The organism is Rothia sp. 27098_8_29 (assembly GCF_041432785.1).
In the GTDB taxonomy this organism is placed as follows: Bacteria; Actinomycetota; Actinomycetes; order Actinomycetales; family Micrococcaceae; genus Rothia; species Rothia mucilaginosa.
The window spans coordinates 1,095,758-1,153,428 of record NZ_JAPWAI010000001.1; the positions used below are offsets into that span (position 1 = coordinate 1,095,758).

Annotated in this window: 44 protein-coding genes and 1 pseudogene (1 of these 45 cut by a window edge); 16 read left to right on the forward strand and 29 right to left on the reverse strand. The window is 59.6% G+C overall.

Annotated features, from left to right (window positions below; genetic code table 11):
- The 6 genes from cas1e to casA form a co-directional block, all read right to left on the reverse strand.
- Positions 1-721, reverse strand: partial view of a type I-E CRISPR-associated endonuclease Cas1e gene (gene cas1e, locus O3649_RS04215; RefSeq protein WP_070629566.1) — the 5' portion only. The gene continues 224 nt to the left of window position 1, outside the view; 721 of the gene's 945 nt are visible here — the first part of the coding sequence; its start codon is at positions 719-721; its stop codon lies beyond the left edge, outside the window.
- 112 nt (positions 722-833) lie between these two features.
- Positions 834-1,514 carry a type I-E CRISPR-associated protein Cas6/Cse3/CasE gene (gene cas6e, locus O3649_RS04220; RefSeq protein WP_371572914.1) on the reverse strand — a complete coding sequence of 227 codons (681 nt, stop codon included), beginning with the start codon at positions 1,512-1,514 and terminating at the stop codon, positions 834-836.
- Complete coding sequence (cas5e, locus tag O3649_RS04225; protein ID WP_070629565.1) at positions 1,511-2,263, reverse strand: type I-E CRISPR-associated protein Cas5/CasD; 753 nt, start codon at positions 2,261-2,263, stop codon at positions 1,511-1,513. Before cas5e ends, cas6e begins: the two co-directional genes overlap by 4 nt.
- Positions 2,263-3,399, reverse strand: coding sequence for a type I-E CRISPR-associated protein Cas7/Cse4/CasC (gene cas7e / locus O3649_RS04230; RefSeq protein ID WP_070629564.1), 1,137 nt, complete (start codon positions 3,397-3,399; stop codon positions 2,263-2,265). Before cas7e ends, cas5e begins: the two co-directional genes overlap by 1 nt.
- Before the next feature lie 33 nt (positions 3,400-3,432).
- Positions 3,433-4,041 carry a type I-E CRISPR-associated protein Cse2/CasB gene (casB, locus tag O3649_RS04235; protein ID WP_070629563.1) on the reverse strand — a complete coding sequence of 203 codons (609 nt, stop codon included), beginning with the start codon at positions 4,039-4,041 and terminating at the stop codon, positions 3,433-3,435.
- Positions 4,034-5,722 carry a type I-E CRISPR-associated protein Cse1/CasA gene (gene casA, locus O3649_RS04240; RefSeq protein ID WP_070629562.1) on the reverse strand — a complete coding sequence of 563 codons (1,689 nt, stop codon included), beginning with the start codon at positions 5,720-5,722 and terminating at the stop codon, positions 4,034-4,036. The genes casB and casA overlap by 8 nt, the downstream gene beginning before the upstream one ends.
- Positions 5,723-6,104: 382 nt before the next feature.
- Here casA and O3649_RS04245 point away from each other — a divergent pair, with 382 nt between their 5' ends.
- Entirely contained in the window at positions 6,105-9,221 is a 3,117-nt protein-coding gene (locus tag O3649_RS04245; RefSeq protein WP_070629561.1) for a CRISPR-associated helicase/endonuclease Cas3, read from the forward strand.
- A gap of 144 nt (positions 9,222-9,365) precedes the next feature.
- Here the strand turns inward: O3649_RS04245 and zapE are convergent, their stop codons facing one another.
- A complete protein-coding gene (gene zapE, locus O3649_RS04250; RefSeq protein WP_070629560.1) occupies positions 9,366-10,415 on the reverse strand; it encodes a cell division protein ZapE in 1,050 nt (349 codons plus the stop codon).
- A gap of 726 nt (positions 10,416-11,141) precedes the next feature.
- On the opposite strand from zapE, the gene O3649_RS04255 reads away from it, so the two are divergent.
- The 10 genes from O3649_RS04255 (at position 11,142) to O3649_RS04300 (ending at position 19,267) form a co-directional block, all read left to right on the forward strand.
- Entirely contained in the window at positions 11,142-11,852 is a 711-nt protein-coding gene (locus O3649_RS04255; RefSeq protein ID WP_371572920.1) for a DUF6318 family protein, read from the forward strand.
- 528 nt (positions 11,853-12,380) lie between these two features.
- Positions 12,381-13,043, forward strand: a complete 663-nt coding sequence (locus tag O3649_RS04260; protein WP_314130589.1) for a hypothetical protein — start codon at positions 12,381-12,383, stop codon at positions 13,041-13,043.
- A 179-nt stretch (positions 13,044-13,222) separates the two neighbouring features.
- Positions 13,223-13,957, forward strand: a complete 735-nt coding sequence (locus O3649_RS04265; protein WP_303938290.1) for a DUF6318 family protein — start codon at positions 13,223-13,225, stop codon at positions 13,955-13,957.
- Between the two features lie 48 nt (positions 13,958-14,005).
- On the forward strand, positions 14,006-14,404 hold the full coding sequence (locus O3649_RS04270) for a DUF6318 family protein (protein WP_239662472.1): 399 nt from the start codon (positions 14,006-14,008) through the stop codon (positions 14,402-14,404).
- 170 nt (positions 14,405-14,574) lie between these two features.
- Positions 14,575-15,585 carry a YeiH family protein gene (locus O3649_RS04275; protein WP_012903704.1) on the forward strand — a complete coding sequence of 337 codons (1,011 nt, stop codon included), beginning with the start codon at positions 14,575-14,577 and terminating at the stop codon, positions 15,583-15,585.
- A gap of 92 nt (positions 15,586-15,677) precedes the next feature.
- Positions 15,678-15,860 carry a hypothetical protein gene (locus O3649_RS04280; protein ID WP_371572923.1) on the forward strand — a complete coding sequence of 61 codons (183 nt, stop codon included), beginning with the start codon at positions 15,678-15,680 and terminating at the stop codon, positions 15,858-15,860.
- Between the two features lie 122 nt (positions 15,861-15,982).
- Positions 15,983-16,483: a Cys-tRNA(Pro) deacylase gene (gene ybaK / locus O3649_RS04285; RefSeq protein WP_049340583.1), complete on the forward strand. Its 501-nt coding sequence runs from the start codon at positions 15,983-15,985 to the stop codon at positions 16,481-16,483.
- Between the two features lie 87 nt (positions 16,484-16,570).
- Positions 16,571-17,020, forward strand: coding sequence for a peptide-methionine (R)-S-oxide reductase MsrB (msrB, locus tag O3649_RS04290; RefSeq protein ID WP_314074975.1), 450 nt, complete (start codon positions 16,571-16,573; stop codon positions 17,018-17,020).
- Between the two features lie 225 nt (positions 17,021-17,245).
- The gene (locus O3649_RS04295) at positions 17,246-18,511 is read left to right on the forward strand and encodes an HRDC domain-containing protein (RefSeq protein WP_371572925.1); all 1,266 of its coding nucleotides are present in this window, start codon (positions 17,246-17,248) and stop codon (positions 18,509-18,511) included.
- Positions 18,512-18,712: 201 nt separating this feature from the next.
- Entirely contained in the window at positions 18,713-19,267 is a 555-nt protein-coding gene (locus O3649_RS04300) for a Rieske (2Fe-2S) protein (RefSeq protein WP_371572927.1), read from the forward strand.
- Positions 19,268-19,450: 183 nt separating this feature from the next.
- Here the strand turns inward: O3649_RS04300 and dxs are convergent, their stop codons facing one another.
- The 3 genes from dxs to O3649_RS04315 all read right to left on the reverse strand — a co-directional run bounded on the left by dxs (position 19,451) and on the right by O3649_RS04315 (position 25,758).
- Positions 19,451-21,523, reverse strand: coding sequence for a 1-deoxy-D-xylulose-5-phosphate synthase (gene dxs / locus O3649_RS04305; protein ID WP_083301085.1), 2,073 nt, complete (start codon positions 21,521-21,523; stop codon positions 19,451-19,453).
- 225 nt (positions 21,524-21,748) lie between these two features.
- The gene (locus O3649_RS04310; RefSeq protein ID WP_371572930.1) at positions 21,749-23,398 is read right to left on the reverse strand and encodes a class I SAM-dependent RNA methyltransferase; all 1,650 of its coding nucleotides are present in this window, start codon (positions 23,396-23,398) and stop codon (positions 21,749-21,751) included.
- A 218-nt stretch (positions 23,399-23,616) separates the two neighbouring features.
- A complete protein-coding gene (locus O3649_RS04315) occupies positions 23,617-25,758 on the reverse strand; it encodes an APC family permease (RefSeq protein WP_371572932.1) in 2,142 nt (713 codons plus the stop codon).
- Positions 25,759-25,951: 193 nt separating this feature from the next.
- Between O3649_RS04315 and O3649_RS04320 the strand changes: the two are divergent.
- Together O3649_RS04320 and O3649_RS04325 are read left to right on the forward strand one after the other, a co-directional pair.
- Positions 25,952-26,617 (forward strand): annotated as a pseudogene (locus O3649_RS04320) (TrkA family potassium uptake protein); the annotation flags it as partial.
- Between the two features lie 225 nt (positions 26,618-26,842).
- Positions 26,843-27,496: a TrkA family potassium uptake protein gene (locus tag O3649_RS04325; protein ID WP_070593496.1), complete on the forward strand. Its 654-nt coding sequence runs from the start codon at positions 26,843-26,845 to the stop codon at positions 27,494-27,496.
- A gap of 108 nt (positions 27,497-27,604) precedes the next feature.
- Here O3649_RS04325 and O3649_RS04330 read toward each other — a convergent pair whose 3' ends face one another.
- The 5 genes from O3649_RS04330 to O3649_RS04350 all read right to left on the reverse strand — a co-directional run bounded on the left by O3649_RS04330 (position 27,605) and on the right by O3649_RS04350 (position 30,795).
- On the reverse strand, positions 27,605-28,411 hold the full coding sequence (locus O3649_RS04330; protein WP_371572934.1) for a DUF3159 domain-containing protein: 807 nt from the start codon (positions 28,409-28,411) through the stop codon (positions 27,605-27,607).
- Positions 28,401-28,940: an asparaginase gene (locus O3649_RS04335; RefSeq protein ID WP_294639702.1), complete on the reverse strand. Its 540-nt coding sequence runs from the start codon at positions 28,938-28,940 to the stop codon at positions 28,401-28,403. Before O3649_RS04335 ends, O3649_RS04330 begins: the two co-directional genes overlap by 11 nt.
- A complete protein-coding gene (locus O3649_RS04340) occupies positions 28,940-29,731 on the reverse strand; it encodes a DUF3710 domain-containing protein (protein ID WP_049337392.1) in 792 nt (263 codons plus the stop codon). Before O3649_RS04340 ends, O3649_RS04335 begins: the two co-directional genes overlap by 1 nt.
- Before the next feature lie 77 nt (positions 29,732-29,808).
- Positions 29,809-30,255, reverse strand: a complete 447-nt coding sequence (dut, locus tag O3649_RS04345) for a dUTP diphosphatase (RefSeq protein WP_049354821.1) — start codon at positions 30,253-30,255, stop codon at positions 29,809-29,811.
- A 240-nt stretch (positions 30,256-30,495) separates the two neighbouring features.
- On the reverse strand, positions 30,496-30,795 hold the full coding sequence (locus O3649_RS04350) for a DUF4193 domain-containing protein (protein ID WP_005506382.1): 300 nt from the start codon (positions 30,793-30,795) through the stop codon (positions 30,496-30,498).
- A 326-nt stretch (positions 30,796-31,121) separates the two neighbouring features.
- Between O3649_RS04350 and sepH the strand changes: the two genes are divergently transcribed.
- Positions 31,122-32,255: a septation protein SepH gene (gene sepH, locus O3649_RS04355; RefSeq protein WP_371572936.1), complete on the forward strand. Its 1,134-nt coding sequence runs from the start codon at positions 31,122-31,124 to the stop codon at positions 32,253-32,255.
- Positions 32,256-32,396: 141 nt separating this feature from the next.
- On the opposite strand, the gene O3649_RS04360 is transcribed toward sepH, so the two are convergent.
- Positions 32,397-33,662: an alkaline phosphatase family protein gene (locus O3649_RS04360; protein ID WP_371572938.1), complete on the reverse strand. Its 1,266-nt coding sequence runs from the start codon at positions 33,660-33,662 to the stop codon at positions 32,397-32,399.
- A 102-nt stretch (positions 33,663-33,764) separates the two neighbouring features.
- Positions 33,765-34,358: a DUF5998 family protein gene (locus O3649_RS04365; protein WP_296547930.1), complete on the reverse strand. Its 594-nt coding sequence runs from the start codon at positions 34,356-34,358 to the stop codon at positions 33,765-33,767.
- A gap of 286 nt (positions 34,359-34,644) precedes the next feature.
- On the opposite strand from O3649_RS04365, the gene O3649_RS04370 reads away from it, so the two are divergent.
- Together O3649_RS04370 and O3649_RS04375 are read left to right on the forward strand one after the other, a co-directional pair.
- Positions 34,645-37,170, forward strand: a complete 2,526-nt coding sequence (locus O3649_RS04370; protein ID WP_294633494.1) for a DNA topoisomerase IV subunit A — start codon at positions 34,645-34,647, stop codon at positions 37,168-37,170.
- Positions 37,171-37,317: 147 nt separating this feature from the next.
- Positions 37,318-38,103 (forward strand): TSUP family transporter, encoded by a 786-nt coding sequence (locus O3649_RS04375; RefSeq protein ID WP_294633492.1) that lies wholly within the window; start codon positions 37,318-37,320, stop codon positions 38,101-38,103.
- Positions 38,104-38,266: 163 nt separating this feature from the next.
- Here the strand turns inward: O3649_RS04375 and O3649_RS04380 are convergent, their stop codons facing one another.
- The 12 genes from O3649_RS04380 to murI all read right to left on the reverse strand — a co-directional run bounded on the left by O3649_RS04380 (position 38,267) and on the right by murI (position 57,660).
- Complete coding sequence (locus O3649_RS04380) at positions 38,267-42,220, reverse strand: ATP-binding cassette domain-containing protein (protein ID WP_294633489.1); 3,954 nt, start codon at positions 42,218-42,220, stop codon at positions 38,267-38,269.
- Positions 42,221-42,398: 178 nt separating this feature from the next.
- Entirely contained in the window at positions 42,399-44,654 is a 2,256-nt protein-coding gene (locus tag O3649_RS04385; RefSeq protein ID WP_371572942.1) for an ATP-binding cassette domain-containing protein, read from the reverse strand.
- Positions 44,651-45,778 (reverse strand): efflux RND transporter periplasmic adaptor subunit, encoded by a 1,128-nt coding sequence (locus tag O3649_RS04390; protein WP_371572944.1) that lies wholly within the window; start codon positions 45,776-45,778, stop codon positions 44,651-44,653. Before O3649_RS04390 ends, O3649_RS04385 begins: the two co-directional genes overlap by 4 nt.
- Before the next feature lie 135 nt (positions 45,779-45,913).
- Positions 45,914-46,849: a multidrug transporter gene (locus tag O3649_RS04395; RefSeq protein WP_371572946.1), complete on the reverse strand. Its 936-nt coding sequence runs from the start codon at positions 46,847-46,849 to the stop codon at positions 45,914-45,916.
- A gap of 233 nt (positions 46,850-47,082) precedes the next feature.
- Positions 47,083-48,153, reverse strand: coding sequence for a cytochrome d ubiquinol oxidase subunit II (gene cydB, locus O3649_RS04400; RefSeq protein WP_070687920.1), 1,071 nt, complete (start codon positions 48,151-48,153; stop codon positions 47,083-47,085).
- 21 nt (positions 48,154-48,174) lie between these two features.
- Positions 48,175-49,746 carry a cytochrome ubiquinol oxidase subunit I gene (locus tag O3649_RS04405; RefSeq protein ID WP_070629480.1) on the reverse strand — a complete coding sequence of 524 codons (1,572 nt, stop codon included), beginning with the start codon at positions 49,744-49,746 and terminating at the stop codon, positions 48,175-48,177.
- A 490-nt stretch (positions 49,747-50,236) separates the two neighbouring features.
- Complete coding sequence (locus O3649_RS04410) at positions 50,237-52,339, reverse strand: type IIA DNA topoisomerase subunit B (protein ID WP_371572950.1); 2,103 nt, start codon at positions 52,337-52,339, stop codon at positions 50,237-50,239.
- 296 nt (positions 52,340-52,635) lie between these two features.
- Positions 52,636-53,865: a peptidase E gene (locus tag O3649_RS04415; RefSeq protein ID WP_371572952.1), complete on the reverse strand. Its 1,230-nt coding sequence runs from the start codon at positions 53,863-53,865 to the stop codon at positions 52,636-52,638.
- A 347-nt stretch (positions 53,866-54,212) separates the two neighbouring features.
- Positions 54,213-54,869 (reverse strand): non-canonical purine NTP pyrophosphatase, encoded by a 657-nt coding sequence (locus tag O3649_RS04420; protein WP_371572954.1) that lies wholly within the window; start codon positions 54,867-54,869, stop codon positions 54,213-54,215.
- 38 nt (positions 54,870-54,907) lie between these two features.
- Positions 54,908-55,639: a ribonuclease PH gene (gene rph / locus O3649_RS04425; protein ID WP_005506419.1), complete on the reverse strand. Its 732-nt coding sequence runs from the start codon at positions 55,637-55,639 to the stop codon at positions 54,908-54,910.
- Positions 55,640-55,723: 84 nt separating this feature from the next.
- A complete protein-coding gene (locus O3649_RS04430; RefSeq protein ID WP_012903738.1) occupies positions 55,724-56,617 on the reverse strand; it encodes an MBL fold metallo-hydrolase in 894 nt (297 codons plus the stop codon).
- Positions 56,608-57,660, reverse strand: a complete 1,053-nt coding sequence (gene murI, locus O3649_RS04435) for a glutamate racemase (protein ID WP_371572956.1) — start codon at positions 57,658-57,660, stop codon at positions 56,608-56,610. Before murI ends, O3649_RS04430 begins: the two co-directional genes overlap by 10 nt.
- Positions 57,661-57,671 lie beyond the last annotated feature (11 nt).

The window sequence follows — 57,671 nt, forward strand, 5'->3', positions numbered from 1 at the left end:
CAGCAACCATCTCAAACGCAGCAGGAATCGTAATCTCAGCCTTATACAAATCAGCAATGTCATACACAAAAGACCAAGAATTCCCCGTATGCACAAACCCAAGCCCCGGGGCACAGCCCAAAGACACAATCGCCGCATGAACAATCCCATACAACGCAGCATGAGCAGCCGACAACGCCTGATTAATCGGTGACCCATCACCAAAATTATTCGGATCATACTCACGGCGCTCCCACGGAACACCAGTCCGTTCAGACCACTGCCTATACACAGAACGCACCCTAGCGCCCTCCCTGCCACGCAACTGCTGCATCGTCAGCTCACTCGTATCCTCACCAGGAAAACGCCACTGATACATCATGCGCGCCACAGCCAAACGGCTCCGCGTATTCGACACCAGCTTCGCCTGAGCAATCAACAGACGCGAAGAACGCGCCACAGACTTACCGCTCGCATAATAACGAACACCCTGCTCACCAACCCACACCACCGTAGTACCGCACTCCCCCAACAAAGCCATTGCCTGATGAGTAATACGCGTGCCCGGTCCCAACAGCAAAGCGCTCAAACTCGCAGCAGGGCAATGCACCACGCCTTCTTCCTTCACAAACGTCACCGCACTATCCGCACGGGAAATCGTCGCATGCTCGACATACACAAAACTCAAACGGTCAGAACTACGAAACAGCTCAGACGAGCTCGGAGGAATAGCCCCCTGCATGATCTTCTCCTATGAACATCAGCGTGCCAGCATCGGCACAAAAATATGAGTGAATAAAGAAAGGGCGGGGCACCATCACACAGAACAGTCCCCCGCCCTTCACCCGCATTACCTAGCGGGACAGAGGCGCCAACGTCAGAAGGCCCATGCCGTACGCCTTGCCCCTGCCCATACCGGAAAGCAGAGACTTACGGAACAGATCAACATCAGTGATGCGAAGAGCACCATCAAACTGAGCCTTACGGTGAGTCACCTTACCGACCTTACCCTCAGCATTACGGCGGGCAAACGCAAGGTCCTGACGAGAAGAAACCATCGGGCACTCCTCAATATCCTGCCCCTCAACCGCGGGAATTACTTCAAATCCCCACTGCGGAGCACGCTCACGAATCCACGCCCGCTGCTGCTTAGCCGTCACGTGCGGGAACACCTCACGCTTACCCGTCTGCTTATTCGTATGGCGCTTCACCGGGTTTGCGGCAAGCCGGAAAGCCCACTCCTGACCGTTCTCCAGCTTCGCCAGCAAACGACCATAATGAGCGCTCTCACCACGGCGACTATGCCATCCAGCCTGCTCCACGAGAGCCAAAAAATCAGGCTTCTCAGGGCTCAACATGTACAGAACCGGAGCATGCTGAGACTCATCCAAACGCCACAGAATACGGCTCTCAGAATAGTCCGTATCCGGCGGCAAAGTCGCCATCACGGCAGCATGCATCGCCTGCGGGCTACGCAACAACTTCCACGCGCCACGACGCTGCGGATTAATCATGAAACGAGAAAAATACGTCACGCTTCTATCACCGCCTTCATGTAATCAGGCTCAGAATCCTGGGTAGGAGAGTTCTTTGCAGAAGCATCTTCCTCCCCGTTCTGTGCACGCTGATCTTCCTTGACATTAACGAGAACAGGATCAACCGAAACAACCTCACGCGAAGCATACTGACGATGCTCCGAGCTGAAACTAACCGGAATATCCTGTACCAAATCACCACGCTCACCAGGCAACGCATCACGCAAGATGCGCAATGCTACCGGGCTTGGAAAATCCTTACGCCGATGCTCAGGAACCTGCCATTCCAACGAACGCAGAGCTTCCTCAGCAGACTCATTACGGACGCCCAAAACCAGATCATACCCAGCCGGGCATGCACGCCGTCCAAGATACAGAGGATAAACAGGCTTCTTCAGCGCAGATTCGATAGTCTCCAGCTGTTCACGTTCACCTTCCAGAGCCACAACAAAAACAGCATCTGAAAGGTACATACGGGTCGAAAGAGAAACCGTACCATTCGGGTCCTTAGCCCAATTCTTAGCGGTCTGATAGTCACGAATCAGAGTACCCGAGGCATCCGTACGCACCGCGAACCTCAACGAAACTAAGTCGTCAACCGGCTCGTTACGCGAGCGCCCCAAAGCGGCAGCAACCATTCCAATCACGCCAGATTTGCTCGGCTCATGTCCGGCATCACGGCGACGGAAACGGCTCTGAGTACCCCATGACTGCAACGGCCCGCTCATCTTCAAGAGCAGGGTGGGCATTAGGACTCCTGAGAGGTGAGATCAGTCAGCTGAGCTTCCAGGGACTCCAGCAGACCCTTCAGAGAAACAGACTCGCCCAAACCAGCCAGTTCTTCCTTGAGGTCACCCAAAGCCAGAACATACGAAGCAACCGGCTCGTAACCGTACGCTTCTTCAATGTTCTTCGCCTCAGATGCGAGCGCACGGGCAGCAGCCACACGGCGTCCCTCAACCTCAGTGATAGCCTTCTCGAAGGCATTCACGTAGGAGATGGGGCGGTCGTTGCGAACGGTTACGATAACCGCTTCAGGCAGAGTGCGCGCGGCAAAGGAGTTCTGCTTACCGGAGGGCATAGAACTGACGAATGCACGCACAAATGCCAAGGTTGCTTCAACGCTTGCAGAAGCCTCACCCAGATTAGCAGTCAGCGCATCCAGATTGATGTTAGCGTAGCGGTAGAGAGTACTCGAAGCCATCTCAACAGTGCCAATCATGCTAGCGCCTGTAGCGTCATCAGAAGAACGAACGACGTCATCCACCGCGGTGTAGTAATCAAAGTCGGGTTCGGACCCGTGAACGCTCAGGGCATGGGCTACCTGGCATGCCGCGTCAACGTTGAAGTCGGGAGCATCTGCCAGCATACGACCAAAAAGCGCAATTTCAATGCCATGTTCGGTATTAAGAATCTCCTTGACCTGCTTCGGAGGAATCTTTTCACCGTTAGCTTCGATAATTGCCTGCGCCAGCTTATCGATCTGCTGATTGCTCAAGAACAGGGCAGCCTTCGACACAGCGCGGTCTGAAATCCTCTTCGACTCATCCTCGGGTACCTCAAGCGTAACGTGCTTCTTCGACGTTCCTACAGCAGTAAAAGCCTGCACTACAGCCTGTTCCGCCGCATCAGCGTCAAACTCGGATGCAAGGTCCAGGATACGCGCAACTACCTTGTCAGCAACCAGTCGGGTACGTACACCCAGCTTCGAGCGGTCAAGGTGTTCTTCAAAGTCACGGCGGATAACGGACTTCCAAGCCTGGCTGGAAACGCGCTGACGCTGAATGCCGCCAAAGAAAGCGGACTTGGGGCTGCCGGTGTCGTCACGGTTGATGTTCGACGGGGGCAAGGTCTGCAGGGCGTGAATATCAATAAAAGTAGTCATGATGTTGTCCTTAAAACTTATAGGAACGATTAGTTAGTTGATGGTTTCAGAACGAGCAGGAAGAAAACCGTAGGAGAAGTCACGGTTCCACCTGTACAGAACCTTCTGACGCGTCGCAGGATTCAGAAGGTACATGTAATCCGTTGTAAAACGGCCATAATCGAACGTGATTCCCTCAGAGCGGAGAAGGGTAACGATGCTACGCAGATAATGTTGGCGGGCTTTCTCCGTCTGAGCGGTCATTAGAGAGTCAAAACGCTTCTTCACTGAAGGGGTAGTCTGACTCACCAATCGACCAATAGCCTTTGCGAAAGAGACATCGGCATTATGCATAAGCTCTTTCTGCGACTGCTGATGCAGAGCAAAAAGCGTTAGAGCAGTGTACGCAGCGGTCTCTGCATTGGTAGGGTTGTCGCCCTTCCCCCGATATTTCTTCGGGAAAGCCTGTTCGTCTTCCTTGTCCAGACCCAAGACATCCCCCCATAGTTTGGGAGACTCCAACGGAGTCTTTCCAGCACCACGACGAAGCCGGGCCAGCTCAGCGATAGCGCTTGATACACCTCCATTCTTCTGACGATAGAGGCGCATAACCTTTGCACCGATAAACTGCTGCAGGTCATTCTGCTCAGTATTGTCACTCATTAGTTTCCTCCTTATGTGAGTGAACTACAGATGCCTTATAAGCAAGCGGAAGATGCTTACGCAGGTGGCCTTCAAACTGCCGCCTAGCATGAGCAGCACTATAGAGAACTTCATTCTTAGAAGAGTCTTTCTTCACAGTTCCCATCATCGCCTTCGGGCCAGCGTTGACAGTCAAAAAGTCCGCTTCTTCCTCAACAAAACGACGCACTTTGTCCTGCCATTCTTTCTTCTGAAAATTAATATTTTCAGAAGAACGTTGGAGTACGATCCATTGACGGAAGACATCTTCCATACGATGTAGCAGCGACTCGGTAACATCAGCCTGGAATTCATATTCCTTGCCAGCAGCTTTCAAGAGATTGCCAGCAAACTGACCAAGCGCAACCGCTATATCCATAGTGGCCTTGATATTCTCGCAAACCATTTGAGCTGCGTCTTTACCAGATTCAGTCAGCAACGAAAGATCAAGCTGCACAGAATCAGAAATAATATTCTCAACGAAGGAATTCTGGGTGCCGTATTCGACACCTACCAGCTGAACCTTAGCCACAGAATCTGTATCAAAATAGCGTCCCAGTCCCAATTGGCGAATTACCGGGGCAGGTTTATTCTGTTTTTCAGAGTCTGGAGTGAGCCGAGTCAGCAGAGCCTCAGCACCACGCCACAGGGTGCGTTCCGATGAATGAGGCTGAGGCATCCACACTGCCCTAGTTTTCGATGACAGATTACTGCTATACCGATACCCAGTCAGAGGGTCGGTATAGGTATTGCGATCAAGCCATTTATCGCCGTTGGAGACCAGCACTGAAGTGACCCGCTCCCCGTCATGATGCAAGCGGATACGACGTGACTGCCAAGTCAAAATCTCGCACATACCACTCGCAGGACCCGGCTCATCTTTATAAGCCGCAGCGGATCCTCCCGTATAGGCACGGGGTGCAGCCGTATCCGGCTCTAGACGTTCCCAAACCGGCAAATCATGTTCAAACGACTCACTGGTCAGCTGCTCGTAGTCAAGGCAGTAAAGCAGGGTCTCCATCATGTTGGCACCATGCACAATTACCTTACCGGTAGCACCATACCAGCCAACACCCAGAGGATAACCCTTACCGCCCTTAACACGGGGGTCACCTACCGCACCAGGCTTAATACCCGAGTAGTCGTAGGCCTGAAGGGTTACGAGGTACCTAGCTGCCTCGGCAAAGCTCAGAGATTTGAGGGTTGCCTCAGCCCGCTGCGAAAAGTACTCACTCTCCGAATCCAAAATCAGGCGGCTAACAGGTTTTGTATCGCCTTTTGCAGTGTGCAAATCACGCACCTGCATAAAGGGGCGTTCGCCACCAATTAGCCAGAAGCGATTATGGCTGTTCAAGGTGTCCAGGTATTCCAGAATACCTTGGATGTTTTCATCGCTCCGTTTTTTCATCTGACGAACCCATAAAGCAAGGTCATCGAATTCCTGAATACTGCTACCCCAGAACATTGCTCGAGCAAAGATAACAAGTACCATCCCCAGAATGGCAGTATCAGTTAGGGGGCTGTCAGACTGAATCTTCCGAATGTCGTACAGCCGCTCATAGAAATCGTGGAGCGACAACTCAGTACTCTCGCCAGTATCCAGCAGTACCGGAATCCACGGTTCATCTACTAGGTTGAACTTAGGATCCTCTAAGCTAGTCATCCTCACTCCTTTCATCTTCGAAATTTGTTTTCCACCTCGTGACGAATAAACAGCCACAAAAATGGATTCTGGTCCACAATAGAAGTGAACTACAGAATCTGGCCTTGTCAGGAGGCTCCTTTAGCCACCTCTAAGACCTGATGGTTTCACTATAAGAGCCCCAGCAGACCCAAGTCAAGAGCACTAACAGTGTTAATCATATATTTCATATATTTTTAAACATCACTTATCAACAAAAAATAGAGCAGAATCCCCGCTCAATCAGCTAACACAGGGAACACACTAACAGTCAATAACCATATCGGCTCATCCCCGTCTGCTTCGGGGAACATAACTTCACAGCACTGCGAAGTACTCATTATTCTACCTTCTAAGGAAAAGCATGACATTAGACCCAAACCACCTTTCAACACCTGAAACCGCATCCTTCTGGGCAAAAACAGGAGACAAGGACTCCCCCACTCTCGGTCTCTCCCTCGTTCAGCATATGCTCGATGCCGGCTCTGTAGCCGCACGGCTCTGGGATACGTGGCTCGCGCCCGGTCTGCAGAAGCAGTTCAGCGAGCACCTCCACCTTTCCATGGAAGATACACGCGCGCTCGTATGCTGGCTCGCCGCCACCCACGATATGGGTAAGGCAACCCCCGAATTCTCCGGGCAGCTCGATGCACGGCGCGACGAAAACCTCGCCGTGTACCGCCAGCGTATCGAGCAGCAGGATTTTGAATTCCCCGAAGACCTTGTGACTCCAGCCAGCAGCTTGCGGTGCCCCCACAGCAAGTATAGCCAGAGCATCCTCATTCACCTGTTCACCAGCAATATTGAGGGTATGCCGCGCAAAGTTGCTGAAACTCTCGCAAGCATCTCTGGCGCGCACCACGGCACACCCGCAGACTACCGCTCTAATTCAGCAGATCTAAGCAACGTCATTTTGAAGCGCCTCTCCCCCAAATGGCATGCCACCTGGCAGGAACTCTACAACATCACTCTGAAACGCTTCGGCGCATCCTCGGCATTGCAGCAGTTAGCACGGCACGGACAGGCTATCCCCGTCTCCGTGCAATTCTGCATTACCGGTTTCGTCATCATGTCAGACTGGATTGCCTCAAACCCCGATTTCTTCCCCATGGGCACCTTCGGCTCAGCCGAGCAGGAACAGCGAGCACGCATCGGCTGGCAGGCGCTCGGGCTTGAACAGCGCTGGACCGCCAAGCTAGATGCTGATCCCAAAACCCCAGCTGCTGACCTCTACGCATCCCGTTTTGGGTGGAGTAACCCGACCCTACGCCCCATGCAGGAAGTCGTAGTCGAAGCGGTACGCTCCATGCAAAGCGGCGGCATGATGTGCATCGAAGCGCCCATGGGTCAAGGTAAAACCGAAGCTGGCCTCATCGCTGCCGAGTTCCTTGCACAGGCGACCGGTCGCACCGGTGTAGCCTTTGCTGCACCAACCCAGGCAACTTCCAATGCCCTCTTTGACCGTGTTACCGAATGGGTGAAATACCAGACGAACCATGTGGCACAAGAACATGGTGAACCCGTAAAACCCCATTCCATGTTCCTGGGTCATTCCAAGAACCGCTTCAACAAGTCCTACGAGGCGCTCTCCAAGGCAGATATTTTCGACGAATCCTCTACCCCCGGGCAAGAAAACAATCGAAAAACGCTGCGTCCTGGAACGTCTCTAGCACGGCACAGCTGGCTCAGCGGCACCAAGAAGGGGCTTCTCTCCAGCTTCGTTGTGTGCACCATCGACCAGGTGCTCATGACCGCTCTGCAAGCACGGCATGTGATGCTCCGATACCTTGGGCTTGCATCCAAGGTCATCATCATTGATGAGGTGCACGCTTACGATGCGTATATGAGCGAGTACCTTTCCGCTGCGCTCTACTGGCTGGGTCAGATGAATGCGCCCGTCATTCTCATGTCGGCAACCCTACCGTCAGATACTCGTGATGATCTAATGAAGAACTACGCTGAAGGATTGAAAGTCAGGAAAAAAAGTACATCTGCCCCAAAACGTAACCGATTCTTGGATTTAAACGCTAACTTATCTGCACCACAGGAAAGCTCTCAAAATATTACTCCCCTCGATCTGGATTACCCCGTCATTCACACGCTCACCGCCGAAGACAACGGAACACCTAAGAAATGGAAGGTTGAACAGCCCGTAGAGCAAACCGAAATCGAGCTGAAACTCATTGACGACAGCCCCAAAAGCGTCCTGAACGTACTCGAACCGCTCGCCAATGACCACGGATGCGCCGCAGTCATCTGCAACACCGTTGGACGAGCCCAGGAAATGCACGAATTTCTGCGTAAACAGTTCGGTGAAGAGCACGTAGTCCTCACCCACTCTCGCTTTACCGCCACGCACCGCGCCGAGCAAGAGGAACTTCTTGTCTCAAAGCTCGGCAAGAAGGAACACTACAGCAAAGCTGACGGGGAGGATTCTTCGCGCCCGCACCGCCTCATTGTGGTGGGTACGCAGGTCATTGAGCAGTCGCTTGACCTGGACTTTGATGTGATGATTACCGACTTCGCGCCGGTGGACCTGGTGCTTCAGCGTATGGGACGTCTACACCGTCACGATAGCCGCAGCAGCTCAGAACGCACCCCCGCATACCGCAAGCCGGTGTGCTATGTGCGAGGAGTTGAAACGTTCGGCTCACACAATGAGGCACCCGACTTCCCACGTGGATCCAAGGCAGTCTATGAGCCGATGATCCTACTCAGCAGCTACGCGCAGCTACTCCCCCACTTCGACGGTGAGCCGATTCGAATTCCTGCTGACATTAGCCCCCTGGTGCAGAAGACATATCAGGAAAATGCCCCTGCTGAGATTCCTAGTGCCTGGGCAGAAGTCTTTGAAAGTGCCAAGCAGGAGCATAAGAAAGGTAAGGACCAAGCCAAGATTCGTGCTGAAGGCTATCTGCTCTGTGCACCTCAGCGTACACAGTACACCATGGCGGACTGCATGAAGAGTCTTCTCCACTCCAACGACCGGCGCTTCTCTGACGAGCAAATCGGCGAGGCAAAGGTCCGCGACACCGACGCGTCCCTGGAAGTTATCGCAATCATTGTGGAACGGAACCAGTCGCGCAATCCCAAGAGCGCGATTAAAAGCTACCGTCTCTTACCTTCCATCAACGGCACAGACGAGGCTGATTCTCTCCGCTTTGATGCTTCAGCCGATGACCCGCCGACTTACTGGCAGAGCATGCAACTTGCGGCTTCATCGATTCGACTCCCCTACCAATACTCAGATGCACCCAACCACCGCATCAAGAGTGGGAAACTCCGATTCGACGATGCACTCGACCAGCTGGAAAAGGAACGCATCGAGAACTGGCAGAAATCATTCATGCTGGAGGGGCAGCTCATCCTGCCCTTCGAAGAGGTCGAAGCAGGCGTGTACTCGTACAGGCTCTGCGATTACGAGCTGGTGTACACCACCCAGCTAGGCTTGCAGAGCTTCAAGCTTGATAACGAAGACTAACCAAGACAAACAAAGACCCCCGCTGGATCCTCTCGTGGAGCATCCGGCGGGGGTCTTCACTATATAAACTTTTCGGCGCAGTTCACGCTACGCAGTTCACGCTGTGCGGTTCACACTGTGGGGTTTCGCAGCGTCAGGCGGCGGCTACTCAGATTCGCCGAGCATGCCCTCACGAGCCAACGCAGTCAAACGAGACACCGCACGGAAATACTTCTTCTGATAACCACCAGCCAGCATCTCCTCAGTAAATACCTTGTCAAAAGGCACACCCGAAGAAACAATCGGCAAGTCCTTGTCATACAGGCGGTCAGCCAACACCACAAAACGCAACGCCACCGACTGCTCAGTAATCGGGTGAACATCACGCCACGCAATACCGTCCAGGCCATCGATCAGCTGGCGGTAACGCGACGGGTGCACCTTCGCCAGGTGCTCCACCAGGTCAGCGAAGTTATCAACACCAACAGTCTGGCCGCCGAACACTTCCTCAACCTTCGCTTCAAACGCATCATCAGCAACAGGCTCCGGTGCGGCAGGCAGGCCACGGTGACGGAAATCCTCACCATCCACACGGTGCACCTCAAACTGCGAAGCAAGCACCTGAATCTCACGCTTAAAATCCTCAGCCGCGAAACGGCCCTCACCCAGCGCACCAGGCAGCGTGTTCGAGGTCGCCACAAGCTTCACGCCAGCATCCGCCAGCTCACGCATCAGACGAGACATGAGCACAGTATCACCCGGATCGTCCAGCTCAAACTCGTCAATGCACACCAGCTTGTAGCTGCTCAACGCCTCAACCGTCTTACGGAACGTCAACGCACCCACCAGGTTCGTGTACTCCACAAAAGTACCGAACGCCTTCGGGCCATCCACATAATGCCACAGCGACGCCAACAGGTGAGTCTTACCCACACCAAAACCGCCGTCAAGGTACAGGCCAGCCTTCGTCGAATCCTTCTTCTTGCCACCAAACAGGCGACCAAAGAAACCGGCACCAGCGCCGCCACCATTAATCTTGTCGCCAAAATCCTTCAGCTTCTGCACAGCCTCAGCCTGCGACGGCTGATTCGGATCAGGAATGTAGCTATCAAAAGACACTTCACCAAAACGCTCAGAGGGGCGGAAACCCGCCAGCAACTCATCAGCAGAAACGCGAGGGATGCGATCGGTCAAGTGTACGGTCGTGGTGGGCACAAAAACTCTTTTCTTCAGTGACGGCGATGTGACTTCCGCTTTAAGTGTAGTACTGTCTAACACCCCGCGTGAGCCGCATGAGTTGCCCGCCACATTACGGGCATGAGGAGGGGGTGGGGTGGGACATGCGGGAGGGGCTGCTGGGCTGGGGTACGGAGGGCGGGAATGCGAGGGCATGGGCGTTCGGGTGCGGAGACTGAGGTGGTGTGTGTTTTGGGCAGGGTCTGTCTTGGGCGGGTGCTCTTGGGGTGGGCGCAGCGTTCGATAGGTTAGTGTCTTCGCCGTGGGTTTTAAACCCGCGGAGGAGGCAATAGCCTATCGAATATTCCCTTAACCTATCGGCTATTACTCTGCCCCGCTAGCTACTCCCCTAGCTTGCTGTTCATTCTTTTGGTCCACGGCCCTCTCCCCTGGTCTACTGCGGGAGTTCTTTTGCCGGGAACACTCACCGCTACATGTACATTCTTTGCATGCAGGTACTTATTTGATGCATAAAGCATTGATGTGTTCGTATGGTGATGTTTCGTCACTGTAGCATCTACAAGAATGCAAACGACCGCAAACATGCGGTAGGGTGGTAACTGTAGTGTTCCATAGCGCATTGATGCGCTTGATGGGCGCGCTACGGGGCTGTTTTCCTTCCGGAGGTCAGATACGACCCACAAAAGCAGCCCGACACTAGTAACTAAACAACACACCATCACCGACGATAGGAGCGCATCTTCTATGGATTCGACCATTTTCAACCGCCGCACCCTGCTGGGCGGCGGCGCACTTGTGGGCCTGGGTGCCCTGCTTGCGGCATGTGGCCAGCAGGCAAATAACGAGGCGGCAGCTACCGCCTCCGCAGCGCCGAGCGAAACCGTCTCGGCGTCTGCGGCGGCATCTGGATCGCCTTCGGCGAGTGCCACTCCGAGAGTAACTCGCGGGTATTCAGGTAACTCCAAAGCCCCGGATGGTGAGTACCGTAAAGCCGATGAGTACGGCCCTGCTCAGAATGTTCCCAAGCCTCGTAATGAGCCTGCTCAGTACCCCGAGACGGAAGAAGGCCTCTACCGCATGATGAAGGACTGGGTTGTTGCGCATAACTACGCGATCCAGACCGGTGACTGCTCCTACGCGTTCAAATATGTAACAGAAGATGCAGAAGAATACGAGTTCTACCTGTATATTCAGGGTCTTTACCAGCGCGGAGGATGGGCTGTTGACGGGTTGGATAGCTACCAACCAGAAGGCCCGCTTATCTACGATGAGGCAAAGAAAATGTACCGTATGATGCATCGTCGTTTCTGGGGCACTGTTATGTACGTGGAGTCTGATGGTCACCTCATAATGCAGGCTAATACTGAGCATAGTGACGATAATTTCTATTTCTTTTTTATCTATTCTGATGGCTATTGGAAAATTGCCGGAAGCAAGGCAAAAGAGGAAATGTAAAATAAAATGAATCTAATTTATTACCCGCGAATCTTTATTTGCATTATATTGGCAACAACTTTTTCGCTAATAGGTAATTCATCTGCCTTGAGCACAGAATGCACAACTAAAGATTCTAATGGGCATTGTGTACGGGTACCTAGTCAACCACGACAGCGTCAGGGTGGCTCTGATCCGCGTGACAAAGAAAAACGCTCCGATTTGCCATCAAATAATGAGCATTCTGCAAAACCAATAGGTGGATCCTACCATAATTGGATTGATGAAATACATCAAACCCACAGCGTCAACAAAGACAGTGGTGGCGTTGATTACTATGCGCCACTTGATGGAAATAATACATGCTATACGGAAGATTACCGTCCCGGAAAACAAGAATACTCGGAATATGCGCTAGAAGATGGAATGGCCGTGCAGACGGTAAAAAGAGGGGGCGGGTTTGAACTGTCAAAGTTCTGCAAACCTAATGATGCTAAAACCTTCACTTCTAATGACCCGGCCCAGCCCAAAGGTCCCACCGTTGAAGAAATGCTCCAAGAGATTGAGGACCAATTCGCTAAAACCGATATCCAGGCCCCTGTACTGAAGCAGTCCTATAACCTTGGCTCTGGTCAGGGCGAAGACAACCCCAACGTCTATAAGAACCAGGCCGTCAACTTCTACGTTGACGCACCCACCGCACGGTGGGAAGGGGACCTCATGATCGGCCACGTGGAGATGGAATCCTACCCCACCCAGATGACCATCCAGTACGGCAACGGTGACGAGGGCAGCTTCTACACCATGGGCAAGCCGGTTAGCAGGGCACGTGGTGAAGAGTCACGCAAGACCGCGACCAGTTATGTCTATAAGCGTTCGGGCAACTTCCACGCTTACGCGACGGTGTCTTACTCTGGTCGTTTCCGTGTGAACGGCGGTGACTGGCATGCTCTGGATGTCGTGTTGACGAAGGAAACTGTTGACCCGCTACTGATTCGTGTGTGGTGGGTTGATGTGGGCCGTGTCGGCGGCACCTGCGATGAAGACGATACTCGTTGGGGCTGCAAGAACGACCCCACCATGGGTAAGAAGGATAACCCGAACCCGCGCCTACGCAAGGCCGATATCCGCACCGGCCAGCGCTGGCATCTGAACGACAATGGTGACGGGGACACAGAGTATTCACTGCACCGCGACTGGCCCGACATGTAAAGCCCCCCGTGGGTCTTACGCTGAGAAGCCACATGTTCGCCGAGAAGCCACGATAATGGTGGCTTCTCGAAACACATGTGGCTTCTCATCTATCGGGGTTCTTCCCTTCGGCTGGATAGTCTTCCGGTTTCTAGCCAGCCACCTATTCACACTTCACACCGATATGAGGAGTTTCCTCTATGACTTCCACTCTTTTGACCCGCCGCTCAATGCTGAGCAGCGGCGTGTTTGTGGGCCTGGGGGCCCTGCTTGCGGCGTGTGGCCAGCAGGCAAATAACGAGGGGGCAGCCACCGCCTCTGCCGCGCCGAGCGAGACCGCTTCGGCGTCTGCAGTGGCATCTGAGTCTGCATCTGCTTCGGTCTCAACCACCCCGAAGCCTGTTGTGACTCGTGGATATTCGGGCAATTCCAAAGCCCCGGATGGCGAGTATCGCAAAGCTGATGGTTACGGCCCTGCGCAGAACGTCCAGGAACCCCGCAAAGAGCCCGCACAGTACCCTGAGACCGAACAAGGCCTCTACCGCATGATGAAGGACTGGCTTGTCTCCCATAACTACGCCATCCAGACCGGTGACTGCTCCTACGCGTTCAAGTACATCACGAAAGACGCTGAAGAATACGAGTTCTACCAGTACATCGAGAGTCTTTACCAGCGCGGCGGATGGACCGTTGACGGGCTGGACAGCTACCAACCTCAAGGCCCGCTCATCTACGATGAGGCGAAGAAAAAGTACCGCATGTTGCATCGCCGGTTCTGGAGCACCGTTATGTATGTAGAACCCGACGGTACATTGAATATGGAAGCTAACACTGACACCAGTGACGATACTTTCTACTTCCTCTTCACCTATTCTGATGGTTATTGGAAGATTGTTGGAAGTAAATCAGACGAAGAATTGCAAAACGATAAATAGCCTTTTCTTTTGATTCACATACCACGCCGATACGAGGAATACACTTCCATGACTTCCGTTATCTTCACCCGCCGGGCGATGCTGAGCAGCGGCACACTCATGGGTCTCAGTACCCTTCTTGCAGCCTGCGGTCAGCAGGCGGCTAATGAGGCGGGCGCCTCGGCATCATCGACCGCAGCTCCGAGCGAGACCGCCTCGGCATCCGCTACGGAGTCGCCCTCTGCCTCGGCAACTCCGTCTACTGTCCGAGGCTATTCGGGCGGCTCGAAGGCACCCGATGGGGAGTACCGTAAGGCCGACGGCCATGGTCCCGCACAGAATGTTCCCCTTCCGAAAACCGAGCCGCAACAGTACCCCGAAACCTTCGCTGGTCTCCGTGAGATGATGACCGATTGGGTCAGAGCCCGTAACTACGGTATTCAGACCGGTGACATGCAGTATGTATAGCCCTATATGCTGGATACCTACGAGAAGGATATTAAGTTCCTCAAGGATATCGAACGCCTTTATCAGCGCGGAGGGTGAGGTGGTGCGCTCCCCGGACTGGGTCTGTATTCCTACTTTCTAGTTTTACCAAATAAGACTATAATAAGGAGTATCTATTTTCGGAGGTTTTTATGTCATTTCTATCAAAAAATTGGGCAGGACTGTCAGTCTGCCTGATCATTTCTATCATCTCTTGGGTTTTAGGAGGATTTCTGCCTGTTGTGGGAGCACCTGTTTTCGCCATTTTTATCGGAATGATTCTCCATCCCTTTCTCACTTCCTATACACAACTGGATGCCGGTTTGACTTACAGCTCCAAAAAATTGCTTCAGTATGCTGTTATTTTGCTTGGGTTTGGACTCAGTATCTCACAAGTTTTCGCAGTTGGAACATCTTCCCTTCCTGTCATCATTTCGACCATTTCTATCGCTTTAATTATTGCTTTCTTTTTCCAACGCTTTTTTAACCTTGATACAAAGCTAGCTACCTTGATTGGAGTTGGATCTTCTATCTGTGGCGGTTCTGCCATTGCAGCGACTGCTCCTGTTATTCACGCCAAGGAAAAAGAAGTAGCCCAAGCCATTTCTGTTATCTTTTTCTTCAATGTCTTGGCAGCTCTTATCTTTCCGACTCTAGGTTCTTGGCTCCATCTTTCCAACGAAGGTTTTGCTCTCTTTGCGGGTACTGCGGTCAACGATACTTCCTCTGTGACAGCTACTGCTAGTGCCTGGGATAGTCTTTACAATGCAAACACTCTTGAGCCTGCAACTATTGTCAAACTGACACGTACTCTAGCTATTATCCCTATCGTTCTCTTCCTCTCCTATTGGCAAAGCCGTCAACAAGGCGACAACCAAGGAGTGAAGCTTAAAAAAATCTTCCCCGTTTTCATTCTCTACTTTATCCTAGCTTCTCTGCTAACTACTCTTCTCACATCTTTCGGTGTCAGCACTAGCTTCTTTTCACCTCTCAAACAACTCTCCATATTCCTCATCATCATGGCTATGAGTGCTATTGGTCTCAAAACCAACCTCATTGCTATGATCAAATCCAGTGGAAAATCCATTCTTCTTGGAGCCCTTTGCTGGATTGCTATCATCCTGACTAGTCTTGGCATGCAATTACTCATCGGTATTTACTAAGAAAAAAAGGGAGCCTAAAGGCCACCTCAGAACGTAGACAAACGTCATTTTTGGCGTTTTATCTATGATGAAAAACTAAAGAATACACTCTCATGCTGAAACACATTTGGGAATTCGCAATGTACGTTGAACCCGACGGGTCATACACCGAAGACAAAAATACGGCCGAAGGGGACGATAACGGCGCTTACATTCTCAAATATTCAGATGGATTTTGGACTGTCGTTGGCTCGCTTTCTCAAGAGCAGCTGAAGGAAAAAGGGTTACTGAAATAACCCCATAACCTTTGAGAAGCCACATGTGTTTCGAGAAGCCACCAAAGAAGTGGCTTTTCGAAACACATGTGGCTTCTCGGCGCATAGGTATCGGCGCATGGTGACTTCCGTAAAATGGTTGTATGGCTAAGAAAACTAAAGGTAAGAAGAGCGGCGCAGCAACCGCCGCCGTAGCACTGCTGACCGAGACGAACACCCCCTTCCAGATGCGTGAATACGAGCATGTTGAGGGCGTCACTTCCTTCGGTGAAGAGGCCGCGAAGAGCCTCGGCGCCTCCGAGGAGCAGGTGTTCAAGACCCTGCTGATTGTGCACGAGAAGGATTTTGCGGTCGCGATCGTGCCGGTCTCTGGCAAGCTGAACATTAAGGCTGCCGCGGCTGCCCTGGGTTGGAAGAGCGCCTCCATGTGCGACCCGAAGGTCGCTGAGCGCCGCACCGGCTACGTGGTGGGCGGTATTTCTCCGCTGGGCCAGAAGACTCCCTCCCCCACCCTGCTCGATGAGTCTGCGCAGCTTTTTGACACGATCATGGTCTCTGGCGGTAAGCGCGGCCTGGACGTTGAGCTCGCCCCGGACGACCTGCTGAAGCTCACCAACGGCAAGTACGCTGACATCCGCGCTTAGTCCGCGCTCAGCAGGAATAATCCGCCCGGCCGCGGCGTTACATATGCCGTAAGAGCCTGGGCAAGAGAGCAAACTGAAGGAGTCATGATGGGCAATTCGCTACCCGGCGTAGGTGCTATCGCCAAGAACTGGCGTGAAGTTCTCAAGCCTGAAGAGTACGCTGTTCTGCGTGAGGGCGGCACCGAGCGCGCGTTCACGGGCGAGTACTGGAACACCCACACGGAGGGTGTGTATTCTTGCCGTGCCTGCGGTACGGAGCTGTTCCGTTCCGATCAGAAGTTCGATTCGCATTGTGGTTGGCCGTCGTTTTTCGCGCCGCTGGCTGAGGACCGTGTGCGTTACCTGGAGGACACGACGTTCGGTATGCGCCGTGTGGAGGTGCGTTGCGCCGCCTGCGATTCGCACCTGGGTCACGTGTTTGAGGGCGAGGGCTACCCGACTCCCACGGATTTGCGGTATTGCATTAATTCGGTGTGCCTGACGCTGGCCCCGGCTGGTGAAGCGCCGGTTGACGAGGCGCCGGTTGACGAGGCGTAAGCCGCCGAATAGAGCCCGGCGATGCCTCCAGCGGGTACGCCGGTGAGCCCCTTATTGTGAGTCTCTCTAAATTCGAGGCTTTAAGCTCGGGCGGGTAGAATGGCGTAGTGCCTTCGCGGGCACGCCACCCCGCCCGGGCTCATGTTTGCTCGGGCGTACGCCTACCCGGGCATCTGGCGCATCGTATGGGCGCGTCGAATCAGACAGAGGAAAAGGATTGAGTGCATGAGTACCGCAGCTGAACAGAATGCCGCAGGCACCCCTCAGCTGACCCTTAACGGTATCGAAGTTCCGGACGTTGTTCCTCTGGAGACCCCTTCCGCACCGATTCCGACTCTCATCACCACTGAGAGCGGTCTGCGTCGTGCCGCTGAGCAGTTGGCGGCGGCGTCCGGCCCGGTGGCTGTTGATACGGAGCGCGCCCAGGGCATCCGCTACGGTTCGCGTGCTTTTTTGGTACAGCTTAAGCGTGAAGATCAGCTGTACCTGATTGACCCTGAGGCGTTTAAGGATTTGCGCATTATTAACGATGCGCTGGCGGATGCAGAGTGGGTTATTCACGCCGCAATTCAGGACTTCCCGAGCCTGGACATGCTCGGTATGCGACCGAACCGCCTGTTTGATACGGAGCTTGGTGCGCGTCTTGCCGGTCTGGAGCGCGTGAACCTGGGTGCGACCGTTGAGGAGCTGCTCGGCTATAAGCTGGCGAAGAAGCACTCGAAGGAAGACTGGTCGCGCCGCCCCCTGCCGGAGTCTTGGCTGAACTATGCTCTGCTGGACGTTGACGTGCTCATTGATTTGCGTGACGCATTGGAGGATTTGCTCCGCCAGCAGGGTAAGCTGCAGTACGCCCTGGAGGAGTTCGAGTACCTGTGCAAGACCCCGGTGAAGGATCCTGCGGATCAGCCGGAGCGTTGGCGTAAGACGAAGGGCCGCACGATGTTGCGTTCCGTCAAGCAGCTGACGGCGCTGCGTAACCTGTGGCATGAGCGTGACTTGCTGGCGCGCAAGAAGGACGTTGACGCGAAGCGTCTGCTTCCTGATTCTGCGATTGTGGAGGCGGCACGCACCATGCCGCGTAACGTGCCCGCTATCATGGCGATTCCCGGTTTTCAGACGCGCAGTTTGCGTCGTGAGGGCCCGCGCTGGGTGCGTGCTATTGCCGCGGCGGCACGCGGTGAGAACGCCGTACCGTTCACTTTGCCGTCGACTGCCCCGCCGCCGTTGAAGGCCTGGGAGTCTAAGCGCCCCGAGAACTTGGCGCTGTTCACCGAGGTTCGTCAGGCAATTGATGAGCTCTCGGAGGAGCTGACCATTCCGGCGCAGAACCTGATCACGACCGATTATGTTCGCCGCCTCTGCTGGGAGCCGCCGGCTCGTTTTGACGAGCAGACCCTGCGGGATGCGCTCGCCGAGTACGGTGCGCGTTCGTGGCAGACGGGTCTGGTTGCCCCCGTGATTGCGCCGATTTTTGCCCGTCACCTGGGGTAGATTTCTCTAACGCTGAATAGATGTGTGTGCCGGTTGGGTGTGTTGCTGATGCGACCGCCCGACCGGCGTTTTCTTTGCCCCGGGAACGTTTGCCCCGAGTGTGTTTGCCTCGGGAACAAGCGCGAACCAAGCTTAGCCTGCTCTCATTCGATTTTTATCTCAAACCGGCATAGGGTGGGAGAGTACACGAAAGGAACCACCATGCCCGCACCCAACGGATGCTGCCGCTCTCAGAAGGCATGCGCCTCCCCTGCTACTGAATCTGCCGCTACCGCATCTGGCGCAGTCGAGTCTAATGCCGTCGACGCCGCAGCAGCTACCGCAGCAACTGATTCTTCTGCTCGCGTCTTCTCCCGCCGCGCGACCCTCGTCACCGGTGCCGTTGCATCCGGTGCGCTGCTCGCCTCCTGCGCTGAAGGTGACTCCAACGTTACTGCCCCCGAAGGCACCGTTGAGGTGGGTTCCGCCTCCGCAGTGGGTGTGGGCAAGGCGGCACGCCTGACCCACGGCTCCACGACCGTTATCGTGTCCCAGCCGTCCGCGGGTGAGTACAAGGCGTTCAGCACCGTCTGCACCCACCAGGGCTGCCAGGTGCAGGTGCAGGATTCTAACCGCATCGTGTGCCCCTGCCACGGTTCCGAGTTCGCTGTCGCTGACGGCTCGGTCGTGCACGGCCCCGCGGAGTCGCCCCTTGCCAGCTACCCGGTGCAGGAGAAGGGCGGCAAGCTTTTCGTTAGCGGCACCGGCAACTCCTAAACCGGCGGCTCAGAACCTACGCACAGCAAAACCTCCATACGGCAAGACCTGCGCACAGCAAAGCCCCACCCATCACAATCGATGGGCGGGGCTTTGTGCTGTCTTATGGTACCCGCTACTGATGCCTACTATTGCGGCGCGCTACTAAGAGAAGCTTAGGCGGCACATTTCAGGTACGACCGCTTAGCGGGTGTGGCGCGGCTTCTGACCCTCTTCACGGGCGAACGGAACCTTATCGCCAGCCAGCTGCGCACGCAGATCCGCGATGATGGTTTCCGCGGTCAGGCCGACCTCCTCCAGAATCTGCTCGCGAGAAGCGTGCGGAATGAACTCCGCCGGAAGACCCAGCTCGCTCAGCGCAGTGTCCACGCCAGCCGCACGCATTTCCTGGCGGATGCGCGAACCCACACCACCGGAACGCACGCCGTCCTCAATGGTCACCACAATGCGGTGATCACGAGCCAGTTCAACGACCGAAGACGGCACCGGCATCACCCAGCGCGGGTCAACCACGGTGGATTGGATACCCTCGGCGGCAAGCACCTTGGACGCTTCCAGAGCCACGCGAGCCATAGCGCCCACAGCAACGAACAGCACGTCACGCTGACCGGTTTCCGGGTGGGGTTCACCGGTGCGTGCCAGCACATCCACACCGTCGCTGCGGCGCTCCAGGGCGGGAATGTCCTCGCCCACGGAGCCCTTCGGGTAGCGAATCACGGTCGGTGCGTCGTTGATAGCTACAGCCTCACGCAGTTCTTCGCGCAGGGTCGCACCATCACGCGGAGCCGCCAGGTGCAGACCCGGAATGAACTGCAGCATCGCCAAATCCCACATGCCGTGGTGGCTTGCACCGTCCGGGCCGGTAATACCGGAGCGGTCCAGCACCACGGTCACGCCCGCCTTATGCAGGGCAACATCCATGAGCAGCTGGTCAAAGCCGCGGTTCAGGAAGGTAGCGTAGAGGGCAACCACCGGGTGCATGCCGCCGTACGCCAGGCCGGCACTCATCGCCACAGCGTGCTGCTCAGCGATACCCACGTCAATAACGCGCTCGGGGTGGCGCTTCTGGAATTCGCGCAGACCCACGGGAATCAGCATCGCGCCGGTAATACCGACGACGTTCTCCTGCTCATCCGCAATATCTGCGATTTCGCGACCAAAGACACCGGTCCACGACTCGGAGGTGCTGGTCGAAACATCCTCACCGGTCAGCGGGTCAATCTGGCCCACCGCGTGGAACTGGTCGTCCTCATTCGCGCGGGCGGGCGCGTAGCCGTGGCCCTTCTCGGTAATGGCGTGCACAATCACCGGGCCGGCGTAGTTCTTCGCCGCGGTCAGTGCGTTCTCCACAGCCTGCTGGTCGTGGCCGTCAATGGGGCCCACGTACTTCATACCCAGGTCTTCAAAAATACCCTTGGGTACGACGACGTCCTTAATGCCCGCCTTCATGCCGTGCAGGCCGCGGTACACCATCTGACCGACGGGGCCGCCACGCTGCAGACCGATGCGCACTGCATCCAGAGCGCTGTCGTAGCGGTGATCGAGGCGCACGCGATCCACCTGCTGCTGCACACCGTGCTTCAGCTCAGAGAGCTGGTTCGCGAAACCGCCAATGGTCGGCGCGTAGGAGCGGCCGTTATCGTTGACCACAATCACGACCTTGCGGGTGCGGTCGGCAGCAATATTGTTCACAGCCTCCCACGCCATGCCGCCGGTCAGCGCGCCGTCACCAATGAGGACCACGGTGTAGCGGTCATCTTCACCGTTGAGCTTGTGCGCGCGAGAAATACCGTCAGCCCACGAAATTGAGCTGGAGGCGTGCGAAGACGCAATAATGTCGTGCTCAGACTCGCCACGATCCGGGTAACCCGACAGGCCACCCTTCTGACGCAGAGTCTTAAACGCGTGACGACCAGTCACCAGCTTATGCACATAGGACTGGTGGCCGGTGTCGAAAAGAATGTTGTCCTTGGGAGATTCGAAGACACGGTGAATGCCGAGGGTCAGCTCCACAACGCCCAGGTTCGGACCCAGGTGACCGCCGGTCGCCGACACATTCGTCACGATGAACTGGCGAATTTCCTTAGAGAGCTCCTCCAGCTGCTCGTAGCTGAGGTTCTGCAGGTCCGCCGGGGACTGAATACCCGGGAGCAACTTGGCAGTGGCACCATTACCAATGCTGTAGTCGGCGGTGGGTGCGCCACCGGCGGCGCTATTCGGGGTCTCCTCCTGCGGCAATGCGTTTTCAGCGGACATACACCCACACTCCTCAAGGTCGGGGCACGGCTCATTCCGTGCGTTGGTTCTTCAATGATTCTACCGTTTAAGGTGCCAAAAAGCAGATTTATGCGCCCGCAGAGCAAGACGCACCGGGTTGAGCGAAAACGGCCTGAAATAACCCCTAGTGGGCAGGCTGGTGAACAGCCCAACCCGCCCAACACTGCGATTATTTGCTTCTTTGTTACAGCTACTAGCTGCGCGCTACTTGGTGCGGCGGCGGCGCGGACGAGGCTTCGCCGGGGCACGCTCAAAAAGCGCAACCGTCTCCACATGATGCGTATTCGGGTACATATCAAACGCCCGAAGCTGCACCATATCCCAACCCAGCTCACGCAAAATACCGGTGTCACGACCCAGGGATGCCGGATCGCACGCCACGTACAGAATACGCTTGGGGTCCAGCGCATCCAGGCGTTCCAGGGTGGTGCGGTTCGCGCCCTCACGGGACGGGTCAAGGACCACCGCATCAATGGCGGGGATTTCGCCAAACTCAAGGGCGGTCTTCAAATCGACCAGGTGGCGTGCCACATCGCCGCGAATCACCTCAATGCGGGTGTCCGCAGAGTTCTCGGTGCGGGAGCAACCATCCGGCGCGAAGTTCGAGCGCGCATCCTTATGGGTCACCGGGGAGCCCTCAATGCTGACCACGGTACCGGTTGCGCCCACGGCGTCCGCGAGCGCGGCGGTGAACAGGCCCGCGCCAGCGTACAGGTCGAGGGTGCATTCGCCTTCCTGCGGGCGGAGCATGGTGAGCATGGTTCCGACCATGGTGGAGGGGGCGGCGCGGTGAATCTGCCAGAAGCCGCCGGCGGACACCTGGTAGCTGAATCGGCGGGAGCCGAAGGTGACTTCTTCGGTGACGGAGCGCAGACCCGCGCCGAGCAGCTGGTCGCCTTCGGGTACGCGGCGGTAGGGGGTGTGGGAGGAGCCGGGGCGGCGGCGCTTGGGCTTGCCGTTGGAGGTGGACTGCGGGGTGAAGAACAGCGAGATCTTGCGCTTGGCGAGCAGTCCCCAGGCGTCGGCTGCCTGCTGTTCGATGTCCTTGGCGACCTCTTCGATGGAGAAGCGCGGATCAACGATGAACTGCAGTAGGACCCTGCCGCGGGAGGAGACGGTTGCCTCGACTTCGCGTACGCCGCGCAGGTTCAGCTTCTCAAGCTCTAGGTTGCGCAGTTCGAGTGCGGCGAGGGGAAAGTCTACGACCGGTACGGGCTGGGAGGCGCGGTAGGGGTGCATGCCGACGCGCCAGGTGACGGCGGGGTTCTTCTTGCCGCTGTTCTGCTCGCCGTTCTTCTCTTCGCTATCGTGCGCGCGGACCTTGGTCACGGTGTAGCGCACGCGGGTACGCCAGGACAGGCCCTCGTTGTTATCGCGCAGGGGCAGCTCTTCAACCATGAGGTTGGTCAGCAGGGGCGATTCGAGGGGCAGACCGCCCAGTCGGTTGATTTGGGTGCGGACGATATCAGTCTTGTAGCGTCGCTGCTCATCCAGGTTGATGTGGCCGTACTCCATGCCGCCGAGCAGTTCGGGTACGCCGGTGGCGGCGGCGCGTTCCTCTTCGGTGGCGAGCGCATCCGCCTGGATCCAGGGGTGGGGGCGGCGTGCCAGGGAGGGTACGGGTACGGAGATAACGTCCGCGAAGTAGAAGCGGCGCTTGGGGCCAATCGCGGTGATGCGCACTTCAGCCTGTTCGCCGACGATGCCGTGACGCACAAAGATGACGCCCTGTTCGGTGCGCGCTACGAAGGCGCCGCCGTGCGCGGGAGCCTCACAGGTGACGGTGAGGGTCTGCCCGACGCTGTATCCGTCTACGTTGTTGGAGGCGGCAGGCGTGGTAGCAGGGTGAGTCACAGCATTGTCTCCTAAAGAATCACTTAATGTGAATTATTTTACACCGGTTTGTACCTTTACTCCGATTCCGACGCCCCGCAAGGGGTGCCGAATAGGACGTAAAGGGCAAAGTCCAGGCGCTATGTGGGGGTGCTCAAGCACATCACAGGCCAATGACCGGGCTGGGCAATTAATGTGGGCGCAGGGCAATTATGCTGAGCGCCGGGCAAACGTTACGGCTAGCGCTTCTTCTCACGCGCCACGGCATCCGCCTCGTGCAGGCGACCGCGGTACACGGCGTGGCGGTTACTCTGAAACAGTTCGCGGCCACCACCGGCAGAACGGGTCACGTTCGGAGCGACTGCCGCCGTAGAACCGTCAGCCTCTGCGGTCGAATCGTTGGCAGTTTCTTTACCTTGCAGGCGCTGATCAAAAATTTCGTCGTACACTTCGTCCTCGTGCATCGCCCACGGCACGGTCGCGGTCATCACGCCCGGCTCATGCAACAGCGCCTGCTTGAGGCGGCGCACCGTGCGGCGGTGCAGAAGACGCTGCCACCAGTGCTCCACCACGAACTCGGGCAGGTACACCACCAAAATATCGCGGGGCGACTTCTTGCGGCGGCGGCGAATATACGAGACGACCGCCTCCACGGTGTCACGGTACGGCGAATCAATCACCGACAGCGGCACCGGAATGCCCAGGGCGTACCAGCGCTTCTTCACGACCTCCAGGGCGGCGCGGTCGTTGTTAACAGTCAGCGCCTCAATCGTGGAGGGGCGACCGGCACGCGCATACGAGAGGGCGCGAACCGCCGGGCGGCGCACACGCTCCACGTACACGATGGCGTGCACACGCGAAGGCAGGGCCGCCACATCCGCAACGGATTCAGCGTTCAGGGGGATGTCCAGGGCGGCATCCACCGCATCGTAGTGGCGGCGAGTCACAACCATACCTCCAACCATCAGGGCAATCATTCCAAGGGAGAGCCACGCACCGGCGGCGAACTTCGTCACCACGACGGTGACCAGCACCGCGGCGGTCACCATCACGCCCACCGCAGAGACCGCAATATCGCGCAGCAGGGCGCGGCGCGGCATCTGCGCCAGGGTGATGCGCAGCAGACGCATGCGGTAGCGCACCACCGCCAGCTGAACCAGCACCATCGACAGGCACATGCCCACGATGTACAGCTGAATCAGTGAGTACACGTCCGAGTTGAAAACGGTGGTGAGGAAAATCGAAATCGCCGACAGCGCCAGCACACCGTTCGCGTACAGGCCGCGCGAATCCACGCTGCGGAAGAACACCGGCAGGTACTGGTAGTCGGCCAGCGACGAAGCAATCACCGGGAAGCCCGTAAACGCGGTCAGCGAGGCAATAATCAGCACGCCCACCGTGGCGAATACCAGCAGCTGCGCGAAGAACGGCACGCCCTGATAAATTGCCAACGCCACCTGGTACAGCGCAGGTTTCTGGTGGAAGTACTCCCCCGGCGTGTGCCCGTCAATGAACAAGAAACGGGTCGTATCGTGCACCATGTGAACGCGGGTTGCCGCCGCAAAACCGAGCAGGCTCACCAGCAGGACCGAGGTAATCAGGCCCATCAGCATCATGGTGACCGCCGCGTTATATTTCTTCGGGCGGCGGAAATACTTCACCGAATTAGAAATCGTAGAAACACCCGAGAACGCCACCAAGCCGGCGGAGAAAGAACGCGCCAGAAGCAGCATCAGCGCCAGACCCTCCAGCGAGTGGGTCTCGAGCTCGGGGGCAATCACGTAGGTCGCCGATTCAGCCAACGGCAAGGTACCCGTCGCGGCACGAATCCAACCCACAATGAGGGTCGCTCCCAACAGTGCCAAGAAAACATACAGCGGCCAGTACGCAATCTTGCCCAGCAACTGCACGCCACGTAGCGCAAACAACGTCAGCGCAACAATGAGTAGCACCGCAATGTGCGTGCGCCAATCCTGAATCTGCGGATACAACGCCACCAAAAACGAGGACGCCGAAGACATCGACACCGCCACCGTGAGCGTATAGTCCATCAGCGAGGATGCACCCATCACAATCGACGGCAGCGCACCCAGTTTGCGGTGCACCAGCTGAATATCGCCTTCAGAAGCAATCTGATTAATGTTGTAGCGGTACGTGCCAATGACCAGCAGACCCACCATCGCCACACCCAAACCAATCCAGGGCGAAAAAGCGAGCGCAGACGCACCCGCGGCGGCAAGGGTCAAAATCATCTGGTCGGCGGCGTAGGCGACCGAAGAGATGCCGTCGGCACCGAAAAGAGGCAGGGCGTAGCGCTTCGGCAGCGCGACTGCCGAAAGATTTCGCGTGCTGACCGGCTGACCGGTCAGGGCGATGCGCATCCTATCCCAACGATTCCTCACGCTGTTAAGGCTATCGGTCGCGGCTTCAAAGCTCAATTTTATTCAGCCGAATAGTGGGCATTGCGAGCGGAATATCACGGGGCATCGGCGCGGAGGCTCACCCGCCCATTACACTGGTAGAGGTAGGCGGTCATGCCTTATCGCCATAAAACATCAACACTCGGAGGGATGTATGCCTCACTTCGTCATTATGGGTGCCGGACGCGTGGGCGTCATGCTGGCGCGCACTCTGGAAGCTTCGGGGCATACGGTCGCCGTCATTGACCAGGACGAACGTGCTTTCCAGCCGCTGCGTAAGGGCTTTGAGGGCCGCCTGGTTACCGGTGTTGGTTTTGATGAGGACACTCTCAAGCGTGCCGGCATTACCGAGGCGTACGCTTTTGCCGCCGTCTCGTCAGGCGATAACTCGAACATTATTGCCGCCCGCGTGGCGCGTGAAATGTTCAAGGTGAAGAATGTTGTGGCGCGTGTGTACGACCCGAACCGCGCCGAGTTCTTCCAGCGCATGGGTATTCCTACGGTGGCGTCGGTGCGTTGGTCCACCGACCAGGTGCTGCGCCGCCTGCTGCCCGAGCAGGCGCTCAAGGGCGACTTCCGTGAACCCTCGGGCCGCCTCATGCTCACCGAAATTCCGCTCGACGACGGCTGGGCTGGCCACGCGTTGACCAGCATCGAACGTGCCGCCGGGGTGCGCATCGCCTACATCACCCGCTTTGGTGAGGGCATGCTCCCCCGCCCCGATTCCGCCTACCAGCAGGGCGATAGCGTGCACGTGATGATGCGCACCGACGACGTTGCGGACGTAACCCGTATTCTCTCCCGCCCGCCGCGCGTCGAAGACGAAGAAATGGAAGCGGACTACGCTCCCGCATCCGGCCACCGCAAGCATCCCCACGCTCCGAAGAAGCCCGCCGAATCCGGCGTGACGATCACCCCCAAGCAGGAGCACAACGAAACCCCCGTTGTCGAGCACGAATTCCATCTCGGTGACACTCCCCCGGATCTGCCTGATCCTCTCGAACTCATCGGCCGCCATCGTGACTCCTCGAAAGGTGAGAAGTAAGTGAAGGTCCTCATTGTTGGTGCCGGCTCCGTGGGTGCCTCCATCGCTAAAGAACTCATGATGAACGGCCACGACGTGACCATCATCGACTCCAAACCCGAAGCCAAAAAGCGCGCCGACCTGCCCGGCGTGCGCTGGCATATCGGTGACGCCTGCGAGCTGTCCGTACTGCGTCAGGTGCACCCGAACAAGGCGGACGTGGTCGTTGCCGCAACTGGTGACGACAAGGCAAACCTGATGGTGTCCCTACTGGTGCGTAGTGAGTTTGGCGTGCCGCGCACCGTGGCGCGCGTGAACAACCCGCGTAACGAATGGCTCTTCGACGACTCCTGGGGCGTGGACGTTGCCGTGTCCACCCCGCGCCTAATGACCGCCCTCGTTGAGGAAGCTGTGGAAGTCGGCGACGTGGTGCGCCTGCTGACCCTGCAGGCAGGCGGTGCGACCCTCGCCGAGTACACCGTGCCCGACGACCACCCCGTCATCGGTTACCGTGTGGACCACGTGCAGTGGCCCGTCGATACGGTGCTCACCGCTATCCTGCGTGATGGCGCCCCGATTCCGCCCAGCGCCGACGTGGCGATTGAGGGCGGCGACGAGCTGTTCTTCATCACGACCATTGCCGGTGAGGATCAGATTCGCGCGCTGTTCGCGTAAGCGTTTATACGTAAGTTTTTGGGTAGGCGAAAGCCCCGGTCACCCTTACGGGTACCGGGGCTTTCGCTTACTTTTATGAAGCTATTTCACGAAGTCGCGGACTGTGATTTAGCGGTTCTTGGAGCTTTCAGAATCTCCGGGCACCTCAGTTTCTTCAGCATCCAGCGCCTCGGGGTCCTCGCTCACCGGCGCCTCCTCGGGAGCCGACACACGCCACGCCAGCCACACGCCCAAAGCGTACAGCGGCAGACCCATAATCAGGCGGGTCGCGCCCAGCGCTTCCACATTATCCGCAAAATACAGGGGCACCTGCACGGCAAGGCGCAGCAGCATCAGCACGGTAATAATCCAGGTCGCCAGCATGTACTGGCGCAGGCGTACCGGGTTCTGGCGCCAGCTCAGCGCCTCACCGCGAATGACCGCGAAAATCAGACCCATCAGCGGCCAACGCACCAGCATCGACAGCAGGTACGCCAGGATGTACACGCCGTTCGTCCAGAAGCCCATCACAAAGTAGTCGCTCGCATTACCGGTACGGTACGCTGCAAACGCACAAATCGCCACGCCCACCAGACCGGTCAGCGCACTCACCAGCTTAGAGCCCTGCACCAGGCGAATCAGCGTGAACACGCCCGCCGCAGCCAACGCCGCAATCAGGGACAGGTTCAGTTCCTTCGTCACGGTGAACAACACCAGGAACGCCACAGCGGGCAGGGAGGATTCCACCAGGCCGCGCCAGCCGCCAATAGCGTGCAGAATATCCACATCACCGTTGGCGGTGCGGCGCATATTCGCACCCATGGAGGCGCTCAGGCTCTGCGCCAGCTGATTTTCCTCCTGCGCCGGGTCAGCAGCCGGGCTAGTTGCGGGGTTAGCGTTCGGATCGGGCTGGGTCGAAGACTGCTCAGCGCTCATGTTTTCCCTTCTCAACAAAGAATTGCGGCACGATCTCATAGCGCGGGTTATAAATCACCGGCTGATGAGCCCTCACCGACACCACACCGGAACAGCGCAACAACGCACCGGCAAGCACACCGGGCACCATCCGCTGCCCCTGCCACTTCAGTAGCACCCTATCCCCCGGGTTGAACGGCGCATACGGCGGGAAAGACACCTCGTGAGGCTCCTGCACCGCCACGGTCGCCAAAGACGCCGTGTTCAAATGGTGCTGCTTCTCGGGGTCCTCGGATTCCTCCTCGAAATCCTCACCGGGCGGCTCCACAATCGGCATACCAATCAGCGCCAGCGGACTCGACCACTGCAGGGGCTTCGACTTAGCCACCACCAGCTCGGCACGGTACATCGGCTTATCCTGCAGCGCAGGCAGCCATACCTGCTCCACGCGTCCGGCAAGGCGTACGCGAAAGCGCTCGGGGTACCCGGGAGCAAGAATCTGCTCCTCAGGAACCGCGAGCGCACTCGGGTAGTTCGAAAACTCAGGCATTAGCCAATCTCGGTAATCTCAGGGCCGCGGCGAGGCATCGGGCGCAGCTTGCTGTGCTCGTTCTCGGTTTCTTCCTCAACGGCGGGCTCTTCCTCAGCCACAACCAGGTCGGCGGGCAGAGTCATGGGCAGCAGCTCGCGCGGCGGGCGCGGGTCGTCGCCACGGTCCACCACGACAGTGCGGAAGACTTCCTCCACGGAGGCGGCAGCCTTATCGTCACCGAGCACAGCCGCGCCGGAGATGACGCCGCGCAGGAACCAGCGGGGGCCGTCCACACCCACGAAACGGGCGATACGCTCACCGGGCTGACCGTCCGGGGTGACGGCGGGCAGGCGGGTGAGCATCTCGGCACCGAATACGCCGGCGTAGATTTCGACGATGCCGCCCTGGGAGGCGACGGACTCGGTCAGGTCGTGACGGATGTCATCCCAAATGCCGGTGGTGCGCGGTGCGGCGAATGCCTGCACCTGCAAGGTTGCGCCGTCGCGGGTGATGGTTGCGGCGATTACCGCGCCGGTTGCGTCGTCAGTTTCGAGGCGCAGGTTCATGCCGTCGAGCAGCTTGATGCGCAGTGCACCCAGGTCGACGTAGTCTTCGAGGTCTTCGGCGGTGACTTCTTCAATGTCGTGCGGGCCGTTGACGCGGTCGTACTTGATGACCTCGGGAGAGTTCTCCTCTTCCTTCAGCTCCTCAACCTCGACGTTGGTCTCCTCAATCTCTTCGGCGACAGCCTTGTCGATGGCGGCCTTTTCAGCCTCCTCGGCGTGCTTCTTCTTACCAAATCCGAACATGGTATTCCTACTTTCACCGCACGCGGGGTGCGGGGGTTTCTTCTCTTCTCTCGTGCGGAAATCGCGGTGAGAGCAGACTAGTGGATTCCGCTGGAGCCGAAGCCGCTGGAGCCGCGTTCGGTCTGATCCAGTTCGTCCACCACGGTAAAGGTTGCGTGCTCGTACTTCTGAATGATCAGCTGGGCGATACGGTCGCCGCGCTGCACGTGGAAGGACTTGGTCTTGTCAGTGTTGAGCAGGGTGACCATCAGCTCACCGCGGTAGCCGGAATCAACGGTGCCGGGTGCGTTCACAATGGTGATACCGTTCTTGGTTGCCAGGCCGGAGCGCGGGTGCACCAGACCAACGTAACCTTCAGGCAGGGCAATTGCCACGCCGGTGGGGACGAGGGCGCGTTCGCCCGGCTCCAGTTCGAAGTCGATGCGGGAGCGCAGGTCAGCGCCGGCGTCACCGGGCTTTGCGTAGGCGGGTGCGGGCAGCTCGGGATCGAGCAGCTTAATGTGGACGTTTACGGGGGTCATCATGGTCAATACTCTAACCTTTCGCGGGTGTCTGTGCCATCACCTCGCGCTGTGTTGAGGCTCTACTGCGGGGTGTTTTCGTTGCGTGTTCGCGTTCAGCGCGTGCGGCGGTGTGCCGTGTTGGGTGCGACGCGGCGCTGTTCTTGCGTGCGCGGCTTTCACATACTCAACGGGGCGGGTGCACTCGGCACTCGCCCCGTCATGAGGTGTATGTCGGGTGGGTGTTAGCCCTTCCCTAAAGTTTTAGCCCTCGCACTCGATGCAGTAGGACAGGCCGCCCTCTTCGCGTGCAATCTGCGAGCGGTGGCGCACCAGGAAGCAGGATGCGCAGGTGAACTCGTCGTCCTGAGCGGGCAGAACAACAACGTTCAGCTCCTCGTTGGACAGGTCAGCACCGGGCAGCTCGAAGCTTTCTGCTGCGCTGTTTTCGTCTTCGTCCACCGCACCGGACTGCATCTCGGAACGGCGGGCGTTCAGCTCCTCGTAGGACTCTTCGTTCTGCTCTTCGTCCTGCTTGCGAGGTGCATCGTAATCAGTTGCCAAACTTTCACGCTCCGTTGGTTCTGTGGCTGTGTGTTGGACTAGGCCACGCTGGTTTAATGAGTGCTCTAGGTGCCGCTGGTGTGTAATTAACCCCGACGGCATGCCAGGTATTGTTCACCATTGGCACCCTATTTGTCTAATCCTGGGTAGGCTTTGGACTGTTTAGGCGTCACATTCTAGCTTTTTCGGTGCGAAAAGTACATCTTTTTTTGGTGAAAATCCCGCCTCCGCTACTGATTTACCGCGCTTTCACGGTACCCTGGTAGGTAGTTTGCGTTCCGTGCAACACATTCACGAACGCGTCCGGTTCACCTATGGAGGTTCTCATGCTTGAACTGCGTCTGATTGGCGTTCACGATGACGGCGAAAATCTGGTGCTTGAGTCTGCTGACGGCACCCGCTTTTTGCTGCCGATTGACGCGAACCTGCGCACGAGCATCACCAAGGCTCGCCGTATTCAGCCCGCCCGCGGTCTGGGCGCTAAGGGCACCTACGGTCCGCGCGATATTCAGACCCGTTTCCGTCAGGGTGCCTCCGTTGAGGAAATCGCTGAAGAGTCCGGTTGGGAGCCGGAGCGTGTGCGCCGCTACGAATGGCCGATTGTTGCTGAGCGTGCTCACATTATTCGTGCCGCTCAGAGCGTGAAGATTGGTCGCCGTAGCTCCGCTTCGGGTACCGCACAGATTCCCGTGACCCTGAGCGCCCGCATTGAGGAAGTCTCCGAGCGTTACGGTTTTGAAGACGCAACCCAGGACTGGACCACCCGCCAGCAGGAGAACGGTCAGTGGCGCGTTGAGGTTGATATTGCGCTGAAGGATTCGGTGCGTCAGAACCTGCCCGCGCAGGTCGTCTTCCCCGCACGTTGGGTGTACAACCCGGCGAACCAGGGCCTGTACGCTTCGAATGAGGCGGCGTACTTCCTGATGGGCAATAGTGAGGATGCTGTTGCCGCCGCCGCGAAGAAGGCTCCCGTGGAGGTTCCTCCCGCCCGCCTGCCGAAGGCACCCGAGCCCGCACCGGCACCCCTTACTTCCTCTGAGAGCGCTGATGAGCGTAAGCTCAAGGAGCTTCTGGAGCGCGCCCGCTCGGTGCGCCCGGCGCAGGTTGAGGAGCCTGAGGTGTTCGTGCACCGCGAGTCCGCTCAGCCCGCTGAGCCTGTAGCACCTGCTGCACCGGCAGCGCCCGAGCCCACCGCAGAAACCACCGTAGAAACCACCGACCCGCTGGCTGTGGATTCGGAAGCACCCGTTGATTCCGTTCCGGTCGAGTCCTTCGCCCTGCCGGCACCCGTCGAGGACGCACCCGCTGCTGAGGCGCCCGCAGCTGAAGCACAGCCTGAGCCCGCAGCTGAGGTACCGGCTGAGCCCGCCTCCGCGGCCGAGAAGCCCAAGTCTTCCTCGAAGAAGCAGCGCGTGAGCGTTCCCGCCTGGGACGACATCATCTTCGGCGGCCGCAAGTAAGCGACCGCCCTCGCGCCGCCCGATAAAGGCTTCTAGGCAAAGGCACCAAGACAGCAGAAAGCCGCCGGTTATTCTTGTGAATAACCGGCGGCTTTTTCTATCTTCTCAGCCTGTATCCGCTGAGCGGGGCTCTTCCGAGTCTTAGAAGGTCTTGAGCATGCGCAACGGCACCAGACGCTCAGCGTCCGTCAGCGAACCGTGCTGACCAACCATGTGCAGGGCACGCTCCTGATAGTGGCGCATATCGTACAGCGCCCAGTCGTCGCGAGCGCACACCATCAGGTCGCCAATACGGCCGCGCGCCGCATCCGTGATGACCGGGCCGAAGTAGCCGGCACGCATCAGCTCGCGAGAGTCAATCACCCAGGCGCGCTCGCCCCAATACTGCGCCCAACGCTGAGCGGTGGCGGTACGTGCCGCCTCCGAGGTGTCTTCCAGGTACAGGTGCACGGCGCGCGGTTCACCGGCGGTCATTGCGATATTGCGGGTCAGCTCCTCCACGCCCGAGTAGTCGATGCGCTGATGCTCGGGCACGTTCACCATGCCGTGATCGGCGGTCACGAAGAGTGCAGCCCACGCCGGGGCGCGCTCCGCTAGACGCTTCAGCGCCGAGTTCAGTTCCTCCAGCTGCTGTAGCCATTCGTCGCTGCCCACGCCGTAGCGGTGGCCCGCCGCGTCAATCTCGCCCCAGTACAGGTACACGGTGGTCGGGGTGCGGCTCGAGAGCGCCTCCAGGGCGTAGGTGACGCGGGCGTTAAAGCCGACGGCGTCCACGAAGTCGCCGCCGCGCAATGCCGCCTCCGTCAGACCGGTACCGCGATACTTACCCAGCGAAATGGTGAGCACGCGGCGGTTCGTATGGTGGCGTTCCAGCACGGTCGGCAGCGGCTGCCAGGCGTGCGGGTCCACCGACTGATCCCAGCCGGACAGGTGGTTCATGACCGAGCCCACTCCCCCGTTACCCGCCGGGTTGCGCACCTCGTAGCCTGCAATGCCGTGCGCGCCGGGTGCCGTACCGGTACCCAACGAGGTCAGGGAGGCAGCGGTCGTGGTGGGGAACGCGGCGTCCAGCGGGCCCAGGTTCAGGGTCTTACGCAGGGCGGGCGCATAGCCGCCGTAGCTGTTGAGCAGCTGCTCGCCCAGGCCGTCCACCATGATCACGCAGGCGTGACGGAACGACGCCGGATCAACATCCTGCTCTGCGAGGCGGCCGGCAAGGTTCAGCGGGTCGGCAACAGCGTGGAACGCCGGGTCGGAATCCAGGGCGTGCGCGGGGCGCGCCAAGCTTCGCTGAGCCACCAGAGAGGAGGCGGACTCCAGCACATCGGCGATGCTATTGCTGCCGTAGGCGGGCGCGGGAGGCAACGGCGCGCCCAGAACATCGTGCAGGGTGGTCTGTACCGTCATAAGGTCCTCTCAGGGGTGTGGCGGGTGCGTGAAAGTACGGGGCGCCGCGAGGGATTTATACTGTGCGGGCTGTTATTGTGCGGCGAGCGCTACCACCGGTGCTTATCGGCGGGTTGCGTACATGCGGGCACGGTGCAGAGCACGCGCAAAATGCTGCGCACGCTGAACCGACTCAGGACCGTCAGCGGTCGCAGAAACACGCACCGCAATGTCCTCGCGGCGCGCATCGCCGGTGAAGCCGTGGTCGGCGTTGCACTGCGGATCCTGGCAGCCGGCAGGGGCCAGCTCCATGTGCAGCGAACCGGTCCAGGCAATCTGGAAGGAAATCTCAGTCGGGGCGGTGCTGCCGGCGTTGTACGCCTGCGGCTGGCTGAAACCGTAGCTGATGGTGACCGCGTTCAGGGCGCTCAGGTGCACCGCCTCCACGCTCACGTGCGCCACGGTGCCCTGCGCATCACCTTCAAGGTGCTGGTCGTCCAGGTGCGCAAAGATGACGTATTCACCGCAGAGCACCATCACGGTAATGTGGCGGTGAAAATCATCGCGGGAGAAGTGGGTTTCATGCTGTACGAAGTGCGCGTCCGGGTTCATGCCCGCTAGCGCGTCATCCACCACTTCCAGCACGAGGTCGGGGTAGAAACCGGCATGCTTAATGTCTGCGACCAGTTGCTCGCGTTCGGGGGTGGTGGCGTACATCGTACCTCTTTCGTGCGGTGCCCTCATGAGGCGACGTCGGTCGGCGCACACGATGAGGGCGGTTAGGTATTACTCCCCTCTACCTTAGAGGGTTCCAGCCGGGCTGTGCTACTTGACCACGCTAATACAGGCTCATATGACGGTGTGCAATCCCCCGGTATGCTTCGGTTACTGCCCCGCAACCGCCTTGGCGCACCCCACAGATGACGCCGACCAACCAGCCCGTCTCATCCGCTACCACCCGCTAAAATAGGAGGAGCGAAAACACACCGACACGAGGAGATATATGGCTCGCCGATCCAAATCCGCCGTCAGCGACTACCCGGTGGATGTGGTAGAGAATATCGTCGACATCGACGTATCCGCCGAGATGGAAACCAGCTTCCTGGAATACTCCTACTCGGTGATTTATTCGCGCGCCCTCCCCGACGCCCGCGACGGCCTCAAGCCCGTGCAGCGCCGCATCCTCTACATGATGCAGCAGATGGGTCTGCGCCCCGACAAGGGCCACGTCAAGAGCGCCCGCGTGACCGGCGAGGTCATGGGTAAGCTCCACCCGCACGGCGACGCCGCCATCTACGACGCGATGGTGCGCCTCGCTCAGCCCTTCGCGCTGCGCCTGCCCCTCGTTGACGGTCACGGTAACTTCGGCTCCCTCGACGACGGCCCGGCAGCCGCCCGATACACCGAAGCACGCATGGCGCCCGCCGCGCAGGCACTCACCGCGGACCTCGAAGAAGACGTGGTTGACTTCGTACCGAACTACGACAACCAGTTCATGCAGCCCTCCGTGCTGCCCGCAGCGTTCCCTAATCTGCTCGTCAACGGCACCACCGGCATCGCGGTCGGCATGGCGACCAATATGGCGCCGCACAACCTGCGCGAGGTCATCGCCGGTACCCGCCATCTCATCGCCCACCCCGAGGCGACCCTCAAAGACATCATGAAGTTCATCCCCGGCCCCGACCTGCCTACCGGCGGCACCATCGTGGGTCTGGGAGGCATCCGTGATGCCTACGAAACCGGCCGCGGCACCTTCAAGACCCGTGCGAAGGTCTCCATCGAGCAGGTCAGCCCCCGCAAGCAGGGTATTGTCGTCACCGAACTGCCGTACATGGTCGGCCCCGAAAAGGTCATCGAAAAGATCAAGGACGGCGTCAACTCCAAGAAGCTCACCGGCATCTCCGACGTGGTCGACCTGACCGACCGCACCAACGGTCTGCGCCTCGTCATCGAAATTAAGAACGGCTTCAACCCGGAGGCGGTGCTCGCCGCCCTCTACAAGCACACTCCGCTTGAGGATTCCTTCGGCATTAACAACGTGGCGCTCGTGGACGGTCAGCCGCAGACCCTCGGTCTGCTCGACCTGATGCGCGTGTACATTGATCACCGCCTGAACGTGGTCCGCCGCCGCACCGAATTCCGCCTGGGCAAGCGCACCGACCGCCTGCACCTGGTGGAGGGCCTGCTCGTGGCGATCCTCGACATTGACGAGGTCATCCAGATCATCCGTGAGTCTGACGAGACCGCTCAGGCACGCGAAAAGCTGAAGGTCGTCTTCGACCTGACCGACACCCAGGCGAACCACATTCTGGAGCTGCGTCTGCGCCAGCTCACCAAGTACTCCCGCCTGGAACTCGAAGCAGAACGCGACACCCTGCAGCAGGAAATCGCGGAACTGCAGCGTATCCTTGGCTCCGATGCGGCGCTGCGCGAACTGGTCTCCGACGAGCTCGCCGAAGTTGCCGAACGCTACGGCACCGACCGCCGCACCCAGCTCAAAACCAAGGACGATATGCAGGTCGCCATCGAGGCAGTCACCGCGCAGTCCAAGGCGAAGAAGAGCCTGGGCCTCGCCCTCGAAATCGCGGACGATCCCTGCTGGGTGCTGCTTTCGGCCTCCGGCATGATGGGACGCACCCCCGGCAAGCCTATCCGCGAGGCGCTCGTGGATCCCGGCAAGCGTTTCAAGCACGACGTGTTCACTTCGATTGTGCCGACCACCGCGCGCGGCGAAATCGGTGCCGTGACCTCCGCAGGACGCATGGTGCGCCTGTCCGTCATGGACATTGCGGTGCTGGACGAGAACGGCGGCACCCCCTCCATGGCGTCGGCGGTGAAGGCAGCCGAGCTGGTTCAGCTCGCCAAGGGTGAGAAGCTGGTCGCCCTCGTACCGCTGAACACGGTGCTGGCGCTGGCAACCGCGGGCGGCGTGATTAAGCGCCTCAACCCGGATTACCCGCTGAACCAGACCGAGTGGGACATCATGAAACTCAAGGACGGCGACGAAATCGTAGCCGCCGCCCCCTGCCCCACCGACGATGCGGTACTCACTTTCGTCACTCGTGACGCGAAGCTGCTGACCTTCGACGCGGCGAAGGTCCGCCCGCAGGGACGCACCGGCGGCGGTATCGCAGGCATCAAGCTTGCCGACGGCGACCGCCTCATCACCCTGGGCGTGACCGCGCCCGGCGACGCGGCGGAGGTCGTGACCGTCACCAATGGCAAGGATGGCCTGGCGAGCGCCAAGGTCACCGCCCTGAGCGAGTACCCGCAGAAGGGCCGCGCGACCGGCGGTGTGCGTGCGCACCGATTCCTCACCGGTGAGAGCCAGCTGGCTCTGGCTTGGGTGGGCGTGGGCCCGGCGAAGGCGGCGTCCTCCGGCGGTGTGGCTCGTTCCCTGCCGACCGAGCACGGTGCCCGTGACGGTTCCGGTGTGATGCTCACTCAGAGCATCAGCATTGTGGGACCGAACTATGCGGCTGTTTCTGCTGCGCTGGCGGTTAGCCCGGAGGGTGAAAAGCTCTTCTAGGCGCGCCGTTCACGGCCTTTCGACCTTAGGTTGCTAGCGAAGCCGGGGGTGAAGACACGTTGTGTGTCTTCACCCCCGGCTTTTATGTGGTGTACCTTAAGTAACACAGCACACATTTATTGACGCATTGTTCTTAGAGGATTTGTCGTGCTTGATTTACTGTCCGTCACACCAGAGTTATTTATCGTGCTCCTGCTCGCCTCCTTCTGCGCAGGATGCATCGACTCTGTCGTGGGCGGAGGCGGCATGATCCAGCTCCCCGCCCTGCTCATGGCGCCCGGATTCTCACCCGTCGCCGCCCTGAGCACCAATAAAGTTGCCAGCGCCATGGGCACTTTGACGAGCGCCTCAACCTATATTCGCTCGCTCAAAATCCCGTGGAAAATCCTGCTCCCCGTAGCGTTCGTGGCGTTCTGCGCCTCAGCCGCCGGCGCGTACTGCGCCACGATCCTGCCGGCACATATTTTCCGCCCCGCCATTGTGGTGGTTCTAGCCGCTATCCTCGTCTTCTCTGTGCTACAACCGCGCATACCTCGCGGGCAGCCTCGCGCGCTCACAACCTCGTCGTTCCTAGTACGCGGCTTTGTGCTGGGTCTGATTCTGGGCGGCTATGACGGCATCCTCGGGGCTGGCACCGGCGCGATGATGCTCGTCGCCCTGCAGGTAGCCATGGGCTACGATATGCTCCACGCAACCACAGCCGCCAAGGTTCTCAACACCGCCACCAACCTCGGCGCACTCCTCTACTTCATTCCGCTGGGCTCGATTCACTGGCTCCTCGGAATCGCCATGGGATGCGCCAACATGACGGGAAGCTGGGTTGGTGCCCGCACCGCAATTCACCTGGGCGAGCGGTTCATTCGCCGCGTGCTCGTTATCGTTATGACCCTCATGCTGCTGCGGTTGAGCGCTCAGATACTCGGCTGGGTCTAGCTCTCTCCTCCCCCACCCACACCTGAACCTATCCGCACGGAGATATAAACACTCAGAACTATCTGAGCACACAGAAATGCCCCGGTACTTTCACGAAGTACCGGGGCATTCCTCGCAGTTTCTTGCGTTCAATCTCGCCCGTGGTGGCTACGCTCAGCTGCGTTTAGAGGCGAACCACTTCATCGCAGCGGGCAATATCCTCAGGACGGTGCGACACCAGAACCGTAGCCACGGAGCTGGAGCGGGTCGCCGCATCCAAGTCAGCCATCAGCGCGCGGGCAGACTCAGCATCCAGGTGCGCGGTCGGCTCATCCAACAGCAGCACCGGAGAGTTCACCAGCAGGGCACGAGCCACCGCCAGACGCTGACGCTGACCACCCGACAGGAAAGAACCGCCAGCACCCACCGGGGTGCGCAGACCCTGAGGCAGAGCGTCAAACCACTCGCCCAGACCCACACGGCGCAGAACCTCAATCAGCTCTTCCTCGCTCGGGCGATCCGAACGGTCACGAGCCAGCATCAGGTTACCCTCAAGGGTCGACTCAAAAATGTGAGCCGCCTGCGGGCACCACGCTGCGTAGCCGCGCAGCTGCTCACCCTCCAGGACCTCACCGGAAGCCAGCACGCGGCCGGACTCCAGCGGCAAGAAGCCCAGAACGGTTGCAAGCACCGTAGACTTACCGGAACCGGAGGGGCCGGTCACCGCAGTCCAGGAGCCTGCACGGGCGTTCATGTTCAGGTCGGTGAAGACCGGGTGATCCATGCCGGGCCAGCGGGCGGCAGCATCCTGCAGGCTCAGTGCGGGTTCAGTGACCTTCACGCCAAGCTCCTGCGGGGTACCGCAGCTGACCAGGGTGGGTTCGCCGGGCTTCGGCGGGCGCGGGGTATCGCTCTTAGAACCAGCCGTAGATTCGGGGCGGTCAAAGCGGTGAGCACGCTGACGGTCTGCCTCCAGCAGCTCCTCCATCTCAGCCTCCGCGCGGGCACGCAGACGCTCAACACGACGCGGCAGAACGTGGGTGTCCACCTCCGCCTCGGTCGGCACGGAACGCTTCAGGGTCGAGGTGGCGACAACACCCTCCAGGGATACGTTGCGCACGCTCGGGGCAATCGTCGCGAGCAGGCGGCTGAACGCGGGCCAGGAGCGGACCGCCTCAACATGGCCTAGGGAGCTTTCCAGCATGCCGGTGCACAGCAGCACCACAATCGCCGCTTCGGGAGCACGCACGGTGCCGTCAACAGCCAGCGGGTACGCAATGACTGCGCTCGCCAGAGCCGCACCGAACCAGCTCAGAGTCACGAGGGTACGGCCCACACCCTGAGCGGTTGAGCCCTTCTGCAGGGCAGACAGGTTCTCGGCGTCCAGGGCGCCGTTAGCCTTCTCAGCGGTGGTTGCCACGCCGTTAGCGCGCAGGTCCTCAGCCGCCGAGAGCATGCCGGTACCCAGGCGCAGCATCTGCGCGGTGGAGCGGCGAGCCAGCGCCTCCGCACGGGCATCGGCGCGAAGCACAATCCACGGAGCCACAAAAGTGCTAACCAGCACGGCAAGCAGAACCGGAATCAGAGCCTGCGGCAGAATGCACGCGGTCGTAATCAGCGCCGCGGTCATGACCAGCAGGTGCGCAGCCGGCGGAATAATAACGCGCGGCACGCCGTCCCGCAGCTCATCAATACCGCCCACGAGGCGTTCGAGCAGCGCGTCACCACGCAGCAGGGCACGAACGCTGCTCACGCTCTGCCATGCGCCAACCCAGGCGCGCAGACGCAGAATATTTGCGGCGGCAAGAACCTTCGAGTGGGTCATCAGACGCTCAGCGTAGCGGGCACAGGCACGACCCAGGCCGAAGAAACGCACGCCCACAATGGCGACCATCAGGTACATCATTGCCGGGCCCTCGGCGGCGCGAACAATCAGCCAGCCGGACAGCGCGGTCAATGCCGCAGCCATCAGGGAAGTAATCGCAGCCATGATCACCGGGCCGGTTGCGGCGCGAACACCGATACCGGTCAGTTCCTTCAGGGTGCGCAGGCTTGCGAACAGGCCGGCAGGCTCGGTTTCCTCGGCCTCGGCAGCTGCGGAGGCGCCCGCCGGGGCGGTGCTTTCAGCCTCGTACTCTTCCCTGTCCTTGAGCAGGTGCGCGGGGGCTTGCGCGGGAACCGCAACGCGGGCGGTGTTCACCTCGGCGGTCCAGGTGTAGCCCTGGGCGGTCTGCACGGCACCAACGAGGGTGTCGCAGCCAGCGGCGAGCTCCTGCTCGTGGGTCACGATCAGCACGGTTGCGCCAAGTTCCGCCAGGCGGTGCAGGGCGCGGGTCACCAGGTATGCCGAGTAGGCGTCCAGGTGCGCGGTCGGCTCATCCACCAGGACGGTCAGCACGGTCTGCTCACCGCTGGCACGGTAGATAGCCTCGGCACGAGCCAGGGTGCGTGCCACGGCGAGGCGGCGCGCCTGACCTGCGCTGAGGGCACCGGGTTCAAGGACGGTTAGTTTCTCCATGCCCAGCTGAGCCAGCGGGCCAACCAGCAGCGCGGACTCGGCATCGGTGACGGACAGCTTCTTGGAGTCCATCGCTTCACCGAGTAGAGCGGATGCTCGCTCACGCTCCGCCTCGGTAGCGCTGAGTGCGTAGAGCGCCATTTCGGTCTGCACGGTCGGCGCGGTGAAGACCGGCGACTGCGGAATAACCAGGGTGGTTCCCAGACCGGTCACGCTACCGGTCAGGTGCACGGGCTCCTCCGAGCCGGTGGGCACCAGACCCTCACGCACGGCACCGGAGAACACGTTCAGCAGGGTGGACTTACCGCAACCGGACTCACCCATCACGCCGATAACCGCACCGCGCTCATCATTGCCGGTGGCAACGCGACGATCCAGGTTCAGGGACAGGTTAGTCAGCACGGCAGGACGCGCCGGGTAGCTCACCGACAGGTCCTTAACGGCGATGGTGGAAGGCTGAGCCTCTTCACGCTCGGTTGCAGTCGAGTCCGCAGCGGCGGCGGGCAGGGGTGCATCAATAATCTTCTGTGCGCTACGCAGGGCGGCAACGCCGTCCTCCGACTGGTGGTAGGCGGCACCCACATCACGCAGCGGCTGGTAGCATTCGGGAGCCAGCAGCAGCACAAGAATTGCGGTGTCCAGGCCCAGGGTGCCGTTGACCAGGCGCACACCAATCAGCACAGCAATCAGCGCCACCGAAATGGTGGTGATGAGCTCCAGAGCGAGCGAAGACATGAAAGCGCTACGCAAAGTCTGCATGGTACGTTCACGGTAACGCTGGCCGAGGGCGTTCATGGAGCGGGTCTGTGCACGTTCACGGCCCAGACCGATAATGACGGGCAGGCCGCGTACCAGCTCCAGAATATGGTCGGAGAGACGGTGCAGTTCAGCCTGAGCTTCTGCGGTTTCGTCGCGGGTGTTCTTACCAATCAGAATCATGAACACCGGAATAAGCGGCAAGGTGCATGCCAGCACCATGGCGCTCATCCAGTCTAGGGCCGCCACAACAACCCAGAGGATAAACGGCACAATCGCGGTGGACACGAACGCGGTCAGGGTCTTCGTGTAGTAGTCATCCAGGGCGTTCAGGCCGCGGGACAGCAGCACAGCGGTCGCGCCGGTACCTTCGGGGGTGTCTGCGCCACCGGTGGCGAGCACGCGCTTGAGCAGGGCGGAACGAATCTGAGACTTCGCCCCGGAGGCGGCACGCTGCGCGCTCACAGCCAGCAGGTAGTCGGTACCCGAGCGGGCGAGCAGGGCAGCCACGGCGACCGCAATCAGGCCGGGGGTAATGGTGTCTGCGTCGCCGAAGAGCCCACCGAGGCCGAGCAGCCAGCCGCCGTGCGCCTCCAGCTGTGCCTGCGCGGAGCCCGAGAACTCAATGTAGGCGCGGTACACGTCCGGGGCGCTCGTCTCTTTGAGGCGCGCGTGCTCGGCGGCAACAGCGGCGAAACCGGCGTGTGCCGCGCGGGCAATAATCACAGCCAGTGCGGCGCTGAAAAGCACCGTCGCGAGAGTGTGCACGGCAGTGATGACACCGAACGTGCTGAGGGTTTTACGGGCGTCAGGGCCCAGAGGCGGGCGGCGGTCAGCGCGGTCGTTGCGCTTTCCGTCGGTCACCTCTGGTGCCTCGGTGTTCTGATGTTTGTCAGCATGACGCGGTGTGTGCGTTCGACTCACGTGTTGTCCTTAGTCTTCTGCTGTTTTTACCTCCCATCAGTTTAAGGGTTGGGCTATCTAATACCTATTTGACCAGTCAGGTTTCGGATAATTGGCTGGTCCTCACCCAGCGCTAGTTCTAGCCGCGCATCGCATCGGCGGGGCTCTTGCGGGACGCTACCCACGCCGGGTACGCCGAAGACACCAGACCGGTAAGGGCGCCAACGCCCACGCCGAGCACCACGAATCCGGGTGAGAGAACCGCCTGCCAGCCCTGCACGAGCGAAAGAATGATGGTCGCAATCATGCCGGAGCAGGCGCCGATGGAGCCGCCGAGCACGCCGAGCATGACGCCTTCCATGAGGAAGATGCGGGCAATCAGCCATTTACTCGATCCGATGGCGCGGCGCAGCGCAATCTCTGCGGTGCGCGATTGCACGGACAGGTACATTGCGGTTGCCGCTGAGAGGGAGGCGAGCACCAGCAGAATACCGGAGAGCACACCCACGTACAGGCCCAGGTCCGAGGCGATGGATGCGCGCAGGCTCTGCAGGTCGGAGGGGGTTTCCACGTTGATCTGGCTGGGTTCAGCGGGCTTGAGGGTCAGCGGAATCGCCTTGGCGACCGCCTTGCCGTAGCCTCGTTCGGTTTCGGCAATGTAGGTCACCTGGCCGCGTCCGGTGCGCTGAAGTGTGCCCGGCGAGACAATGACCGTGTTCCTGAATTCGTAGCCGCTATTGCCGGGGTCGAAAAGGCCGACGACCGGCATCAGCTGACCTTCCACCCAGATGCTCACACCGGGTGCCACCTGCGGCAGCCCGCCGAGCTTAATGCCGTACTCGACGGCGGGTAGCTCGCCGGGGCGGGGCTCGGTTGTGGCGTTATCTGCAGCCTTATCTTCGGGAATAATGCCGAGGGCACGGGCAGCGGAGACCGAGACGATAGCGCCGGAGAGCTGCTCGGCGCGTTCACGGTCGGCAACATTCTGCTGGGTGAGGGTCGAGTTCATCTGTTCGAGCGCACGCAGGGTTTCGGGGTTCATGCGGGCACCGATTTGCTCGAGCCGGGTCTTCGAGGTGGAGCTGAGGCCAATCGCCGTTTTGGGTTCGTCCTCATAGGGGCTGAATCGGGTGATTCGCACGTCGGCGGGCGCCACGCTGCTGACGAATCCGGTGTTCTTCACGTAGTCCAGCGCGCTAATGCGGTCGGCAACATTCTGCGCGGATTCGCCCTGCCGGTAGGTTCCGAGCACGTTCTCATCATTATCCCTGTCGCTGATGTAGAGCGTGGATTGTTCGGATCCGAGCAGGCGCTGGTTCACCTGGTAGCTGGCGGATTCGCTCATGCCGGAGGCGCTGATGAGTCCGCCCACGCCCAGTGCGAAGGACAGACCCAGTAGCAGGGTGCGTAGCGGTCGTGAGGTGAGCGCCGAGATTGCCTCGATGCTGTCGTCGGTGAGGAAGCTTCCGCGGCGATGCGTAGCGGGCTTCTCCCCCGGTGCGAGGCTGGTGGTAGCATCTACCGGGGCACCGACCGTGGTTTCCGCTGGGGTATCCGTTGTAGCCGGCACAGCCTCGGCAACCGGCACCGTAGCTGAGTCGGCGCGGCTCTGCTCGTGCAGCCGCCCATCCTCAATGCGGATCACGCGGCGGGCGGCGGCGGCAACCTCCGGGTCGTGGGTAATCACCAGCACGGTACAGCCGGTGGCATTAATGCGCTGAAGAATCTCAATGACCTTGGCGCTATTGTGGCTGTCCAGGTTGCCGGTAGGCTCGTCGGCAAGAATCAGCGGCGGGCGCGTGGCGAGGGCACGAGCAATGGCGCAGCGCTGCTTCTCGCCGCCGGAGAGGTAGCGGGTGCGGATGCTGGCGCGGTCGCTCAACCCCAGAAATTCTAGGGTTTCTTCGGTGCGTTGCAGGCGCTCGCCGTAGGGTACGCCCTGCACGCGCAGGCCCATGGAGGCGTTGGTCGTGCTGGTTTCGTCCAGCAGCATGTTTGAGGATTGGAAGATGAAGCCGAGGTGGTCTCGGCGCATTTCGTCGCGTTCTCTGTCGCTGAGTCCTTCCGTGTTTTTGCCGAAGAGGCTGTAGGTTCCGCTGGTGGGAGTGTCGAGCAGGCCAATGGCGTTGAGCAGGGTGGATTTACCGGAGCCCGATGGACCAATAATGGCGAGGAATTCGCCGCGTTCGACCACCAGGTCGAGATGGTCGAGGACTGCTCGTTCGCTCCCTTCGAAAACACGGGTAATGCCGTGCATTTCAATAGCGGGCGCGGTGTTGGGCGCGGTGGTGGACATCGTGTCGAGCGCAACGTCGAGCCCGGCGGCTTCTCCCCTGATGCGCGGGGCTGTCATGCCGTCGGGGGCTCGCTCGGGGATTCTATTTCGGCGGCTCATGAGACAAGCACCTTCTGTCCCGAGCTGAGGTTCGCGTTGATTGCGGCGTACCCGCCGGCAGTGCGTAGAACCTCAACGTTGACTCGTTCGGTGGCGGGCGCATCCTTGCTGGTCGAGGTGGAGCTTCCGCCCTTTTCAACAAGCACGTAGGTGCCCTGGGAATCCTGACGTACCGCGGTAGTCGGCACGGCGAGGGTGGTTGAGGTGTTGCCCTTACTGGTGATGGAGGCGCTCTGCCCCGGAGTGAGCTTGCTCGGGTCGTCGGCGCTGAATCGCACGCTCTTTGCCGCACCCTTGGAGGGGTCGTTCTGCAGTTCACCAATGCTGGTGATGGTGCCTTCCACGCTGCCGGTGGAGGTGCGCAGGCTAATGCGATCACCGACCTTGAGCTTGTTCGCGACGGCGAGTTCAACGCTGGATTCCACGTAGGGTTCGCTGGTTTCTACGCTCGCGATGGGGTTGCCGTCGCTGATGAGCTGGCCGACCGCCGCAACCGCGGTGACGGTGTGGCTACCGCCGGGCAGAATCGCGTAGTTGCTGCGGGCAATGCTGGTGACCCCTTCGCTGGGCACGCCGGTCAGGTGCGCGCGGTGCAGGCGCGTTACGGCGTCGAGGGTGTCTTCGGTGACGGTGCCACTCTGCGCGGTGGCGTACCCGGCGGAGTTCAGTGCCTTCTGGAAGGCGAGCACGTCGTCGCCGTTATCGCCCAGGTTGAGGTCGCGGTACAGCGGCAACGGCCCCTCCAGCACGAAGACCGGGTCGGCACCAATAATGCCGATGAAGTCACCGGCCTTGAGCACGTTACCGGGCTTCTGGTTCTGGTAGACGAGCACCGGCTCACCGTTGGTGCGCGCGCTAATCGGGGCGGTCTCTCCCGCCTTGGTGGTTCCGGCAATGGCTAGTCCCTCACTGACGGTGCGTTCTTCAACCTTAGCCCAGACCGGGATCACGGTTTTTGCCTGCACGGTCGGGTCGGGGCCCGTGGCGGCGTAGCGGGTGCCCAGGTAGAAGGACAGCATGAGCGAGCCGATAGCGAGAATAGCCAGCAGCAGGAGCACACGGGGTCGGGCGATGCGCTCGCTAAAGCGGTGCCCGCTGTTTTGGTTCTGTGAGTGAGTGGTCATGGCGGTGTCTTTCTACGCGGGTGCGGGCTACCCGCCGAGCCTGTGTCTCGGGTGGCCCGCACCATTACCGGTCTTTCCCCGGCATCAAAATTCGGTTTTAAAATCCGACGTCAAAACCGGTCGTGGACGCTCGGGTTACTGGTGCTCCAGAACGTACTGCTTGAACTTCTCGTCGCGGTCGCGGTCGGCTTGGCGCTCCTGTTCAAGCTGCGACTGGTACTTGCGGATGAGCGGCATCTGGTACTGAGCTTCCAGGTCGTAGAGCTGCTTGCTCATGCCGACCTGCTGGTTACATTCGGCCTGGATGGTGGCGATGCGAATCTCTTCTTCGGAGGCGGGCTCGTTGAAACCGCCGTTCTTGCTCAGCTGCTCAGCCAGCGGGGTTTCCTCGGCGACGGAGCCTGCCGAGCGAGGGGTGAGGCCGCGGTCTGAGACGCACTGCTTCCACTTCTCTTCGAGCTCGCGGTGCAGTTTGCTACCGTAAACGGCGCTGGTTGCGTCGCTGGAGATACGACTGTATGTGGACTGCACGTCATTCTCGAGCCTCTTGCCTTCGGGCACCGCGGCCTCCAGGGTCTCGCGGGCCTTGGGGTAGCATTCGGTGCGAAGCTTGTCCTCGGGGCTCATGCTCTCCCCCGAGTTATAGGAGATAGGGGCGGCTGCGTTGTTGGGGTCTCGCTTCTGAGAACCGTACTTCTGGGCGTACTCGACGTTCCAGGGACCGTACTTTCGTCCCAAATCACCGCGGGGTGCGCTTTCAGAATAGGGAGCCTGGATGGTGTAGTTCTGCCCGTGTTCGGCGAAGCACTGCTTCATGGCAATCTGAAAGGCGGTGTACTCGTAGTTGGTGCGCTCGTAGTAGGAGTAATCGTCCAGGGGCATCTTCACGATGTCCTGTTCCGCGTCAAAGATGGCGTGGACGCTTTCGTCACGTTCCAGCGGCGGGTTGAAGAGCGAGCAGGCGCTCAGAGGGAGCACGCCGATGCAGAGCAGGGCACCCGTGGTGAGCAGGCGGCGGCTCATGCCAGTGCGAGGGGCGGCTGCGGTGGAGCTGCGGTTGAGGGATTTCATCGTTGAACGCCTTTCATAGGAGTGAGTTGTACACCACATTACACTTTTTACTCCCTGTCGCGCTCGAATTTCGGGGGGGGTGTGCACCAAAAATTTTTGCGCGCCTACTCGCCTGCCGAGAGCTGCATCCTCTGCGAGAATATCCTCTGAGGGAATAGTCCTCTGGGTGGCATAGAAAAATCCCCCGAACTTCTCGAAAGAGAAATCCGGGGGATTCTTCAAACAGCTACATGCTACTTGGTCGGCATTTCAGCCAGTTCGGTAGCGTCGTGAGCGTCGGGGATGTGATCCACGTGCAGACGCTTACGGAAGACCCAGTAGGTCCATGCCTGGTAGACGAAGACGACCGGCAGACCCATACAGGTCACGAAGGTCATAACACCCAGGGTGTACTCGGAGCTGGATGCGTTCGCAATGGTGAGCGAGTATGCCGGGTCCAGGGTGGAGGGCAGAACGTTCGGGTACATTGCGGTGAAGATTGCCAGCGCGCCGAATGCGAGGAACACGGACAGACCAGCGAAAGCGCGACCCTCACGGCCACCCTTTGCGGAGATCCAAGCAATCAGAACAGCAACCACAGCCAGGATGGTGCACAGCCAGGAGACGCCGTTACCGGTGGTGAAGTCCAGAGCCAGAACCCATGCAACGATCGGCAGCAGCAGGACGGGAGACCAGCGTACCAGGGTGTTGCGGGCACGGTCACGGATGTCACCGTCGGTCTTCAGAGCGACGAAGGCAAGACCCTGAACCAGGGAGAAGCCAACGAAGCCCAGACCGCCGAGCAGAACCGGCAGGGAGACCCAAGCGAAGGCGCCGCCGACGCGGTCACCATTGTCGTTGATGGGCAGACCCATGGAGGTCAGACCGAGCAGAGCACCGACGAGCAACGCGATGAAGAAGGAAGAAACAGACAGAGCGATGTTCCAGTTACGGATCCACTTCTCGTCGTTCTTCTTACCGCGGTATTCAATTGCGACCACGCGCAGAATCAGGAAGACCAGCGCGAGGGTCAGAGGAATGTACAGAGCCGAGAAGAGGGCTGCGTACCAGATGGGGAATGCTGCGAAGATAGCAGCACCGCCGGACACAATCCACACCTCGTTACCGTCCCAGACGGGGCCGATGATGTTCAGCAGCAGACGACGTTCCTTCTCGTTCTTGGTGAACTTGGAACCCATCAGCATACCGACGCCCAGATCGAAACCGTCGAGGATCAGGTACATGATGAGGAAGACGCCAATGGCGACAAACCAGAGGGTGGGCAGGCCAGGCTGACCGGCAAAGATATTGAAATCAAAGTTCATGGTGAATCAATCCTTACCCGCCTAGTAGGCGAACTCCAGCACATCGCGCTTGGACTTGTCGTTGGACTCGTCCTCGTGGTGCGACTGAACCAGCTCGGGCATTGCTGCCACAACACCGGCCTTGACGTACTTAATGAGCAGGTAAACCTCAACCACCATCAGCACACCGTAGAGCAGGCCCAGGGTGAGCAGGGAGAAGAGGATTTCTTCACCGGAAACACCCGGGGAGATAGCTGCTGCGGTGAACAGGTGGATCGAGGGATCACCCTGAAGGTTCGGAGCCACAACGAAGGGCTGGCGGCCCATTTCGGTGAAGATCCAGCCCAGTGCGATGCCAAAGAAGGGAGCCAGGATAGACCAGACAGCAACGTTCTTGAGCAGCTTGGACTCGGGGACGGTGCCTACGCCCTTCTTACGGGTTACCCACAGTGCGTAGAGGTAGAAGGGCAGAACGATTCCGCCGAGGCCCATCATGCCGCGGAAGCCCCAGTAGGAGACCTCGAGGGAGGGCAGGTAGTCAATCTTCTGACCTGCGCGCTCACCGTAGAGCGGGTTGTTGGGCAGGTTGGTGCCGAACTTAGCTTCGTACTCGGGCAGCAGGGTCTGGATGCCCTTCACCGGGGTGTCGAAGTTGTCGTGTGCCAGGAAGGACAGCACGCCGGGAACCTCGATGATGGGGGTGATCTTGTCACAGCTCTGAGCGCCGAGCTCACCGACGGTCAGAACGGAGAAGGAGGTGCCGTCGTGGCACGCAGCTTCTGCAGCAGCCATCTTCATGGGCTGCTCGTGAATCATCATCTGTGCCTGAATGTGACCGGACGCGCCGATACCTGCGAAGGCGAGGAGGCCCACAACAGCGCCCAGGCGCAGGGACTTGAACCAGACCTGGAAGTCGGCCTTGTCGCGTGCGCCCTTGTCGGACTCACCAACAACAACCTTGCCGTCAACGACCTTGTCGATGCCGTCCTTGCGGCGGCGCCACAGCTTGTACCATGCGATACCAACCAGGAAGCCACCAGCAACCTGGATAGCGGAGGTGATGACGTGAGTGAAGGTCACCCATGCGAGGGGGTTCAGCAGCACAGCACCGATGTCGGTCATACGGGGACGACCGTCAATCATTTCTGCACCAACGGGGTGCTGCATCCAGGAGTTTGCAACCAGAATGAAGAATGCAGAAATCCAGGAGCCGAGGACTGCCATGAACAGCGAGAATGCGTGTACAGCAGGCTTGAGGCGGTCCCAACCGAAGATCCACAGACCCAGGAAGGTCGACTCAACGAAGAAGGCGAAGAGGCCTTCCATTGCCAGCGGAGCGCCGAAGACGTCGCCGACGAAGCGGGAGTATTCGCTCCACGCCATGCCGAACTGGAATTCCTGAACCAGACCGGTGGCCACACCCATTGCGAAGTTAATGAGGTACAGCTTGCCCCAGAACTTCGTCATGCGCTTGTATTCGTCCTTCTTGGTACGAACGTAGCGAATGTACAGGTAGGTCACAACAAGGCCCAGACCCAGAGTCAGCGGAACCATGAAGAAGTGGTAGACGGTGGTAATACCGAACTGCCACCTACCAAAATCAAGGGGATCCATTGATAGGTCCTTACTATGTGTGTACTTAATGTGTGTTTGTGCCAGATTTCGGGTAGTCCGCCATCGATGGAGGGCATACGAGAGTTACTGACACACTGTCTCTCATGCTTCTAAGGTACAGGGTTTTCCTGAGGAGCTGTGAGTAGGCTGTGCATAGTATGGACGTTTATTGTTTGACGTTTCGCTAAAGGTACGTTGAACGTTATCCCCCGACGCGCGGGTAGATTGAGGGGCGAAGCACTGTGGTGCATTGCGGGGTTGCGAGGTAGTTTCGGAACCACGGTGAAACTTTGCGTTTTTACATTATTTCTGCAAAATTTTGGTGACAGATTCCCGGAATATGACAGGTGGTTCAAGTAGTGCTCAAAGCTTAAATTTGCCTAAACCATACCGATTTTACTGAGATTTTCAAGAAATAGTGTGACTATTATCACGGAAAAATCATGGAATGTGACACGCCAGGCACCGCTCCCCCGCAAGGTACCGCAAGCTACATATCGATGCTCTCAGTATCCAGCTGATGAGCACCCGCAATGATGAACTCCTTACGCGGAGCCACCTCAGAACCCATCAACAAGGAGAACGCACGCTCGGCAGCCTCCGCATCCTCAATGCGAATACGGCGCAACATACGATGACGCGGATCCATCGTGGTCTCAGCCAACTGATCGGCGTCCATCTCACCCAGACCCTTATACCGCTGAATGGGTTCCTTATAGGACACACCCTGCTCCTGCAAAGAATCCAGAAGCTCATGCAGCTGCTTCTCCGAGTAGGTGTACACCATCTCGTTCGGCTTACCGCGGCGCACCACCTCCACGCGATGCAGCGGCGGAACCGCAGCGTACACGCGACCCGACTCAATCAGCGGACGCATGTAACGGTAGAACAGAGTCAGCAGCAGGGTACGAATGTGGGCGCCATCCACGTCCGCATCGGTCATCATAATGACCTTGCCGTAGCGAGCAGAGTCCAGGTCAAAAGTACGACCCGAGCCTGCACCGATGACCTGAATCAGCGCCGCACACTCAGCATTCGCAAGCACATCAGTCACCGAAGCACGCTGAGTGTTCAGGATCTTACCGCGAATCGGCAACAGAGCCTGATACGAAGAAGAACGTGCCAGACGCGCAGTACCCAGCGCCGAGTCACCCTCCACGATGAACAGCTCAGAATGCTCAACATTGGTTGAACGGCAATCCACCAGCTTGGTGGGCATGGACGAAGACTCCAGCGCGGTCTTACGGCGCTGAGTTTCCTTATGGATGCGCGCCGAGACGCGGGTCTTCATCTCAGAGACGACCTTCTCGCACAGAGCGGCCGCCTGAGCCTTCTCCGCACGGGCGGTCGACTCCAGGCGAGCCTTCAGCGCATCACCCACGACCTTCGACACGATCTGGCGAACCGCCGGGGTACCCAGAATCTCCTTGGTCTGACCCTCAAACTGCGGCTCGGCAAGACGCACGGTCAGCACGGCGGTCAAGCCGGCGAGCACGTCATCCTTCTCAATCTTGTCGTTACCCACCTTGTACTTGCGGGCATTATCGGCAAGGTGCTTGCGCATCACGCGCAGCAGGCCCTGCTCAAAACCGGTGGTGTGAGTACCGCCCTTGGGGGTGGCAATAATATTCACGAAGCTGCGGACTGTCGTCTCATAGCCAATACCCCAGCGCAGCGCAACGTCCACTTCACAATCGCGCTCCACATCGGTCAGCTGCGAGCGGCCATCCTCACCCAGCACCGGCACGGTCTCGGTGAAAGAACCGCTGCCGCTAAAACGCCAGGTGTCGGTAATCCGCTCATCGTGCGCCAGAAACTCGACGAACTCGCTAATGCCGCCGTCGTACTGGAAAACTTCCTCGTGGGGCTCCAACTCGCCGGGGGTGCCGGGCAGTCGGCGCTCATCGCGGATACAAATACGCAGACCCGGAATGAGGAACGCGGTCTGGCGCGCACGAGCAGCCAAGTCCTCATAGCTGAACTTAGCGTCGGGGGTGAAAATCTGCGGGTCAGCCCAATAGCGCACACGGGTGCCGGTCACGCCACGCTTCGCCTTGCCCACAATCTGCAGGGCGTCAGTGCCCTCGGTTGCGGGAGTGAACGGATCTTCGGGCTTGGGGGTACGGCCGGACTCAAAGTGGCCGGGAATGCCGTGGCGGAAGGACATCTGGTAGGTCTTCGAGCCACGATCCACCTGCACGTCCAGACGCGAAGACAGCGCGTTCACCACGGAAGCGCCCACGCCGTGCAAACCACCGGACGCGTTATAGGAGCCGCCGCCAAACTTACCGCCGGCGTGTAGCTTAGTGAACACGACCTCCACACCGGACAGGCCGGTACGCGGCTCAATGTCGGTGGGGATACCGCGGCCATCATCACGCACCTCAACCGAACCGTCACGGTACAGAATAACCTGAATGGACTGGCCGAAACCGGCGAGCGCCTCATCCACCGAGTTGTCGATAATCTCCCAGAGGCAGTGCATCAGGCCGCGGGAATCGGTGGAGCCAATGTACATGCCCGGGCGTTTGCGTACAGCTTCCAGACCTTCCAGCACGGAGAGGTGACGGGCGGTGTAGTTCGAAGACGCCACGGGAATCCTTTCGGCAAGTGATGACTGTGTATTCAGCACGGCAAGCTTGCGGAAGGGAGAAAAAATGCCCCGGGCCTGCGCTCATAGTGCTCTAAGTTTCTATTCTATCGTGGCTTGTTGCCCGCTTCTGTCTGTATCGTCATGAGGCTCTGTCGAGAGAATGAAACAGCAGAAAAGCACCGGCTGCCACTCCCCTATGGAGTAGCAGCCGGCGTGTGAGTATCTGTGGATGTCTGAATTTTTAGGATGCATTTCTGAGATGTCCACTCTGGGCGCCTCATAGCAGTGGCACTGCCCTAGTGAGCCTCACCCGAGGCGCGCGAGGAGCTCTCGTGACGGTTCGTGACCATGATATTGGACTTGAAGTAGAACTCTTCGGGAAGCTCATTCGTGACCGGGCCGTGCGGGAATTCGCTGAGCTTCGGCACGAAGTACCAGTCCATCAGCTCGCCGCTGCTCTGCTTGAGGACGCGGCGTTCCCTCATGGCGTGGCGTACCTTGCGGCGCAGGCGCGGGCTGTCTTTCAGGGTGCTGGTGAAGACCCACGGAGTCTCGTAGCCCTCGGTGACCATGCCGAAGGTGATGCGCAGGTTGCCGTTCTCATCGGCGTCCATCGTGAAGTCGCCGTCTGCGATATCGGTGAAGGCGAGCATCCAGCTGTGGCGGCGTTCGTAGCTTTCGCGGGTGGTCTGCAACGCCGCAATGATGCGATGGTCGACCAGCAGCTCCACCTTGCGTTCGGTGATTTCACCCAGACGAGCGTAGGAGCCGAAGGCGCGGTTCGCACCACTACGGCGAGGCCACTTCGTCACCGCACCGTGCGGCACCTCCCCCGCAAAGGTGAAGGGGCCCGTCATGGTGCCGGGCAGACGCAGACGCTCAAACGGAGCCGTCGGCAGGAAAGTCGTCAGCAGCTGATCGGAGCTGACCGACTTACCCCAGCGCGCCATCTCAAAAATGGTCGGTTCAGGGCCTACAGGGTAGATATGCGGCATCTTGCGACCGAACTCGTCAAAGCCCTCAATAAACTCACCGTTGGAGCTGTACCCGGGCATGGTCGCACCGAGCGGGCGAGTCCACGACCCCGAATACGGCTTGGTCAGGTGCGGGTTCTCCACCGGCAGGATGCTGGTGCGAGCACCCAGGTAGGCGGGCATGCGCGAGAGGTTACGCCAGGCGAACTTCGCGGCAACCGCCTCGCGCCACCACATCGGGCGTTTGCCGGGGGTCTGCCCGCCCAGGCAGTGCATGAGCAGCCAGAATCCAGCCCAGCCGAGGCAACCTGCGGCAACTACCCAGAAAATAATCGTCAGCACGGTGTGCAGGGTTCCGGTTGCCCAGATATTCGTGGCAATCAGGCCCATGAATGCCGCCCACGCCGCCATGACGTACGGACCGAGCGTAATCATCGGATCGACCACCTTCACGGCGGCAATGACGCGGCGGTTCAGTCCGCGCCACACGTAGGAGTACGCCCAGCATCCGGCGGCAAGGGCGAGTGCCATCAGCAGAAGAAGGATGAGCATCGGTGTGTCTCTTTCGCTGCAGGTTTTTCTACCGCGGTCGGTGACAACAAGCGTCGGGCAGATGCCCCGCTGAAAGGCTCTTCAATAGCAAAACTCGCCTGCCGAAGGTACCTTCAGCAGACGAGTTTCTTTGGTGTCACTAACCTTGAGGTAAAGCTTCTCTACCTATTGTGCCTTTAATTGGTATCCCTGTGGGGGATTTTAGGGGGATGCACGAAAAAATCGTACCCAACCCCGCGTTTTCGCCCATCAGACCGGCACAGTAAGACCTTCGCAGTGAGACCGGCGCAGCGAGTATGCTCTGGCGCCTCAGCGACGGTTTTAGACAGAGGTTTTAGACAGCAGTTTTAGGAAGCCAACGCCGCAGCAATCTGAGGAATCAGCGCCTCAAAAGCACGCGCACGGTGGCTAATCGAGTTCTTAATCTCGGCGGGAATCTCAGCGCAAGACTTGCCAGCGTACTGACCCTCGTACAGGGCGTTCTCACCGTTCAGCTCCACGGGGCGCAGAATCGGGTCGTAACCGAAGCCGCCCTCCCCCGCCGGTGCGGTCAGCAGCTCACCGGGCAGCTCGCCGTACTCGACCGCCTCAAAACCATTCGGGGAGGCAACCGAGGCCGCACAGCAGAACTTCGCGCCGCGGTGCTCGGCAGAAATATCGCTCAGCTGAGCCAGCAACAGGTTCAGGTTCGCGGAGTCATCGCCGTGGCTACCAGCCCAGCGCGCCGAGAAAATACCGGGGGCGCCGTTGAGCACATCCACCGACAGGCCGGAATCGTCAGCAATAGCGACCAGGCCGGTTGCCTCGGCAACAGCGCGCGCCTTCAGCAGGGAGTTCTCCGCGAAGGTCACGCCGGTCTCGGGAACATCGGGGGCGTCCACGCTGGAGGCGTCAACCACCTGGGTATCAACGTCCAGGCCGTCAATGCGTCCGCGCAGAATTTCACGCAGTTCCTTGAGCTTGCCCTTATTGTGGCTTGCCAGAACAATCTTTGCGTCTGCCATAGTTTCTCCTTGTCGACGGAACTAGTTACTGGGACGGGTTAGTGTGCCAGTGCTTCACGCTGAATCTGAGCCAGCTCAGCGGTGCCTTCCAGCGCCAGGTCGAGCAGGCTGTTGAGCTCGTCGCGGTCGAAGGGCGCGCCCTCGGCGGTGCCCTGAACCTCAACGAACTTGCCGCTGCCGGTGACGACCACGTTCATGTCGGTCTCGGCGCGAACGTCCTCGGTGTAGGGCAGGTCCAGCATGGGGGTGCCGTCAATAATGCCCACCGAAATTGCGGACACCGAATCGATCAGCGGGTTCGCCTTAGCGGGCAGAATCTTCTGCTCCTTCGCCCAAGAAATAGCGTCAGCCAGCGCCACGTACGCGCCGGTAATGGAAGCGGTGCGGGTGCCGCCGTCAGCCTGCAGAACGTCACAGTCGAGCACGATGGTGTTCTCGCCCAGCTCGTCCATGTTGATAACCGCACGCAGGGAGCGACCAATCAGGCGAGAAATCTCGTGGGTGCGGCCGCCCACGCGGCCCTTCAGCGACTCGCGCGAAGAGCGGGTGTTGGTGGCGCGCGGCAGCATCGCGTACTCGGCGGTCACCCAGCCCTTACCTTCGCCCTTGAGCCAGCGCGGCACGCCCTCGGTGAAGGATGCGGTGCACAGCACGCGGGTGTTGCCGAACTCGATGAGGGCGGAACCCTCAGCGTTGCGGGACCAGCCGCGGGTAATGGTGATGGGGCGCAGTTCGTTGAGGGCGCGGCCGTCTTCGCGGGTTGCAGTCATGGGTTCTCCTTGAATCTGTCTGCAGGATTTATGTCTGTCTGTTGAATCTATGTCGAAAAGTGGGCGGGCTGAGCGCAGTTTGCACTAGTCCAGCTCGGGCTTGGGCAGCGCAATCGCGGTGTTCAGCGGCGGATCGAGTACCTCCACCACATTCAGGGTGGACGTGACCGGGTGAGCCTCCGTCGGGCGCGGGTAGATGCGGTAGCTTGCCGCCATTTCGGCAATGCCGACCGGGCCAGAGAAAGCGCTGCGCGCCTCCGCGCGGGCGATGTCCGGGTCGTTCCACACGGGCAAGTGGGTTAGCAGCAGGTTACGCACGCCCGCCTCCGTGGCAGCCTCGCCGGCGCGCTTGCCGGTCAGGTGAATACCGCGCAGGGCGTCGTCGCGACCTTCCTGGTATGCTGCCTCGCAGAGGAACAGGTCAGCGCCGCGCGCAGCCTTGACCAGGCCCTCGCACAGGTCGGTATCGCCCGAGTACGAGAACACGGTGTGACCCTCGCGGTCGTTGCAGGTGATGCGCAGGGCGTACGGGTCCTTCGAGGGGTGAACCACACGGAACGGCTCCACGCGGAAGGGACCAATCTGTACGGGCTCACCCTCAGTCCAGGTGTGGTACTCGAACTCGGTGCTCATGCCCGGCTCCGGGTCCAGGCCGTGAGTCGCCGAAAGGTACTCGTTAATCGCGGCGGGACCGTACAGCGGAATGCGGCCCTTGGGCCAGCCGCGCGGATCCCACTTGACCGCCACGTGCAGACCGGACAGGTCGATGCAGTGGTCCGGGTGCAGGTGCGAAATCAGAATCGCGTCAATATCGCTCAGGTCGATATGGCGCTGGAGCATGCCGAGGGAGCCGTTGCCCATGTCCATGATGATGCGCCAGGTTCGACCCGCGAAGTCCGTGGCGGTGAGCATGTAGCAACTAGCCGGTGAGACGGGGCCGGGGAAGGAGCCCGTGCAACCGATAACGGTTAGACGCATGAGGTGTCGTCCTTAGGGGTGGTGCCGAAAAATTCGGTGCCCGCGACAGTGTGTGCTGCCTCTGCAGGATCTGCCGATTCGTCGATGGTGATGTTGCGGTGTGCCGCAAGCATTTCGGGGGTGAGTGCCGCCAGCGAGCCGGTCGGGTAGCGTTCCGCCACGGAGCTGGTGTGGCGCACGTTGGTGACCTCGGGGCCGAGGAAGCGGCGTGCCAGCTGCGAGAACGTCTCAGATTCGCCGGTGGCGAGGAATTCGTGGTGCGGATTTTCCTCGGGGACCGGGCTTTCAATGGCGAGGTTGAGCAGTTCGCGGTACACATCCTTCGCGGTCTCATCCGCGGAGGAAACCAGGGTGACATCCTCACCCATAATGTAGGAAATCACGCCGGCCAGCAGCGGGTAGTGGGTACAGCCGAGCACGAGGGTGTCCACGCCGGCATCCTTGAGCGGCTGCAGGTACTCGCGGGCGGTCTCCAGCAGCTCGGGGCCGGAGGTAATACCCTTCTCCACGAACTCCACGAAGCGCGGGCACGCCACCGAGTGCACCTCAAGGTTCGGGGTGATCGCGAAAGTGTCCTCGTAGGCGCGGGAGGTGACGGTCGCTTCCGTCGCAATCACGCCGATCTTGCGGTTGCGGGTTGCGGCGAGCGCACGGCGGGCGGCGGGCTGAATCACCTCGATGACGGGGATGCCGTACTGGCGGGTGTAGCGTTCGCGGGCGTCGCGGAGCACCGCTGCGGAGGCGGTGTTGCAGGCGATGACGAGCATTTTCACGCCGGAGTCGACGAGTTCGTCCATGATGCGCAGCGCGTTGGCGCGTACTTCTGCGATTTTGAGGGGGCCGTAGGGGCCGTGGGCGGTGTCGCCGACGTAAATGATGCGTTCGTGAGGCAGCTGGTCCATGATGGCGCGTGCCACGGTGAGTCCGCCAACGCCGGAGTCGAAGACGCCGATGGGTGCCGCGGCGGTGGGGCCTACGGGCGCGGGGCTTCCCCAGGGGGTGCGGGCACGGTAGGGATTTGTTGCGTCGATGCTGTCACTCATGTGTCACCTAC

What these genes read in the sequence shown, in the direction of transcription:
- cas5e (WP_070629565.1), bottom strand. Translation starts at nt 2,263, where the DNA reads ATGCCCACCCTGCTCTTGAAGATGAGCGGGCCGTTGCAGTCATGGGGT.
- cas7e (WP_070629564.1), bottom strand. Translation starts at nt 3,399, where the DNA reads ATGACTACTTTTATTGATATTCACGCCCTGCAGACCTTGCCCCCGTCG.
- casB (WP_070629563.1), bottom strand. Translation starts at nt 4,041, where the DNA reads ATGAGTGACAATACTGAGCAGAATGACCTGCAGCAGTTTATCGGTGCA.
- casA (WP_070629562.1), bottom strand. Translation starts at nt 5,722, where the DNA reads ATGACTAGCTTAGAGGATCCTAAGTTCAACCTAGTAGATGAACCGTGG.
- O3649_RS04245 (WP_070629561.1), top strand. Translation starts at nt 6,105, where the DNA reads ATGACATTAGACCCAAACCACCTTTCAACACCTGAAACCGCATCCTTC.
- O3649_RS04255 (WP_371572920.1), top strand. Translation starts at nt 11,142, where the DNA reads ATGGATTCGACCATTTTCAACCGCCGCACCCTGCTGGGCGGCGGCGCA.
- O3649_RS04260 (WP_314130589.1), top strand. Translation starts at nt 12,381, where the DNA reads ATGCTCCAAGAGATTGAGGACCAATTCGCTAAAACCGATATCCAGGCC.
- O3649_RS04265 (WP_303938290.1), top strand. Translation starts at nt 13,223, where the DNA reads ATGACTTCCACTCTTTTGACCCGCCGCTCAATGCTGAGCAGCGGCGTG.
- O3649_RS04270 (WP_239662472.1), top strand. Translation starts at nt 14,006, where the DNA reads ATGACTTCCGTTATCTTCACCCGCCGGGCGATGCTGAGCAGCGGCACA.
- O3649_RS04275 (WP_012903704.1), top strand. Translation starts at nt 14,575, where the DNA reads ATGTCATTTCTATCAAAAAATTGGGCAGGACTGTCAGTCTGCCTGATC.
- O3649_RS04280 (WP_371572923.1), top strand. Translation starts at nt 15,678, where the DNA reads ATGCTGAAACACATTTGGGAATTCGCAATGTACGTTGAACCCGACGGG.
- ybaK (WP_049340583.1), top strand. Translation starts at nt 15,983, where the DNA reads ATGGCTAAGAAAACTAAAGGTAAGAAGAGCGGCGCAGCAACCGCCGCC.
- msrB (WP_314074975.1), top strand. Translation starts at nt 16,571, where the DNA reads ATGGGCAATTCGCTACCCGGCGTAGGTGCTATCGCCAAGAACTGGCGT.
- O3649_RS04295 (WP_371572925.1), top strand. Translation starts at nt 17,246, where the DNA reads ATGAGTACCGCAGCTGAACAGAATGCCGCAGGCACCCCTCAGCTGACC.
- O3649_RS04300 (WP_371572927.1), top strand. Translation starts at nt 18,713, where the DNA reads ATGCCCGCACCCAACGGATGCTGCCGCTCTCAGAAGGCATGCGCCTCC.
- dxs (WP_083301085.1), bottom strand. Translation starts at nt 21,523, where the DNA reads ATGTCCGCTGAAAACGCATTGCCGCAGGAGGAGACCCCGAATAGCGCC.
- O3649_RS04315 (WP_371572932.1), bottom strand. Translation starts at nt 25,758, where the DNA reads ATGCGCATCGCCCTGACCGGTCAGCCGGTCAGCACGCGAAATCTTTCG.
- O3649_RS04330 (WP_371572934.1), bottom strand. Translation starts at nt 28,411, where the DNA reads ATGAGCGCTGAGCAGTCTTCGACCCAGCCCGATCCGAACGCTAACCCC.
- O3649_RS04335 (WP_294639702.1), bottom strand. Translation starts at nt 28,940, where the DNA reads ATGCCTGAGTTTTCGAACTACCCGAGTGCGCTCGCGGTTCCTGAGGAG.
- O3649_RS04340 (WP_049337392.1), bottom strand. Translation starts at nt 29,731, where the DNA reads ATGTTCGGATTTGGTAAGAAGAAGCACGCCGAGGAGGCTGAAAAGGCC.
- dut (WP_049354821.1), bottom strand. Translation starts at nt 30,255, where the DNA reads ATGATGACCCCCGTAAACGTCCACATTAAGCTGCTCGATCCCGAGCTG.
- sepH (WP_371572936.1), top strand. Translation starts at nt 31,122, where the DNA reads ATGCTTGAACTGCGTCTGATTGGCGTTCACGATGACGGCGAAAATCTG.
- O3649_RS04360 (WP_371572938.1), bottom strand. Translation starts at nt 33,662, where the DNA reads ATGACGGTACAGACCACCCTGCACGATGTTCTGGGCGCGCCGTTGCCT.
- O3649_RS04365 (WP_296547930.1), bottom strand. Translation starts at nt 34,358, where the DNA reads ATGTACGCCACCACCCCCGAACGCGAGCAACTGGTCGCAGACATTAAG.
- O3649_RS04370 (WP_294633494.1), top strand. Translation starts at nt 34,645, where the DNA reads ATGGCTCGCCGATCCAAATCCGCCGTCAGCGACTACCCGGTGGATGTG.
- O3649_RS04385 (WP_371572942.1), bottom strand. Translation starts at nt 44,654, where the DNA reads ATGAGCCGCCGAAATAGAATCCCCGAGCGAGCCCCCGACGGCATGACA.
- O3649_RS04390 (WP_371572944.1), bottom strand. Translation starts at nt 45,778, where the DNA reads ATGACCACTCACTCACAGAACCAAAACAGCGGGCACCGCTTTAGCGAG.
- O3649_RS04395 (WP_371572946.1), bottom strand. Translation starts at nt 46,849, where the DNA reads ATGAAATCCCTCAACCGCAGCTCCACCGCAGCCGCCCCTCGCACTGGC.
- cydB (WP_070687920.1), bottom strand. Translation starts at nt 48,153, where the DNA reads ATGAACTTTGATTTCAATATCTTTGCCGGTCAGCCTGGCCTGCCCACC.
- O3649_RS04405 (WP_070629480.1), bottom strand. Translation starts at nt 49,746, where the DNA reads ATGGATCCCCTTGATTTTGGTAGGTGGCAGTTCGGTATTACCACCGTC.
- O3649_RS04415 (WP_371572952.1), bottom strand. Translation starts at nt 53,865, where the DNA reads ATGCTCATCCTTCTTCTGCTGATGGCACTCGCCCTTGCCGCCGGATGC.
- O3649_RS04420 (WP_371572954.1), bottom strand. Translation starts at nt 54,869, where the DNA reads ATGGCAGACGCAAAGATTGTTCTGGCAAGCCACAATAAGGGCAAGCTC.
- rph (WP_005506419.1), bottom strand. Translation starts at nt 55,639, where the DNA reads ATGACTGCAACCCGCGAAGACGGCCGCGCCCTCAACGAACTGCGCCCC.
- O3649_RS04430 (WP_012903738.1), bottom strand. Translation starts at nt 56,617, where the DNA reads ATGCGTCTAACCGTTATCGGTTGCACGGGCTCCTTCCCCGGCCCCGTC.
- murI (WP_371572956.1), bottom strand. Translation starts at nt 57,660, where the DNA reads ATGAGTGACAGCATCGACGCAACAAATCCCTACCGTGCCCGCACCCCC.